This is a genomic window from Propionibacterium australiense, from assembly GCF_003666605.1.
Lineage (GTDB): Bacteria > Actinomycetota > Actinomycetes > Propionibacteriales > Propionibacteriaceae > Propionibacterium > Propionibacterium australiense.
Genome location: NZ_RCIV01000007.1, coordinates 57139 through 114809, shown reverse-complemented (window position 1 = coordinate 114809; position 57671 = coordinate 57139). Strand labels below are relative to the sequence as shown.

Here is a 57671-nt window from a genome sequence, read left to right as displayed (position 1 = left end):
TGCTCGGGCCGAGCCGGCCGGTGGCCGTGATGACGAGCCCGTCGGCGTTGCGGCGCATGGTGTGCTGGCCGCTGACGGTGGCGGTGGAGACGGCCTCGTCCCCGATGACGCGCACCCGCTGCCCGGTGGCGGTGATGGTGACCGACCTGATGCCGCCGCTACCGGTCAGTTCCGGGATGGGATCGAGTCCCTCGGCGCCGGTCAGGGCCGCTGGTTCGTCACTGCGCTGGTTCAACGCGGCGATCCGCCGTGATGCCTCGGCGGTGTCGATGACGCCATTGGCGAGTTCTGCCAGGATCGCGTCAAGCTTCGGGGAATCGCTCATGACGTCAATATATAGAGCTTCGCGCCGGTAGCCGACCGATCCGCCGCACATGTCGGCGCCGCTCAGGGCCGGCCGGGGGACGACTCGTCCGCAGGGGACGCGTCGTCGTCCCTCCCGGGCCCGGTGGACGGGACCTGGGGCGAGACCTCGGACCCATCGCCGAGGACGACGGTCACCCGCCCCTCCGGGGACTCGGCGTCCCGCTCGTCCCCGGACACGGCGTACTGCTCCTCGACGTCGAGCACCTCGTCGGCCGCGGTGATCTCCTCATCGGCGCCCTCTCTGGACCGCGAGGCGCGCAGCACACCCGTCACGAAGGCGACGATGGGGATGGCGAAGACGCCGCCGACGATACCGGCCACCGAGAGGCCCACGGCAATGCCCACCAGCACGGCGAGCGGGTGGATCGAGACGGCCCGGCCGAGCAGCAGCGGCTGCAGCAGGTGGGACTCGAGCTGCATGACGGCCACGAAGATGGCCAGCATGATGACGGCTTTCCAGAAGCCGAGGGTCACGAGGGTGACGGCGACGGCGACGACGCCGGAGGCGATGGCACCGATGATCGGCACGAAGGCGCAGACGAAGGTGAGAGCCGTGATGGCCAGCCACAGGTTCGAGCCGAGGATGGCGGCGCCGATGCCGGCACCGATGCCGTCCACGGCGGCCACTGCAATGGCGGCGCGCACGTAGCTGGACAGGGAGGCCCAGCCCGAGACGACGGCCGGCATCACGGTGAGCCGGCTCGTGCGCGGCATGAGCCCCGTGCCCGCGTCGACGAACCGCTGGCCGTCCTTGAGGAAGAAGAAGGTGGCGAACAGGGCCATCGCGGCGCCGGCGAAGAACTTGCCGATGCTCGAGCCGGCCGTGGCGGCGGCCGAGGCGATGGTCTCGCGTGAGTTCTGCACCCACTCGATGGTCTGCGAGATGAGTGAGTCGATCTGGTCCGCGTTGATGTGCAGGGGGCTGCTGTTCAGCCACGTCACGAAACCGCGCGCACCGGCGATGGTCTGGTCGACGAGCTGGGACCACTGGGTGGCGATCTGGGCGCCGACGAGACTGAGCAGGCCGAGGACGATGACCACGATGAGCAGCAGGCAGCTCAGTGAGGCGAGCCATTTCGGCCAGTGGTGACGCACCAGACGGGCATTGAGCGGGTGGAGGGCGGCGGTGAGGAGCAGGGCGACGGCCAGCGGGATGACGACCTCGGACAGTCGTGAGCCGAGCCACCACAGCAGGGCACCGAAGGCCACCACGACGAGGATCCGCCAGCTCCAGGCGGCGAAGACCCGCAGTGGCCGGGGCACGAAGCTCTCGACGCTGGCGCCGCGCAGGGCGGTGAGCTGCTCGGCGGTGAGCGTGATGGCGTCCGGGGCCTGGGCGTTCGGACGTTCCGGTTGCTCGTCGGAACGTTCAGAACCGGGCAGACGCGGGATGCGCCGACCGATGGGGAGGCCCGAGAATGCGCCCTTGCGGCGCCGCGGGCTGGTGTCGCTGGTCGAATCCGCCATGTCGGTCAGTGTGCCATGCGGTGGCGGCGGGAGCGGGGAGCTTGGACGCCGAGCCGGGGAACCACCGGACCCTGGCCTCTGCGGAGCGGACTTTTCCGACGCCCCGGTGGACTTGCAGCTAACCTGTGGAGGTGGACACCGCCCGAGCGTGCGCGAGGAGGCACCCCAGCATGACGGCTCAACCGATCAGCGAACTCATGGCACCGGACTGGGCGCAAGCGCTGGCCGGCCAGGAGGACCAGATCCACGCCATGGGTGACTTCCTGCGCGCCGAGATCGCGGCCGGCCGCGGCTATCTGCCCGCCGGCGACAAGGTGCTGCGCGCCTTCAGTCGCCCGCTCGCCGACGTCCGCGTGCTCATCGTCGGCCAGGATCCCTACCCGACGCCGGGGCACCCGATCGGTCTGAGTTTCGCCGTCGACCGCTCGGTGCGGCCGCTGCCGAAGAGTCTGATCAACATCTACCAGGAACTTCACTCCGACCTTGGAATCCCTGCGGCCCAGCACGGTGACCTGACCGGCTGGTTCGAGCAGGGCGTCCTGCTGCTCAACAGATGCCTGACCGTTCAGCCGGGCAAGTCCGCCGCGCACCGCGGCAAGGGCTGGGAGCAGGTCACCGGTGCGGCCATCGACGCCCTGGTCGCCCGTGGGGGTCCGCTTGTGGCGATCCTGTGGGGCCGGGACGCCCGCTCGCTGGCCCCGATGCTCACCGCGGGCGGTGTCCCGGTGATCGAATCGGCTCATCCGAGTCCCCTGTCGGCCCACTCGGGTTTCTTCGGCTCCCGTCCGTTCAGCCGGGCCAACCAGTTCCTGTCCGAGGCCGGCGCCGAACCGATCGACTGGGACCTGAACGGGCGCGGCTGAGGGCAGAACGCGGGCACGACGAGCGACCGCTGGCCCGCGTTAGTCTGGTGGAATGCTGCGTTTCGAGAAAACCGTCGAGGTCGACGCCGAGCGCGCACTGCCCGGGCGCGACGAACCCGTGCTGGGCATGCCGTTCTTCCACCGTGTCACTGCGGACCGGATCGATCGCGAGTTCCCCGGTTCGCAGACCGCCTACCTGGCGGCTGGTTGTTTCTGGGGCGTCGAGAAGCTCTTCTGGGGCCGGCCAGGGGTGCTGAGCACGGCCGTTGGCTACATGGGCGGTTTCACGCCGAACCCGACGTACGAGGAGGTCTGCACCGGCCTGACCGGGCACGCCGAGACGGTGCGTGTCGTCTTCGATCCCGCCGTGATCTCGTTCGCCCAGCTCGTCAGGATCTTCCTCGAGAACCACGATCCCACCCAGCTCAACAGACAGGGGGCCGACCGGGGCACCCAGTACCGTTCGGCGATCTTCTTCACCAGCGACGAGCAGGAGGCCACCGCGAGATCTCTCTGCGAGAGCTTCCAGGTCTCCCTGGCCGAGGCGGGCTATGGCCGGCTCGTCACCCAGATCGTTCCCGCCGGTGCCTGGTACTACGCCGAGGGCTACCACCAGCAGTATCTCGAGGCGAACCCGGACGGCTACTGCCCGGTCCATGCGACCGGTGTCAGCTGCGGCACCCCGTGAGCTTCCTGGTGGGCTCCGCGGCCGCGCTCGTGGCGCCCAGCTGCCGAGCAGCCGGCGAGCACCTGCCGTGGGTGTGCCCGATGCGCCACTTGCGATGCCTGACCGGGATCACTTCGGCAGTGTCGATGAGGGCGTCCAGCAGGCAGTTCAGTTCTCCTTCGCGGCAGCGGTCGGGGGCGAAACCGTGCTCGTCCATCCCGGAGAAGAGATCGATCGACAGCTGAGCGCTGATGACCCTGGCCTCGAAGGTGCTGAAGATCTGCCGCCAGTGCTCGATGGCGCGCACGGCACCGTCGGCGCCATAGCCGATGAGGGCGACCGGCTTGCCCACCCACTCGTCGGCGAGATGGTCGACGGCGTTCTTCATCGCCCCCGGGACGGAGCGGTTGTACTCCGGCGTCACGATGATGAAGCCATCGCAATTGTCGATGGCATTGCTCCACGCCTGAACGACCGGGTTGTCGTACCTCTTGCCCGTTGCGATCGGCAAACGGGCGTCGGCGAAGAGCGGGAGGTCGAAGAACCTCAGGTCGATGAGTTCGAAATCAGCACCCCCATGGACCCTCGCCTGGTCCAGCACCCACCGGGAGATGGACTCGCCAGCGCGGCCCTCACGGATGCTGCCGCGCACAACACCGATCTTCATGTGGTCCTCTTTCTTCTAGAGCTGTTCGTCGCCTTGGGCCGTCGGGGGTGTGGCGGCCTGAAGAAAGGTAATTTATTGAAAACTGAAGCACAATCTGAGATGGCAAATTCTGCTCTCAGCTGAAGCGGATGCGCGAGATTGCACCGTCCGTAGGATTTTGCCGGATATCTTCTCCCCCCACAGACTGATGGCCATGAAAACTCTTCCTCCACCTCGCAGCGCCGCTCTCCTGGTAGCGGGCGTCGCTGAACTCGCCGTGGGCGTGGCCCTCGCATTCCTCGGGCGGTGGCGAGGCGACCCTCTCCACGTGGTGCTCGCCGTCGTCCTGTTGGCCTGCGGGGCCGTGACGATCCTCGTCGCCCGGCCTGCCCGGGGCGGGCAGGGCGCCGTGGACCAGGGCCGGGCGACGGACACGGGGCTGGTCCACCTGGACCGCTCGGCGCTCAGAGGCGAGGACGAGGACGACCGGCGGCACGGCATCGACGCCGACCAGGTGCCCACGCTCGGGGCCCTGGTGGCCTGGATCGAGCAGAACCATTATCTGCCGCCCACCACCGAGGGCCACTGGGAGCTGCGGCACCGCGGGCGCCGGGCGGCACGCATCGACTGCCGACCGGAGGCTTTCACCGCCCGCCTGCTCCTGCCGGCCGAGCACCCGACGGCGCCCGGGAGTCACTGGTCCATCCGTTACGAGAAGCGCTGACGAGCCATCGACCCGGTCAAGAGCCGTGCGGCACACGGTCAGGATCAGGGGTTCGTGCGGGTCGGTCCGGCCGGATCACGCCTCGGCCCGATCATCGGGGTCCAGCAGGGCCCGGACGGACGCGGGGACCGGCCCCTCGGCCCAGGAAGCCGCAACCGGTTCCCCGAACCGCGTCTGGATCGGGATGACGCCGGCCCAGCCTGCGGCCTGGCCGTCCGGATCGCTCGGCATGCCGGTGCGCGTCTTGTAGACCCAGTTGTTCTCCTCGACGGCCAGTGTGGCGACCATCGTCGCGGCCAGCTCCTTGCGAGTGTACTGCGGCACCTCACTGGATCGGCCGGGCAGGTAGGAGTCGAGCAGGGCGTTGAGCGCCTCGATCTTCTCCGCGCCCTCCAGCCGCTGCAGGCTGCCGCGGACGGTCGCCGAACGATAGTTCGAGGACGTACCGTCCCCTCGGTCGCCGACGACGAGGGCGTCGACATGGACGACGGTGAGCACGACGGGCGCACCGGCAGCGGCGGCGCGCAGCAGTCCGGCACCCGTGGAGCCGTGAAGGACGATCCGGTCCGCCCAGCGGCCATAGCTGATCGGGATGGCCCAGGGCTCCCCCTCGTCGGTGACGGTCGCCAGGACGGCGAACTGCTCACCGTCGAGCAATTCGTACAGCTCCTCACGGTCGTGGCGCTCGCGCTCGCGGTAGCGATGAATCCTGTGCTCCATGGCCCTCTCCCCCGGGCTCGTCGGTTCTTGCTGCTCATCACACTAACGATCGGGCGCCCAGGACCCGTGAGCAGACCCGAAGCGGGCGCCCGCCCCTGTACAACCGTCGTCCGGGCAACCCCAACCCGGCGGCGGTCATCCACCGGCCCAGCACTGGACGGCGGTCCTCACGTGCCGCCTTGAGCGCCGGTACCGGTTCCGTCATTGGCCGAGCAGGCCGAGAATCTGGCGGCGCAGCTCGCGGAACCGGGGGTCGTCCTGGGCGCGGGGCCGGTCGAGCTCGACGGCCAGGTCGGCGATCACCCGGGCCGGCCGGGGTGAGAAGATGACGACCCGGTCGGACAGGAGCAGCGCCTCCTCGACGTCGTGGGTGACCATGATCCCGGTGAACCCCTGGGCCTGCCACAGGCCGACGATGTCGCGCTGCAGCGTCGAGCGGGTCAGTGCGTCGAGCTTGCCGAGGGGCTCGTCGAGCAGCAGGATGCGCGGGCGGTTCACCAGGGCGCGAGCCAATGCGGCGCGCTGGGCCATGCCGCCGGACAGCTCGGAAGGGTAGGCTGTGCGGAAGCCGCCGAGGCCGACCATCTCGATCATCTCGTCGACGCGCCCCCGCTCCTCCTCCCGCTCTGCGACACCACGGACCCGCGGGCCGAGCCCGATGTTCTGCTCGACGGTCAGCCAGGGCAGCAGGGTCGGGTCCTGGAAGACGACGCCGCGGGAGGGATCGGGGCCGTCGACCGGGTGACCGTCGGCGTAGATCTCGCCGCGGATCGGCGTGTCGAGACCAGCGATGAGCCGCAGCAGGGTCGATTTGCCGCAGCCCGAGGGGCCGACGAGTGAGACGAACCGGCCGGGCTCGATCGACACGGAAACGTCGTCGAGCACGGGCAGGGGCTTGCGGTGCGAGACGAAGACCTGCACCACGTGCAGCGTGTCGACGGCTCCGCCGCCGGTCGTGTCCGGGCCCGGTTGGGCCGAGTACTGCTCGGCGGTCGTGTTCACCATCGGGTCAGATCCTTCTGCCAGGACAGGACGCGGTTGCGCACTGCCAGTTCGGCGGTCAGCAGGGAGCCGCAGATGATCACCATGAGAGCGATCGCGGCGTACATGGCCGGGTAGGCGCTCCAGCCCTTCTTCCAGTTGATGTACCAGCCGAGTCCAGAGTTCACGCCCAGGGTCTCGGCGATCGTCAGGGTGACGAATGCGGTCGGCAGGGCCATGAAGACACCGGTGAAGATGTTCGGCAGGGCAGCCGGCAGGGACACCTTGAAGATGAGGAACCGGTTGGAGGCTCCGAGGGTCTGGCACACGTCGAAGTAGTCGCGGGAGACGCCCCGGATGCCGGCACTCGTCGTCACCGCCATCGGGAACCAGACGGTCAGGGCGACGAGGAAGACGGCGGCGCTGAACGAGTTGGGGAAGGCGATGAAGACGATCGGGATCCACGCCAGGGTTGGCACGGGGCCGATGTACTTGACGATCGGGTCGAGCCAGTAGCCGGCCCGCTTCGACCAGCCCATCCACAGCCCGGTGCCGAGGCCCGCGATGCCGCCGATCACGATGCCGACCGCCAGGAGCAGCAGCGAGTTGCCGACGGAGCGGGCCAGCAGGGTCCGGTCGGCCCAGCCCTCGACGATGATCTGTCCGGGGCTCGGCACGTACGGCGGGGACAGGACACCGGTCTTCGCGGTGAGGATCTCCCAGGCCAGGGTGACGACGGCCGTGGCGATCCACCACGGCGACCAGGCGCCGAGCCAGCGCGAGGCCGTTGTCCAGGTACGGGAGACGAGCCACAGGACCCCGAGCAGGGCCGCGAGGATCACGGACAGCCCGAGCGCCTGGGCCTCGCCCTTGACGAGGTAGGCATCGGTGACCGGCACGAGGGCGACGACGAGCGCGGTGAGGACCCACAGGGCGAAGGCGGTGCCGGTCTGCACGTGGTTGACGGAGTGCGGACGGTGACGGCGGACCAGTTCGGCGGCGATCTGCGGGTCGTTCGCGAGCGCCTGGTCACGGTCCTGCGCCGAGGGTTCGACGCTCCCGCCGCCGCTGGTGGCGGCGGGTTGTTCGGACAGGATCGTGCTCATGCTCACCAGTCCAGCCCGAGCGTGTCGAAGGCCTTGTCGGCGAGACGCTCCGTGTCCGCGTCGGCGTCGAGATAGCCGGTCTGCCTGAACTTCTCGATGCCCGGCATGAGCGCGTCCCGCAGCCTCGTGACCGAGGGCTCCCAGCCGTATTCGGCGAGCAGGGTCTCGACGAGCTCGACATCGCCCGCGATGTAGCCGTTGTCGACCTCCAGGTGCGCGACCTCGTTCTCGTTGCCCGGCACGTAGCGCGAGCCCTCGGCCCAGGCCTCGACGAGCGCGCGGGCGACGTCCGGGGTGTTCTTGACCAGATCGCCGTTGAGCGCGGTGCAGCAGCAGTAGTCCTGCGCGTTGGGGCCGGTCATGTTGCTGGCCAGCTCCCACCCGTAGCCCTGCTGGATCGGCCGGTAGGCGATGGGGTCGCTGGTGGCGATGGCGTCGACCTCACGGTTCTTCAGGGCGTCGGCGACCAGGGAGGACTCGTAGACCTTCCACTGCACCTCACCGGCCTCGGGCGCGGGATTGATGCCGGCATCGACCAGGTCGAGGGAGAAGAACATGGTAGCCGAGCTGGACAGGCTGGGAACACCGATGGTGCGCCCGCGCAGATCGGCGACCTGCTTGATGTCGGAGTCGTTGCGCACGAGCAGACGCAGGCAACCACTGTGCAGTCCGGCGACGAACTTGACGTTCTGGCCCTGCTCGACGGGTTTGAGCCAGCTGTAGAAGATGCCGCTGGACGCGTCGTAGGTGCCCGAACCGACGGCGGCCTTGATGTCCTCGTCGCCGACGGTCTTGTGCAGGGTCACGTCGAGGCCGCGGTCGGCGAAGAAGCCCTTCTCGAGGGCGACGATGGCCGGGGCGTCGCAGATGTCGCCGCCGTAGATGATGGTCAGTTCGCGGGCCCTCGCCGAGGCCGACGCGGCCGCTGCGGCGGCGGACCTGCCATGGCTGTTGCCGATGAGGCCGCCGGCGAGGCCACCGACGACGAGACCGCCGGCGGCACCTGCCGCGACGCCGCCGAGCAGGCCGCGACGGGACAGTTTCTTCTCGTCCTTGACCTGCTGGGTGGTTCCGGTCTCCTGGACGACTGCGCCCGATGGCAGGATCTTCCCGGTCTCTCCGGCGCCGGCGGCTGGGTTGTTCGTGTCAGACATCATTTCTTCTCTCGTCCTCGTCGTGATTGGTGTCGCCGGCTCACGCGGCAGCGCCGCACGCCGGACGGGCGCGGCTGAGGGCGCACCCGTCCCCGGCGGGGGATTAGTGGTGCCTGAGAGAAGGCGAAGAAGGGGCCTCGGCACGTGATCGGCACGCGGAAGCGGGCCCGGCCGGGCCATTGCGCCGTGGGGATCAGGGGATGCGGGAAGGGCTCACAGGCACAGGGCCGTCGGGGCGCAACAGTCGACCACGGGCGCCTGGACACGGCGGGCCGCGGGTCGGCAGATGTTGCGCTGCACCATGTGTGTGCTCCTCGGGGCTGGAAGGGACACCAGCCAGATCCTCGAACGCCGCTGGGAGCGGCGAGCGGCCCGTACGTGCCGCCACGACTCACGATAGGTCACGGACGAGAAGGGGGCAAGCAGCCGCCCGTCTTGCCGGCCCCACCGCGACCGGCCAGTGCAGCACGGGCGCGCCCAGGGCCAACTGTCTCCCCACGCGGGGCGGGCCGACGTCGATCGATCTCATGGCAAGGTCCTTCAGGGGCCGTCCCCGTGCGGGGGCGAGCCGGGCGACCCCTGTAGAATCCAGCTCGCATCGACGCCGCGTCTCCCGTGCGGGGGCGGGGCGAGCGGCACTGGGCGCCGGCACGGGGAGACGCTCACGAGACGGCGGCGACCGTCAGCCACCCGCCCTGGTCCGCTTGGCGTTCTCGCTCATGTAGTGCTGGTGGATGGCGCGCACCTGCGTGGCGAAGGCCTGCGTCTCGATGGTTCTGGGGGAGATCGGGGGCAGCGAGGCGAGCAGCCGGGACAGTGCGTCACGGGCCTGCGCTGCGGCCGGGTCGCCGCCGGGCAGCCGCCGCCAGCACGCGGCCATCACGTCGAAGCCGAAGTGGTTGACCTCCTCCTGCACGTTCTGCCAGCGCGCGAGCGCCTCGGGGTCGTCGGGGCGCTGGGACGAGAGGATCTGCGAGGCCCGGCCGAGCTCGAAGACCATGGTGCGGCGGTCCTCCCGGGAGGCACGGGTGACGAGCCTGCCGTCGGCCAGGTCGGCCAGCACCTGCTCGATGCGTCGCAGCGTGCGGCGGTACTGACTCCGCACGAGCAGCACGGGAGCGCTGCGTCCGACGAGCCAGATCATCAGTGTGGCAGCCGCGACACCGATGAGGGTCTCGACGAAACGATCCCGCATGAGCTCGGTGATGTCGGCCCGTGAGGCGACCGGTGTCATCATGAGGGAGAAGATCGTGATGCACACCACGGCCAGCGCGTAGTTGCGGGTGACGATGACCTCCAGCGCGTAGATCATGACGACGATGATGCCGACGCGCGCCCAGGGCGACGGCTGGAGGGCGACGATGCCGAAGTAGCAGAACACCCCGACGCCGGTGCCGATGACACGGTGGGCGGCGCGGATCGTCAGGTCGGCGCGAGTGGCGCCCATGTGCAGGACGATGAGGCTCGACAGGATCGCCCAGTAGGCGTGACCGACAGGTGAGGCGATCATCATGGTCGAGCCGAGAAGAACGGCCAGCGCGGCGCGGTAGGCGACCAGCCAGGGCCGGGAGCCGCGGTCCAGTGCGGTCGCCAGCAGGTACCTGGCCGAGGGGCGCCCCAGGGGGACACGGCGGAAGTTCTCGCCGATGTCAAGGCTCGAGGCGGGGAAGGACTCGGCGCGCAGCACGTCGACGAGGTTCAGGTGGATGCCCATGAGCCGTTCCTCGATGTCACGGCGGGCCGCCGTGCGACCCGTCAGGCGCCGCCGTCCGGTGCGCAGGACGTGCCAGGCGTTGTTCACTGCGAAGACGGCCCTCGAACGCATCCGGTTCGCGCGGCGGCCCGGGCAGTCCTCCGGGCGGTCGCGGTAGGCGCTGACGGCCTCGTCGGCCTCGTCCACGGCTTCGCGTTCGGGGGCCAGCAGGTCGGCGGCCAGGATGAGCACCGAGGCCAGTGAGGCGATGAGCCACGAGAACCCGGTGACCTGGAGCAGCGTGGTGAGGGCGTAACCGTCGGCGGTCAGGTAGGCGGAGAAGGCCGCCGCGAAGAGCGTGTTGATGGGGCCGGGTGGTCCGGCGAGCAGGGCGTGCCAGGTCCACACGATGACGAGGGTGAGGAGGCAGAACACCGGCGGCATGAGCCAGCGGTGGGGGCTGATGAGGGCGCCGACGCACTCCATCGCCAGGATCGCGGACCCGACGGCGAGCAGCGCCCTGATGCGGTTGCGCATCGGCGCCTCCCGGCCGGTGTGCGCGGTCTGGGCCCCGATGAGACCCATCGCGCCGAGCGCGGGCCCGAAGACGAGGCAGGAGGCGACGAGGCCGGCGGCGACGGCCGCGCACCAGCGGACTGAGCGGATGGCCCGGCCCGGCTCCGGGCTCAGGACGATGAGGCTGCGCCCGAGCCTGCCCGCCGATCGCCGTGTCACTCCCACCCGGACGAGTCTAGGAAACCCTCCCCCGCGAACACATCAATTGCCGGCCCTGGACCGCTCGCGGTCCTCTCCCCATCCGGGCAGAGGACCGAGCAGAAAGCAGGTGCGGTGCTGCCCTCCGGTCGAGCACCGGGGGCGGCACCGCACCTGCGACGACAGGATTCCTCGATCAGAAGCAGTCGCTCTCGATTCTCTCGAGTGCGACCTCCCAGCGGCCCTGCAGATAGGCCGGGTCGACACCTTCGGGGAGCTTGGTGTGGGTCACGGTCAGTTCGGTGTGGTCGTCATCGTTGGCCGCCACCCGCAGATCGACCAGTGAGGCAGGGGCGTCGTCGTCCTTGCGCCACCAGAACCGGACCTGCTCGAGGGGGTGGAAGCTTCTGATCACGCCCGAACGGCCGTCCGCGGCCTTCCACGCCTGGCCTTTCTCGCCGAGCATGGCGCCACGGCCCAGTAGTGCCTCGGAGCCCTTCTTCGTCATGAGCACCCCCCACACCTTCGTCAACGGCTGGGCGATGGTCCGCGTCACGACGACGCCTTCGGGCGAGGGCTCGGGTGCCTCATTCCTTGACTGTTCCGACATGGGAACCTCGATTCATCCGACGGGTTTCTTCATGTGGGCCGGGCCGGCGCTCGGATCGTCCGCAGCGCTGCGACTCGACGTACCCAAACCCTAGTCCGATGGGCACCCGGGTGGAAACAGCTGGGGGCCTGTTCGGCTCCTGGATCGGGGTCCCCTGCGGTTCCCCGGGTCATCCACGCCACGGTTCGCCACGCCGGCGCGCCGACACCGTGGGCTCGTCGGCGAGCCAGAACCGCAGCGGCGCATCGACCGCCCGCGTGATGCCGATGCGCGGCCCCACGAGGATCCCGCCGGGTCCGGGCCCGGGTTCGGTGAGCTCGAACAGATCACCGGGCCCGCCCAGCGGCTGACCGTTGTCGAGCAGGTCGAGGCCGAGCGCCCGACCAAGATTGCCGGGGCCCTTGGCCAGCAGCGTGTCAGGTCTGTCGGGCGCCAGCCCCCTGCGCTCCCGGGCGATGTCGGCGCCGGCGACGAGCTCACCGGCGCGCATGAGCACCGCCGAGGCCTGCCCTGCGGGTGAGCAGACGATGTTTCCGGCCCGGTGGATGCCGTAGCTGACGTAGACGTAGATGGTGCCGGGCGCACCGAACATGACGGCCGCTCTTCCCCGCTCACCGCGGTAGGCGTGCGAGGCGGGATCGTCGGCACCCAGATAGGCCTCGACCTCGGTCAGCCGCACCGCAACCGGGCCCCGCCGGATGACCGCCCCGAGCAGCCCGGGGGCGATCTCGTCGGCGCGTCTGCTCAGATCGATCACGGCTACCAGTGTGACACCGCCCGTCCCGGGGCGGCCACGGCGACCGCCCAGGGTTGTCCGGCTCCCCTCACCGCGCGCCAGCCCGCACCCGTTGGGTCACTGGACGTAGCGTGGCCTCATGCTCATCGGTTCTGCCCGCACCCGCGCGGCCCTGTGCGCCCTCCTCGCCGGGGCCCTCGTCCTCACCGGCTGCGCACGAAGAACGGGCACGGACGAGCCCAGTGGGTCCCCCACGCCCTCACGCAGCGCCGCCACGGCCAGCCCGGACACCAGCCCCACTCCCGCCTACGACCTGACTCGGCCGGGCAGGGCGAGGCAGATCATCGACTTCCTGCGCCGGGCGAGCGGCGAACGTCCGGTGCTGCGCATCGAGATCACCGTGGAATCGGCGAATCTCACCTATCTGAGCGAGGACGAGGAGGCGGAGACGATCGGTTACGCGAACGGCTCGATCTCGCACCTCGACGCGACGATCGAGTACATCGACCAGGCCCAGTTCGACCCGGACGACTTCGCCTTCGACGACGTGGCGGCCCTGTTCGAGACGGCGGCCAGGATCTCCGGCTCGGACCAGGAGCAGGATCTGCAGATCAACGAGTACGACCACGGCAACGTGCTCATGACCGTCACGACGACTCCCGAATCGAGCACGGTCTTCTTCCGCGATGACGGCTCGGTCATCAACAAGCTCAACCTGACCCGGGCGACCGACATCGCCGAGGCGCTCGCCGACACCGTCAAGGACTCGCCGCGTATCATCTCGGCGAGGATCGACCGGGACGCCCTGACCGTGCGGGTACGCATCGACGAGTCCACCGTCGAGGAACGCACGCGCCGCACGAGCCTGCCGACGATCGTCTCCACGCTAAAGAACAGCGACAAGAACCCCTCCTTCGACCCCGCTGCGATCAACCCCGAGGTGGTCGCCCGGCTCATCGCACAAACCGCCAACCAGGCGGATAACGCCTCGGCATCCGATGTGTCGGTGTGGATCGGTGTCGACGCCGGCGGCACCGAACCGCGTATGCGCTTCCAGGTCGGCAGCACCGAGATCGTCACCGACATGAACGGCATGGTCCAGAAGCAATGACGTGAGGGCCGTGACCGGCCCGGCCCGGGACGGGCTCATCGCGCCCGGGTATCGGGGCTGGGGTGGGGAACTGACCGGCTTGCTCGCGGCCTCCCGCCCTCTTCGCCGCTGACCGAACCGCTTCCCGGCGGAGCCCCGCCCCAGGCGACGGCCCGCTCCGCTGCTTCGGTCGTGGCGTGGAAGAATTGGATGGTGCGCATCGTGGGGGTTCACCGGCTGGTCGAGGGCCCCGTCGTCGATGTCACCGTCGGGCACGGCCAGGATCCGCGTCAGTTGCTGTGGCGCAAGGGCTGGACCGTCAGTGACTGGATGTCTGCCTCCGGCAGCGACGACGGCATCGTCCTGACGGCCCGGGTCGCCCAGCGCTACACCGGTAGCCGCATGCCCCGCCGGCAGCCGCACCGCGTCCACGCCGAGCCCGCGCGAGCCGACGTCGAACCGGTGCCGCACCAGCGGGTGGCGGCCTACGCGATCGTCCGTTCCTCGATGGGTGTCCTCGGCACGGTCTGCAGTCGGCGCACCGCCGTTCCCGGACGCTGGCAACTGCCCGGTGGCGGTGTCGAGCCGGGCGAGACCCCGAGCCAGGCAGTCGTCCGTGAGATCCTCGAGGAGACTGACCAGCACATCAGGATCCTGCGGGTGGTCGATCTCCAGTCCGACCATTGGATCGGGACCTCCCCCACCGGGGTGCTCGAGGACTTCCAGGCGCTGCGCATCATCTACACGGCGGTCTGCCTCGATCCGACGACACCACGGGTGCTCGATGTCGGCGGCACCACCGAGTCGGCGCGCTGGGTGCCGGCCCACCACTGGCGCTCCCTGCCGTGGACCTCGGGCGCGCGGTCGGCGCTCGACAGGCATCTGGACACGATCCCCGACAGCCGCTGGAGCGGCAGCCACCGTTGAGAGGAGACAACGGCAAGGGGCCTCGCACCCGTGAGCGGTGCGAGGCCCCTTGCCGAATCGTGTGGTTGTCCCCGGGTCAGTTCCCCCGGAAGAAGCTGAGGATGCGCAGGATGTTGGTGTAGAGCCACACCAGGGTGACCATGAGGCCGAAGGCCGCACGCCAGGACTCCTTCGCGGGAGCGCCCATGCGCACGCCGCGCTCGCACTCCTCAAGGTCGGTGAGCAGACAGAAGACGGCAAGGACGACGCCGACTCCGGCGAAGAGCCAGCTCAGCGGCCCGGCGTTGGCCCCGATGTTCGTCAGCCCGAGGCTGCCGCCGGCGATGACGACGATGAAGTTGATGAACGCCACGACGGCGTAGGCGATGACCGACAGGGTGACGATCCGGCGCAGCCGCCCGCTGACCCGCACGTTGAGGTAGCGGTAGGCGGCGAAGACGACGGCCGAGGCTGCGAGTGTGCCGAGCACGGCCTGCGAGACGATGCCGGGGTAGCGGTACTCGAAGACCCGGCTCCAGGCGCCGAGCATGAGTCCCTCGGCGAGGGTGTAGACCATGATGCCGGGGACCGAGACGACGTGGCGCGGCGTGATGATGATGGCGGTCACGAGCGCGACGAGTGACGAGACGATGGCCACCGGGTAGAGCATCGTGGCGGGCAGGAAGAACCACGAGACGGCAGCGGCGGCGAGCAGGACGACGAACAGCGTGCCGGTCTTGGCGAGCACGTCGTTGATCGTCATGACCCCGCCGGGGGCCTGCGCCTGCGGCACATAGCCGTAGGGCTGCTGACCCTGCAGCGGCTGGCCGTAACCGGGTTGCGCGTACTGCTGCTGGTAGCCGAGGTTCTGGTAGCTGGCCTGCTGATATCCAGGAGTGAAGGCGTCTCTCCTGCTGAGAACGGGATTCGTGCTTCGCACGGCGCTCCTATCGGTCGATGGGCCTTGTTCTGGCCTTTGATCCAGGCTACCGGAGCGCCTCGCGTAGCCGAAGGACCGTTCACCCGCAGCGCTCCCGGGAAGGGCCGTACGACGCCCGGATGAGCCCTACGGCTCCCCGGGCGTCCTCAAGGTGACGAAATGATCCGCGACCGCGCCGATCCCGCCCACCGCAGGCGCGGGTCTGGTGGGCGACCACGGCCCCCCAGCCCTGCCACCGCACCGGATCGTCCCCGTAACCGGTCCCGCCCCCAGGGCGGTGTGGCGTTGACGCCGGATCCGTCGGGTCTGCACATCACAGACCCGAGGACCGGTAGGCTGGGACCTCGCCAGCAGCGTCCGCGCCGGGAGGCCGTCATGACCGTGTCGATCAACCACGTCGCCGTCCACGTCACCGATCTGGAGCGCTCCCGAGCCTTCTACGAGAAGTACTTCGAGGCGGAGGCCGGCCGGCTCTATCACAATCCGAGGACCGGGCTGCGCACCTACTTCCTCACCTTCGACGGCGGCGCGCGGCTGGAGCTCATGACCCGCCCCGGCACCGGCCCGCAGTCGGCCCCCGACGCGCTGGGCTGGAACCACGTGGCCCTCTCGGTGGGCTCGGAGCAGGCGGTTGACGCGCTCACCGCCCGGCTCGCAGCCGACGGTTTCACCATCACCAGCGGCCCGCGGACGACCGGCGACGGCTACTACGAGAGCGTCGTTCTCGACCCCGACGGCAACCAGGTCGAGATCACGGTGTGAGCCCACGTGCCGATCCGGTGGTGCCCCCGGCGAGAGTCGAACTCGCACTCGGGCGGGTTTAAGCCGCCTGCCTCTGCCATTGGGCTACGGGGGCTGGGTCCAAGACTATCGGCCCTGCTCCCGATGAGCACCCGCTCACCTGTCACGGGATGAGGCTCAGCGCCGGGCCGGCTCCTGTCCGGAACCACCGGCGAACAGCCCGAGGGCCACGCCGTCGAGGACGTCGGCCTCCGAGGCGATGAGCTCGGCGGCCCCGACCCGCTGGACGACCTCGTCAACGATGAGGGCCCCGGCGCAGAGCACCTCGGCGCGCTGCGGCTGCACCGGGCCCCAGCAGGTGACCTCGGCGACCGTGCTGGTGAGCAGCCGGTTCGTGATCTCGTGCACGGTCCGGGCGCTCATGGCGGCCCCGTGCACCCGGGCCCGGTCGTAGCGGTGCAGCCTCAGCGCGAGAGCCGTCATCGAGGTCACCGTACCGGCGACGCCGATGAACGAGCCGACGTCGGCCAGGTGGAGACCGGCGCCGTCCAGCTCCTGACGGACGAACGCGCGGGCCTGGTCGATCTCTGCCTCAGTGGGCGGGTCACCGTGCAGGATGCGCTCCCGCAGGCGGCGCGACCCGATGTCGAGGCTGACGCCCTTCGTCACGGCCGTGGCACTGTCGGTGCAGCAGCCGGCGGTGCCGCGCACGAGCTCGGTGGAGCCGCCGCCGCTGTCCATGACCAGTACCGGGTTCTTCGGGCAGCGAATGCCGCTGACGGCGCCGGCGAAACTCAGCTCGGACTCCTCGACGCCGCTGATCACCTCGGGCTCGATGCCCATGCGTGCGCGCACGCCGTCGAAGAGCTCGTCGCGGTTGATGGCGTCCCGGGTGGCCGAGGTGGCGACGAAACGAGCCCGGGCGCAGTCCAGGTCGGCGATGATCTCGGCGTACTGCTCGCAGGCTCGCAGCGCCCGCTGCAGGGCGTCGGGCGCGAAGTGACCGGTGGCGTCGACGCCCTCCCCCAGCCCGACGAAGGTCAGGCGGCGGTCGAGTTCCCGGAGAGAGCCGTCGGCGTCGAGGGCCGCGACGAGCAGGCGCATCGTATTGGTTCCGCAGTCGATGGCGGCGACTCTCATGACGACGTGTCCTTCCGCCCGGCGCCGAGGGGCGCGTCGTGGTAGGGGCAGGGAGCGTCCCAGAACGGGCCCATGAGCTCCAGGGCCTCGTCCCCGATGGGGTTGACACCCGGCCCCGCGGCCAGCGCATGACCGACGAGCGCGTGCAGGCACTTGACTCGCCCGGGCATCCCGCCGGCGCTGACGCCCTCGATCTCGGGAACCTCGCCGTGCGCCGCCCGATCGGCGAGGTAGGCCTCGTGAGCCCGCCGGTAGGCGGCGGCCAGTACCGCGTCGCGTTCGAGACGGGCCGTCATCTCGGCCATGATGCCGCTGGACTCCAGCCGGGAGCACTCGGTGACGGCGCGAGGCTCGGTGAGGTAGTAGAAGGTGGGGAACGGTGACCCGTTGGGCAGCCGGGGCTCGGTCGCTATGACACCGGGGCACCCGCAGGGGCCGCGCCAGGCCACCCCGGTGATCCCACGGGGAGTCCGACCCAGCTGGCCGGCGATGATCCTCAGATCCTCATCGTTGAGAGGTTCGAGCTGACGCACGCCTCAATTCTTCCACGGCTCGTGCAATGCTCCGGCCCGCGCGCCCCGCGGGCACGGATCAGCCTCCCGCGGTGGGCGAGGCGCTGGCGCTGTCCTCGGTGACGACCCGCTCGTCGTCGACGGCCGGTGGTGAGCTGGTCGGGGCGTCTGCCTCACCGACGGAGTTCCAGAGGCGCTCCCACCACGCCTGGTCCTTGGTGGTGGAGGCGCCGGTGTGATCGATGCCCGAGCCACCGCCGTAGGGCTGGCCGTCCTCGTCGATCACCTGGTAGCCGACCTCGCCGACCTGCACCCAGCCGAGGCGGGCACGAGCCTGGGCTCGCACGTAGTCCGGATCCGACCAGCGCTCCTGCTCGGTGAGGAGCTCACTGATGTGCTCGTTGCTCGCGGTGATCTGCGCGCGGGCCTCGGCCATCTGTCTCTTCTGGTTCAGGTAGACGGTCAGGTTCGAGACGATCGAGAAGACGAGCATGGCCGCCACGAGCAGTACCGCGGCGAGACGTCTGGTCAGGTGGAACCCGCCACGGTCGGCCGGGAGCTCCTCGACGTCGGCGCCGCCGGAGGTGGCCTCCGGGCCGGCCTGCACCTGGACACGGCTCCTGTCACGCGAGCCGTGCCGGGAGGACGTACGCCGGGTGGTACGCCGCGACGGGCTGTCGCCGGAGGGCGGACGCGCGCCGGCGGGCCGACCGGATCGTGGGGAAGTCATGCCAGCAATTGTAGGCCCCGCTCGGCCCGTCCCCTGGTGCACGCGCCTGCCGGCCGGGGCATCGCGCCGGCCGCCCCGGCCAAGGACATGGCGGGGGCGGCGTCCTTGGACGCCGCCCCCTCAGGAATCGTTCAGATCAGTACGTCAGTACCGTTGAGGAATTCCGCCGCTCACCACTTGTCGGCGTCGAAGCGCGGGAAGGCGTCGGCGCCGGCGTACACGGCCGTCTCGTCGAGGTCCTCCTCGATGCGGATGAGCTGGTTGTACTTGGCGATGCGCTCACCGCGGGCCGGGGCGCCGGACTTGATCTGACCGCAGCCCAGGGCCACGGCCAGGTCGGCGATCGTCGTGTCCTCGGTCTCGCCGGAACGGTGGCTCATCATGGAGTGGAAGCCGTTGCGGTGGGCCAGGTTGACCGCGTCGATGGTCTCGGTGAGCGAACCGATCTGGTTGACCTTGACGAGCAGGGCGTTGGCCGACGTGGTGTCGATGCCCCACTTGAGGCGCTTGACGTTGGTGACGAACAGGTCGTCGCCGACGAGCTGCACCTTGTCGCCGATGCGTTCGGTGAGGGTGGCCCAGCCCTCCCAGTCCTCCTCGTTCAGCGGGTCCTCGATGGAGACCAGCGGGTACTTGTCGACGAGTTCCTCGTAGTACGCGATCATCTCGGCCGAGCTGCGCTCCTTGCCCTCGAAGGAGTACTTGCCGCCGTCGTAGAACTCGCTGGCGGCGCAGTCGAGGGCCAGGGCGACGTCCTTGCCGGGCTTGTAGCCGGCCTTCTTGATGGCCTCCTCGATCAGGTCGAGGGCAGCGGCGTTGGACTCCAGGTTGGGGGCGAAACCGCCCTCGTCACCCAGGCCGGTGTTGAGACCCTTGTCCTTGAGGACGGCCTTGAGGGCGTGGTAGACCTCGGCGCCGATGCGGAATGCCTCGGCGAAACTGTCTGCGCCGATCGGGGCGATCATGAATTCCTGGATGTCGACGTTGGAGTCGGCGTGGGCGCCGCCGTTGAGGATGTTCATCATCGGGACGGGCAGCAGATTGGCGGTGGGACCGCCGAGGTACTTGTACAGCGGCAGCTCGGCGGAGTCGGCCGAGGCCTTGGCGGCGGCCAGGGAGACGCCGAGGATGGCGTTGGCGCCGAGCTTGCCCTTGTTGTCGGTGCCGTCGAGCTCGATCATGGCGGCGTCCAGTTCGCGCTGGTTGCTGGCCTCCATGCCGAGGACCTCCTCGCCGATCGCGTCGACGACGTTGCTGACGGCCTTCTGGACGCCCTTGCCGCCGTAGCGGGCCTTGTCACCGTCGCGGAGCTCGACCGCCTCGAAGGCGCCGGTGGACGCACCCGACGGAACTGCCGCGCGGGCGGAGGAGCCGTCATCAAGGACGATCTCGACCTCGACGGTCGGGTTGCCGCGCGAATCGAGGATCTCGCGAGCCTCAAGGAATTCGATAACTGCCACGGGTGTTGACCTTTCAGTGTGTCGGTGAACCTGCGGAACTGCGGGCTGTCATTCTCGCGCGGCAATTCTATCGGTTCACCACTGGCCTTAGCCATGCCCGAAGGCGCGCGGGAGAGGACTCACAGCGCATTGACGAGTGTGCTGAGCTCGTCCATGATCCGGTCGTCCCAGGCCCGGCTCGTGGCGCCATCGGCGTCGGGTCGGGCCTCGGTGGGCTGGATCTCGATGACCCGGCCGTGTCTGACGGTGGCGCACAGGCCGCGGTGGATGTTCTTGGTGGGGTTGACGCCCTCGGCGCAGCTCCACTCCAGGCCCTGCACCGTCGTGGTGCGGATCGCGGTGTCGGTGGCTCCCTCGTCGACGAAGGCGTCGCGGGCGCTGGTGATGACGGTGTCGAAGTAGGGGTCGTCGACCGACTCGACGGGCCCGAGCGCACCGTTCTCGCCGGCGAAGTAGACGCGCAGGAAGATCTGGCGGCGCTCGTCGCCCGAGAGGTACTGGGCGAGCACCTCGTGTGTGGACGGGTCGCTCCTGCGCCGGTAGTGGGGCACCCCGCCGAGTTCGTCGGCGACGATGCGCAGGAAGTCGTTGGTGCGCCTGCCCTCGTACTCGTCGCTCACGTCGCTCGGTGACGTGCCGGTGGACGCCGTGGACGAGGCCGGGCTCGACGCCGAGCGGCTCGGCGTGGCACTGCGGCCGGGGCTGCCGGACGAGGCGGTCGGGGAGGACGTGGACGGGGCGGTCGAGGAGTTGTTGGTGCCGGCCGCACCGTCACCACTGGTGGGGGCCAGGCAGGCGCTGACGAGGAGCAGGGTGGACAGGCCAAGGCCGAGGACGAGGGCTGGGACGCGGACGCGGGCCATGGCAGCCTCCTTTCGTTTGCATTTGCTAATACAGCATCGTAATCAGCAAATTCACACGATGTCAAGGAGGTGCCCTGGCCCGCGGCCGGGGAGGCGGCCCTGGCCGCTCCCCTACTGGGGTTTCTCGGCGTTCTTTATGGTGTCCTCCCAGGCGCGGGTGGCGTCACGGACGGCCTGGTCGATGTCGACGCCGCTGGCCTGTGCTCTTTGCACCAGCAAAAGAACCTGCGTTCCGGCCTCCTCGGCGGTGATCGGTTCGTCGGCGAACGGCACCTGGTCCGGCCCCCCGTTGTCCAGGCGCTGGGCCGTCTTCGCCGCACGGGCCAGGGTCGGCAGGGACTCGGCGATGCCGTCCAGGCAGGAGTCCCGGCGCTTGGCGGCGCGCTTGCGCACCTCCCAGAGGGTGTCCAGGTCGTCCGGGGTGTCCTCGCCGGCGAAGACATGGGGATGGCGCCGCACCAGCTTGTCGGCGATGGCGGCGGCGACGTCGTCGATGGTGAAGAGCCCGTCCTCCTCGGCGAGCCTGGCATGGAAGACCACCTGCATGAGGACGTCGCCGAGTTCCTCGCACAGGTCCTCGTCGCTACCCGTCTCGATGGCGTCGACCAGCTCGGCGGACTCCTCGATGAGGTGCTTGACGAGGCTGCGGTGCGTCTGCGCGGCGTCCCACGGACAGTCGGCGCGCAGCCGGTCCATCACCCGCACGAGTCGCCCGAACTGGGCGCCCCTGGGTTCGGCGCTCTCAGCGCCCATCAGCCCTCGCTGCGCTCGGACAGCGAGCCGGTGCCCTCGATGGTGAGTTCGCTGGTGTCCCAGGTGCCGTACCGGGGGTTGATCTCGACCTCGACGTCCGAGGCCTGGGCCAGGGCGGTGTCCTCGCCCTCCATGGAGATGTAGGCGGCGAGCTTGACGATGCCCATGAAGGCGTCGGTGCAGTTCGCGGTGGTGGTGAACAGTTCGGAGTTCTTCAGGCCGGCCCGGGCCTCCTGGAGTTCGCTGTCGGAGACGGTGATGTTGGCGCGCTCGATGAGGGCGTCGGCCATGAGGCCCTGGGCGACCCAGGAGGCGATGTTGCGGCGCACCTCGCCCTCGGGGTACTGGTCGCTGAGGCCGGCCATGTCGAGGGCCTCCTGGCAGCCCTCGGTGAGGGCGTCGAGGTGGTTCTCGGAGACCGTCACGTCGTCAATGACCATTGCGGTACTGGCGCTGGGCGCGCAGCCAGTGACCAGGGCCAGGGCGATGGCGGGCAGGCCGAGTCGGGCGAGCAGGGGGATTCGGCGAGAGGTCATCTGAGTCTCCTTGACGTGCTGGAACCGTTCCGGACGTCACGGGCCGGACGGGATCGGGCTCGCCGCCGCTGAGCACGGGCGAGCAGGTGAGCACGATTCTAGTGTCCGGCGTCGTCAGGCGGCGCACCCAGACTCCTGATGGCCTGGCTCAGCGCCGTGCCGGCTGGCGGGTGCGGCCGGGTTCGGTGGCGCCGGCGGCGCGCGGCTGGTCGGGCGCGAAGATCGCGGTGACGAAGCCGGTTGCCCAGGCGATGAGTTCCTCGTCGTCGACCATGCGTCCGCCGATCGGCGCGGTCCTCGGGGCGGGGACGAGCAGCATGTTGGAGGCGTGCTTGACGACCGTGCCCGGGTAGAGCCGCTCCAGTCGCACCCGGCGGCTGTCGGGTAGTTCGAGTTCGCTGCCGTCGGGCGCGTGACGTCCCACGAGCGGGGCGAAGCGGATCTGGTTCCCCTGGGCCATGACCTCGGTGATCCCGACGCTGCGGCACAGCAGGCGGAAGGCGGCCACGGTGAGCAGCAGTTCCCCCTGCCGTGGCAGCGGGCCGTAGCGGTCGACGAGTTCGGCCCGCAGCCCGGCGATGTCCTCGTCCGATCGGACCTCCGCGATGCGCTTGTAGATGTCCAGCCGCAGGCGCTCGGAGTCGACGTAGTCGACGGGCAGGTGGGCGTCGACGGGCAGTTCGATGCGCATCGCCTGCTCGATCTCGACGGGCCCGCCGGCCTTGAACTCGGCGACGGCCTCGCCCACCAGGCGCAGGTAGAGGTCGAAGCCGACGTCGGCGATGTGCCCGGACTGCTCGTCGCCGAGCAGATTGCCGGCGCCGCGGATCTCCAGGTCCTTCATGGCGATGGCCATGCCGGCGCCCAGGTCGGCGTTGCTCGCCAGGGCCGCCAGCCGGTCGTGGGCGGTGGTCGTCAGCGTCTTCTCGGGCGGGTAGAGGAAGTAGGCGTAACCGCGTTCGCGGCCCCGGCCGACCCGTCCGCGCAGCTGGTGCAGCTGCGACAGGCCCAGGTGGTCGGCGCGGTCGACGATGAGGGTGTTGGCGGTGGAGATGTCCAGGCCGGCCTCGACGATCGTCGTGCACACGAGCACGTCGGCGCGGCGCTGCCAGAAGTCGACCATGACCTGTTCGAGCTGCTTCTCGCTCATCTGGCCGTGGGCGGTGGTGACGCGGGCCTCGGGCACCAGGTCGCGGAGGCGGGCGGCGATGCGGTCGATGTCCTGCACCCGGTTGTGGACGAAGAAGACCTGGCCCTCGCGGGCGAGTTCGCGGCGGATGGCGGCGACCACCTGTCCCTCGTCGTAGGGGCCGGCGAAGGTGAGCACCGGGTGGCGTTCCTCGGGCGGGGTGGCGATGGTGCTCATCTCGCGGATGCCGGTGACGGCCATCTCGAGGGTGCGCGGGATCGGGGTGGCGCTCATCGACAGCACGTCGACGTTGACCCGCAGCTTCTTGAGCGCCTCCTTGTGCTCGACCCCGAAGCGCTGCTCCTCGTCGATGATGACCAGGCCGAGGTCCTTGAACGTGATCGCGTCGGACAGCAGGCGGTGGGTCCCGATGACGACGTCGACGCGTCCGGAGGCGAGGCCCTCGATGGTCCTGGCGATCTGCTGGTCGGTCTGGAAGCGGCTCAGCTGCTCGACGACGACGGGGAAGCCGGCGTAGCGGTCCGTGAAGGTCTGGGCGTGCTGCTGGACGAGCAGGGTGGTGGGCACGAGGACGGCCACCTGCTTGCCGTCCTGCACCGCCTTGAAGGCGGCGCGCACGGCGATCTCGGTCTTGCCGTAGCCGACGTCGCCGCTGACCAGGCGGTCCATCGGGACGATCTGCTCCATGTCGTGCTTGACGTCGTTGATGCAGGCCAGCTGGTCGGGCGTCTCGGTGTAGGCGAAGGCGTCCTCCATCTCCCGCTGCCAGGGCGTGTCGGGGCCGAAGGCGTGGCCGCGGGTGGCCTGGCGGGCGGCGTACAGCTTGATGAGGCCGGCCGCGATCTGTTTCACGGCCCGCCTGGCGCGGCTCTTGCGCTGCTTCCAGTCGGCGCCGCCCATCTTGTCGAGGCTGGGGGCCTCGCCGCCGACGTAGCGGGTGACCTGGTCGAGCTGGTCCATCGGCAGGTAGAGGCGGTCGCCGGGCTGGCCGCGTTTGGAGGGTGCGTACTCGATGACCATGTACTCGCGGGTGGCGCCGCCGACGGTGCGCTGGGTCATCTCGACGAAGCGCCCCACCCCGTGCTGCTCGTGGACGAGCGGGTCACCGGGCTTCAGGTCGAGCGGCTGCACCTGGTTCTTGCGGCGCGCCGGCATGCGGCGCGAGCCGCGCTCGGCCTGCGGCTGGCTCGACAGGTCACCGCTGGCGATGAGCGTCAGCTCGATGGCCGGGGCGCGCAGGCCGTGGCGCAGCGGTGAGGTGATGATCGTCACCTCACCGCGCCGCGGCTCCTCGGTCAGCTCGGTGGCGACGTGGGAGCCGATGTCGTTGTCGGTGAGCAGCTCGCCCATGCGCCGGGCCAGCCCCCTGCCCTCGACGGACAGCACGACGCGCCAGCCCTTGGCCAGGTCGGCGCGGATCGCGTCCATGACGGCCTGGGTGTCCCCACGCCAGGTGGGGACGGTCTCGACGGCGAGACGAACTGCGGCGGGTCGTTCCGGGACCGGTCCGGCGCCGTCGGCGGTGTCGGGGGTCGCCGCGAAGGCCGACAGGGACCACCAGGCCTGGCCGCGGTCGAGGACACCGTCGCGCACCCGGTCGAGTTCGCGGTAGGCGGAGGCCCCCAGGTCGATGGGGGCGCGTCCGCCGGACGCCGCGGCCGCCCAGGAGGCGTGCAGGAACTCCTGGCTGGTGCGGACCAGCTCGGCGGCGCGGGTGCGCACGAGCTCTGGGTCGGCGACGAGGACGATCGTGTCGGCCGGCATCGCGTCGGTGAGCAGTTCGAGCTCGGGCACGAGTGCCGGGATGAGGGCCTCCATGCCCTCGCAGGTCTGGCCCTCGGCGATCCTGGTGAGCATCTCGGACAGCTCTGGGTGGTCGTCGGCCAGGGCCGCGGCGCGGGAACGCACCTGCGGCGTGATGAGCAGCTCGCGGCACGGCGCGGCGCAGAACACGTCGAGGGTCTCGTCGGTGGAGCGCTGGTCGGCGACGGTGAAGGGACGCATCTCGTCGATGGTGTCGCCGAAGAAGTCGACGCGGACCGGGTGGTCGTAGGTGGGAGCGAAGATGTCGACGATACCGCCGCGCACCGCGAACTCGCCGCGGCGTTCGACCAGGTCGACCCTGCTGTAGGCGGCAGCCGCCAGGTCGGCCTCGAGGGCGCCCAGCTCGTAGTCCTGACCGACCCTCAGGTGGACGGGGGCGAGCTCGGACAGCCCCTTGACCTGGGGCTGGAGGAGGGCGCGGACGGGCGCGACGACGACGGCGGGGGCCGGCGCCTCGTCCCTGCCGGCCAGGCGGCGCAGCACCGTCAGGCGGCGGCCGACGGTCTCCGAACGCGGGCTGAGGCGTTCGTGCGGCAGGGTCTCCCAGGCCGGGTAGTAGGCGACGCGGTCCTCGCCGAGCAGGCCGGCCAGCTGCTCGAGCAGCTGCTCGGCCTCACGGAACGTCGAGGTGACGAGCAGCACGGGCCGCCCGGTTCGCCCGGCCAGGCCGGCGGCGAGCAGCGGCCGCACCGAGGCGGGGCCGGTGACGTCGAGGACCCCCGCGCCCGCGTCGGCCTGCCTCAGGACGTCGGCCATGCCGGGTTCGGAGAGGACAGCGTCGAGCAGGCCGGAGAGGATCACCCGACAATTCTAGGCGGGCCGGCCGGCCCGGACGCCCTGTCGGCGGCTCGCCTCTCCAGGGCAGCCGGGGCGTGCGTCCCGTCATCTCGCACCGCCGGTGGCCAGGGACGATCGTGCCCCACGGGTACCCGGGAACGCAGGGCGGACCGGGAGGCTCACCGCCGGCCACGGGCCGTCACGCGCCGCTTGACCTCGTAGGCGACGAGCAGCACCGCCAGCCAGGCGGGGCCGACGAACAGGGCGACTTGGTAACTGGGGTTGAAACCGAGCAGCACGACGATGAGGGCGAGGAAGGCCAGTGCGATCCAGCTCGTCACCGGGTGGCCGGGCATGGGGAAGGCGGTCCGCTCGCCCGAGCGGTCGAGGCTGGCGCGGAACTTGACGTGGGTGAGGAGGATGAGCACCCAGGTGACCACGACGGCGATCGTCGCGACGGCCATGATGTAGACGAACACGCCGCCGGGGAACAGGTAGTTGAGCAGCACCGTCACCCCCGTGCACAGGGACGAGACGAGCACCCCGGCGTACGGGGAGCCGAGCCGGTTGGTGCGGGCCAGGAACTCCGGGGCGTTGCCCTGCAGGGCCAGCGAGTACATCATGCGCCCGTTCGAGTACAGGAACGAGTTGAACGCCGAGACGGCGGCGGTGAGCACGACGACGTTGAGGACGTGCGCGGCGCCGGAGATCCCCAGGCCGGAGAAGATCGTCACGAGCGGGCTGCCGGTACTGCCCAGCTGGTCCCAGGGGAACAGGGCCACCATGACGGTGATGGTGCCGACGTAGAAGATGAGGATGCGGTAGACGACCCCGTTGACGGCCCTGGGGATCGTGCGGCCCGGATCGTCGGCCTCACCGGCGGTGATGCCGATGAGTTCGACACCGCCGAAACTGAACATGACGACGACCAGCCCCAGCAGGACCCCGGTCATGCCGTTCGGCACGAAACCGCCGTGGCTCCACAGGTTCGACACGCCGATCGGCTCGCCACCGATGCTGGTGCCGATGAGCAGCAGGCCGCCGACGATCATGGCGATGATGGTCACCACCTTGATGAGGGCCAGCCAGAACTCGATCTCGCCGTAGGCCTTCACGGTGACGAGGTTGACCGCCGTGATGACCACCAGGAAGACCGCCGAGCTCACCCAGGTCGGCACCTGCGGGGCCCAGAACTGGACGTACTCCCCCACCACCGACAGCTCGGCCATCGACACGACGAGGTAGTTGAACCAGTAGTTCCAGCCGGCCACGAACCCGGCCCGTTCGCTCCAGTACTCGTAGGCGTAGTCGCTGAACGAGCCGGGGCGGGGATGGTGGACGCTCATCTCGCCGAGCGCCCGCATGATGAGGAAGATGATGGCCCCGCCGACGACGTAGCAGACGATGATGGCCGGGCCGGCCTGCCCGATCGACTCGCCGGAACCGTAGAACAGGCCCGTGCCGATCGCCCCGCCCAGGGCGATCAGCTGGATGTGCCGGTTCTTCAGGCCGCGGCGCAGCCCGCCGTCGGCGGTGCCGGTCCGCTGCCCGCTCAACGGGGTACCCTCGTCTTGATCTGGTGGGCGACGAGCAGGACGACCAGCCAGACCGGCCCGACGACCAGCGCGATCTGGTAGCTGGGGCTCAGCGCCATGAGCACGACGAGCATCGCCATGAAGGCCAGCACCAGCCAGTTGGTCAAGGGGGAACCGGGCATCGCGAAACCGGTCGGGGGCTCGCCGGTGGCCTTCATGCGGGCGTGGAACTTCATGTTCGTGATGACGATCATCGTCCAGTTGATGACGGCGGCGATCGTCGCCACCGACATGACGTAGAGGAAGACCGTGTCGGGGAACAGATAGGTGAGCAGCACCGCGATGGCGGTGACCCCCGAGGACACGAGTACCCCCACGTAGGGCGCGCCGAAGCGGTTCGTGCGGGCCAGCACGGCCGGCGCGTTGTGCTGGCGGGCCAGCGAGTAGAGCATCCGCCCGTTCGAGTACAGGCCCGAGTTGTAGGCCGAGACCGCGGCGGTGAGCACGACGAAGTTGAGGATGTGCGCGGCGCCGGAGATCCCCAGGCCGGAGAAGATCGTCACGAGAGGGCTGGCGGAGGTGCCCAGCTGGTCCCAGGGGAACAGCGCGACGATGACGGCGATGGTGCCGACGTAGAAGATGAGGATGCGGTAGACGACCTGGTTGATGGCCCGCGGGATGGTCCTGCGCGGGTCGTGGGCCTCCCCGGCGGTGATGCCGATGAGTTCGACACCGCCGAAACTGAACATGACGATGACCAGTCCCATGAGCATGCCGGTGACGCCGTGCGGGAAGAAACCGCCGTGCGTCCACATGTTCGAGATCCCGACCGGGTGTCCCCCGTTGCCGATCCCCGTGCCGATGATGAGGACGCCGCCGACGATCATGGCGAGGATCGCCACGACCTTGATGAGGGCCAGCCAGAACTCGATCTCTCCGTAGGCACGCACCGTCACGAGGTTGACGGCGGTGATGACCACGAGGAACACGGCGGCACTCGCCCAGGCGGGCAGCCCCTCGAACCAGAACTGCATGTACGTGCCGACGACGGTCAGTTCGGCCATCTGCACGCCGATGTAGTTGAACCAGTAGTTCCAGCCCGACACGAACCCTGCCCGCTCGCTCCAGTTCTCGTAGGCGTAGTGGCTGAAGGCCCCCGATGTGGGTGTGTGGACGCTCATCTCGCCGAGGGCGCGCATCACCAGGAAGATGACGGCCCCGCCGACGAGGTAGCAGATCATGATGGCCGGGCCGGCCTGCCCGATCGACTCGGCCGAACCGTAGAACAGGCCCGTGCCGATCGCCCCGCCCAGGGCGATCAGCTGGATGTGCCGGTTCTTCAGCTCACGGCGCAGCCCCTCGTCACGGGGCGGCTCGTGAGCAGTCACACTTCCGGTCCCGCTCGTCGGTGTCATCGGTGTCCTCAGTTGTTGAAGCGGTTCTGCGCTGCGGCCAGGCCGGTGGTGACGACTGCCTCGACGGCATCGGCGGCCTCGGCGACGGTCACCGCAAGGTCCTCGCGCTCGTTCTTCGGGAAGCGGCCGAGCACGTAGTCGGCGCCTGCCTGGTGCCCCGGCGGGCGCCCGATGCCGACACGGACCCGGACGAAGTCACCGGTGCCCAGGTGGGCACGGACCGACTTCAGGCCGTTGTGCCCGTTGTCGCCGCCGCCCGCCTTGAGCCGCATCCGGCCCGGATCGAGGTCGAGCTCGTCGTGGACGACGATGACGTGGTCGGTGTCGACGCGGTGATAGGCGGCCAGGGCGCCGACGGCACGGCCGGACTCGTTCATGAAGGTGCGTGGTTTGACGATGAGCACCGGCTGCCCGCCCGGGGCACCGGTGCCGGCCGGGCCGATGCGGGTCGCCAGGACGTCGGCGTGCATGCCGCGCGGCGCACTGAACCTCCCGCCCGCACGCCGGGCCAGCTCGTCGGCGACCATGAAACCGATGTTGTGCCTCGTCCAGGCGTACCGCAGGCCGGGATTGCCCAGGCCAGCCACGAGCCAGGTCATGACGACTCCTTGATCTGTCCGGTGCACGGCCCGGGCGGCGGCCGGGGCGCGGGAGCGTGTGATGGGGCGGGCCGCGCTCGGCGGCCCGCCCCATCGTGGGTCAACGGGTCAGGCTCACTCGGCCTCGGATTCGGCGGCGGCCTCGGCCTCGTCCTCGGCGGCGGCCTCGGGCTCCTCCTCGGCGGCCGGGGCGGAGACCGACAGGATGAGGGTGTCGGCCGGGTCCTCGAGTTCGGCTCCGACGGGCAGGGCGACCTCGTCGGCGGTGACCTGGGCGCCGACCTCGAGGCCCTCGACGGAGACCTCGACGCGGGCCGGGATGTTGGTGGCCTCGGCCTGCAGGGCCAGGTGCGTGCGTTCCTCGTTGACGATGCCGCCGGAGGCCGGGGTGCCGACGAACTCGATCGGGACCTCGACGGTGACCTTCTCGCCGCGCTTGACGAGCAGCAGGTCGACGTGCTTGAGGAAGCCCTTGATGGGGTCGCGCTGGACCTGCTTGGGCAGGGCGAGCCGGTCCTCGGCGCCTTCGAGGCGCACGGTGAGCAGGGCGTTCTCCAGGCGAAGGGCCAGCAGGGTCTCGTGCCCCGGCAGGGTCAGGTGGACCGGTTCGGTGCCGTGGCCGTACAGGACCGCGGGCACCTTGTCGGCGCGGCGGATCCGGCGGGCCGCGCCCTTGCCGAACTCGGTGCGTTCTTCGGCGTTGAGGATGATCTCAGCCATCTCGTTCTCCGTTCGTCGTGGCGCGGGGGCGCCTGGTGTGCGTCGCGTGACCGCGGCGGCGGACCGTTGCCCGGCACGCGAGGCCTGGGCAGGCGAGAACGAGAGGAGGCATCGTGCGCGACCGCGCACGGGCAGAACCGGCGCCAGTCGATCACGGCCCTCCGGGCCCTCGCCAAGCGACGCCGGCCAGTATAGCCACGTGAGGCATGCAGGCCGAGACGGGTTCACCCGGCTGGACCGGGGCCGTCCCCGGAGTCCTGCTGGGCCGCACGAACCTCGCTGCTCTGGCGTTCGGCGACGAGGACGTGGCTCGAGGGGTGGAAGACCTCGTCGAAGGGCAGGACCACCGCTGCTGCGCCCCTGCGGGCACTCCTGGTGCGGTAGTAGATCCAGCCCCGCGCCTCCATGGCGAGCAGCAGCCGGTCGATCACGAGAGCGGCGGCCGCCACGACCGGCACCCACACCCACGCCGGCATCGCCCTCAGAGCTCCCCGTCCTGGTCGGCGAACAGGCTCGCCACCGAGCCGTCGGTGAAGACCTCGGTGATGGCGCGGGCCAGCAGCGGGGCGATGGACAGCTGGGTCATCCGGGGGATGTGGATGTCCTCGGCCAGCGGCAGCGTGTTCGTGACGACGATCTCCTCGAAGGGTGTCGCGTTGAGGCGCTCCTGGGCCGGGCCCGACAGGATCGGGTGGGTGGCGGCGGCGATCACCTTGGCGGCGCCGTGCTCGACGAGGGCCTGTGCGGCCTGGCAGATGGTGCCGGCGGTGTCGATCATGTCGTCCACGAGCAGGCAGGTGCGGCCCTCGACCTCGCCGACGACCTCGTGCACCTTCACCTGGTTCGCCCGGGTGGGGTCGTGGCGCTTGTGGATGATGGCCAGCGGGACGTGCAGACGGTCGCTCCACTGGTCTGCCAGGCGCACGCGTCCGGCGTCGGGGCTGACGACGATCATCTCCTCGCCGTAGTACTTCTTCTGGATGTAGTCGGCCAGCACCGGCAGGCCGGTGAGGTGGTCGAGCGGACCGTTGAAGAAGCCCTGGATCTGGGAGGCGTGCAGGTCGACCGCCATGATGCGGTCCGCGCCGGCGGCCGAGAACAGGTCGGCCATGAGGCGGGCCGAGATGGGTTCACGGCCCAGGTGCTTCTTGTCCTGGCGGGCGTAGGGGAAGCAGGGGGTGACGACGGTGATGCGCCGGGCCGAGGCGCGGCGCAGGGCGTCGACCATGATGAGCTGCTCCATGATCGCCTCGTTGACCGGTGCCGGGTGGGACTGGATGACGAAGGCGTCGCAGCCGCGCACCGACTCGTTGAACCGCACGTAGATCTCCGAGTTGGCGTAGCTGATGAGGCGCTGGGGGGTCAGCTCGACCTCCATGAGGTCGGCGACCCGCTGGGCGAGTTCCGGATAGGCCCTGCCCGAGAAGAGCATCAGGTGTTTCTCGTCGTTGCGCTTGGCCCCGGTCATCTCGGTGGTTCCCCTTGCTCTCGACTCGTGCTGGTGCGGTGCCCGCACGGGCACTGGGCTGTGGTGGGCTCAGTGGCCGTTTTCGCTGTTCTGGGCGGCGTCGGCCTCAAGTACATCACGGCTGGCCTGGACGGCCGGGTGGACCCCGCCGTCGTGGGCGCTCGCCGACCGCTCCGCCTTGCTGCCCGGCCGGGTCCTGGCGACCCAGTCGTTCGAGACGTGCAGGTGCGAGCGGGCCACGCCGAGGGCGCCGGCCGGGACGTCCTGGGTGATCGCCGAACCGGCGGCGATGAAGGCTCCGTCGGCGATGTCGACCGGGGCGACGAGCACCGAGTTCGAGCCGATGAACACGTCGTCGCCGAGGTGGGTCGTCGACTTGTGGGAGCCGTCGTAGTTGGCGAAGATCGTGCCCGCCCCGACGTTGACGCCCTCTCCGATGATCGCGTCGCCGCAGTAGCTCAGGTGCGGCACCTTGGAGCCGGCGCCGATCTGGGCGTTCTTCGTCTCGACGAAGGTGCCGATCTTGCCGCCGGCGCCCAGCTCGGTGCCCGGGCGCAGCCGCGCCCAGGGCCCGACGTCCGCCTTCGGTCCGATCACGGCCAGTTCGCCGTGGGTGCGGATGACGTGGGCGTCCTCGCCGACCTCGACGTCACGCAGGGTCGTGTCGGGGCCGATGACGGCGCCCGTGGCGATGCTCGTGGCACCCAGCAGCTGGGTGCCGGGCAGCAGGGTGACGTCCGGTTCGAGGGTGACGTCGTCCTCGATCCAGGTGGTGGCCGGGTCTGCGATGGTGACGCCCTCGCGCATCCAGTGCTCGCAGATGCGGCGGTTCATCTCGGCGTTCATGCGGGCCAGCTGGACACGGTCGTTGACGCCCTCGGTCTGCCAGGTGTCGTCGATCCGGTAGGCGCCGACGCGGCCGGTACGACTGGCGAAACCGATGACGTCGGTGAGGTAGAGCTCGCTCTGGGCGTTGTCGGTGTCCAGCCCGGCCAGCCCCTCGCGCAGGACGGCGGCGTCGAAGACGTAGATGCCGGAGTTGATCTCGCGGACCGCCGCCTCCTCGGGCGAGGCGTCGCGCTGCTCGACGATGCGTTCGACCGTGTCGCCGGCGCGGATGACACGGCCGTAGCCGGTCGGGTCGTCGACGACGGCGGTGAGGACGGTGGCGGCGTTGGCGCCGGTGGCGTGGGCGGCGACCAGCTTGGCCAGCGTGGCGCCCGAGAGCATCGGCACGTCGCCGTAGGTGACGACGACGGCGCCATCCAGGTCGGCGGGCAGGACCGACAGACCGGCGCGGACTGCGTCACCGGTGCCGTTCTGCTGCTCCTGGACGGCGACGGACACCTCGGGGGCGACCTCGGCCAGATGCGCCTGCACCTGCTCGCGTTCGTGCCCGACGACGACGACGAGCCGGTCGGGTTCGAGCGATCCCGCGGCCTGGACGGCGTAGCTCAGCATGGAACGGCCGGCCACCTGGTGCAGCAGCTTGGAGGTGCGCGATTTCATGCGGGTACCGCCGCCTGCCGCCAGCACGATGACGGCAGAGACGCCACCGGCGATCGTCTGGTTGGTGCGCGGGTCAGTGGCCATGATTCCTCCCGGGAGCCCTTCGGTCCTCGATTCCTCACGAGCGGCCGAACGGCCGCACGAACTGCCACGACCGGGGCCGCAGCGGCTGCCAGGCGTCCCCGACCGTCGCGAGCCCGAGGGCAGGACGCCATCGCGCTCCCTGGGCAGGAGTCGAACCTGCGTCGCTAATCCTGATTCAAAGTCAGGCGGGCCCTACCGGCAGACCAACCAGGGAACGATCGCCCGTCGGCGACCGCTGACAAGTCTAGAGCCAGCCGGCCGAGGGAACGAACATGACACCGGCGCGGTCCCGGCACCCCCGCATCATCTAGGCTGAGGTTCCGTGAGCACGGACATCTCTTCCACCAGTTCCTCCTCCTCGCTTCCTCCCTTCGGCCCGGGGCAGCACCTGCTGAGCGTCGACCAGCTGGACCGCGCATCCCTCGGCGAACTCCTCGACCTCGCCGAGGCGCTGCGCCCGGTCGGGCAGGGCAGGCAGGTGTGCCGTGTTCTCGAGGGCGCGAACCTGGGCAGCCTCTTCTTCGAGCCCAGCACCCGGACGCGCCTGTCCTTCGAGTCCGCCTTCCACCGTCTCGGCGGCTCGGTCGTCTCCACCACGGGTTTCACCTTCAGCTCGATGGCCAAGGGCGAGTCCATCCACGACACGGCCCGCGTCGTCTCGGGTTACTCGGATGCCCTCGTCGTGCGCCACCCCGACACCGGCTCGGTGTCCGAGTTCGCGCAGGCCTCCGTCGTACCGGTCATCAACGCCGGCGACGGCTCGGGTGAGCATCCCAGCCAGTCGCTGCTCGACGTCTTCACCATGCGCGCCGAACTGGCCGCCCGCGGCAAGTCGATCGACGGCGTGACCATTGCCGTGCTCGGCGACCTGCGCTACGGCCGCACCGTGCACTCCCTGCTCGCGATCCTGGGGCTCTTCGATCTGGTGAGCTTCCGGGTCTTCGGCCCGCCGGCGCTGGCCCTGCCCGCCGAGTTCTTCGACCTGGTCCACGCCGGCGGCAACTCGATCGTCGAGTGCGACAGCGTCCAGGAGGCCATCGCCCCGGCCGACGTCATCTACTGCACCCGCGTTCAGAAGGAACGCCTGTCCGAGGAGGACGAGCAGCAGGTGCACCTGGAGGGCGACCTGCTCAACCGCGCCATCCTCGACGAGGCGGCCCGGCCCGATTCGATCATCATGCACCCGCTGCCCCGCGACTCGCGCCACAACTCCTTCGACCTGTCCCCCGACGTCGACGGCTGGCCCGGCCTGGCGATCTTCCACCAGACCGACAACGGCCTGCTCGTCCGCATGGCGATCTTCTCGATCGCCCTCGGCGTCGCCGACCGCGTACTCGACGACCTGCGCCCCGTTCCCTGGCTGTCCACGAGGTGACCAGCGCCCGCGGACCGCACGGCCGAAACTGACGGTGAAACTGATCCACTCGCGTCCAGGACCATCAGGCAGGAACAGCCATGCCTGCCCGGGGGTGAATCCCGCCCGGACAGACATGGCAGGGCGTCGTCACCAGGGGTTCAGCCTCGATAGGTGGTTTCACCGGTCACACCACGGGTGACTCCTGTTCACCCCGTCTGGCCTGTTTCGCCTCGACGCGCGCGATGGCAGTTTCCGGCGAGGTTGCGGCCAGACCGGTGGAGACCAGGCCCAGGCAGGAGAAGAGCACGGCCGGCCCCAGCCAGCCCAGTCTGCTGTACAGCAGGGTCGCGATGAACGGGAGCAGTCCGGCGACGATGGAGGCGAAGTTGTAGCCCAGCGAGATCCCCGAGGACCGGACATTTCGGGGGAACAGCTCCGAGAACCAACTGGATTCAACGGCGAAGATCGGATCATGACTGAAGAGCAGCCCCATACCCACCGCGACGATGACCATGATGACCGCTCCCGTGTTGACCATCATGAACATCGGGACACCGAAGGCGATCGTGAAAATCGCCCCGAAGAGGAACAATGGTTTGCGCCCAACCCTGTCCGACAGTGCACCGTAGACAAGATGCGAGGCCAGTCCCAACGCGGATCCGACCAAGGTGCCGATGAGCACATTGTTCTTGTCGGTGATCGAGGCTAGCGTAACGTAGGACAGCATGAATGACGTCGTTATGTATGGCCGTCATGAAACGAAATCGTATTTTTGATGGATTCGGGGTCTTGTTTCGGATATGATTGAGACATGCAGATCGAGGTCGCCCCGGAAGAAACCGCTGTCCTGATCAGATGGAAGAAACGCACAGACACTTACGTACTTGTGCGGATGAAAGCCGAAGCCATCTTGTATGCCTCTCGTGGTGTCGATGTGGGGATTATCGCTGAAATGGTTGAGCGCAGCGAGAAAACCGTTCGAGAATGGCTGGCCGAGTGGCAGGCCAGCAGGATGTGTTCGGTGCTGACCGGGCACGCGGGGAACCAGAACGCCGCGAAACTCACCCGCACCCAGAAGGAAGACCTCAAGACAGTCCTGGCCCTGCCGCCGTCTCGGTCCGGGATCGACGCCGAGTTCTGGGACGTGCCGGCCCTACGAGACGTAGTGAAGATTCTGTTCGACGTGGAGTACGAGTCAGAATCTTCGTATCAGCTGCTCCTGCGGTTCTGCGGGCTCAGTTTCAAACTGCCCGACCCGTTCGACAAGCACCGCGACGAACAGGCCATCACCCGGCGCATGACCGAGGTGAAGACCCAAGTCAACGACCTGTTGGGCGCTGGCTGTGAGGTGTACGCCATCGATGAGGTCCGCCTGGAGCACGAGGCCGAGACCCGCCGCATGTGGCTGCCCAAAGGACAACGCACCAAACTGTACGTGGACCGGCAGAAAGTATCCCAGTCGTTCTTCGGCGCCCTCTCGCTTACTGACAAGAAAGTGCGGCTGTATCCGATCGAGGGGAACCAGAACACCGAACAGATCATCCTGGCTCTGGAACGGCTACAGCGTGAAACCAAGGCCGACCGTATCGCTGTCGTACTGGACAATGCGCGGTTCCACCACGCCAAGGCCCTGACCAGTCTCTACCAGCCGGGCCAGTTGCTGGAGCGCATCACACCTGTTTTCTTGCCGCCGTACGCGCCCGATCACAACCCGGTCGAGCACGTCTGGGGCACCGCCAAAACCAATATCGCGAACATCCAGCACCAGACCCCCGAACAAACCTTCGGGGCATTCGCCTCGTACATCACCGGACGCACCTTCGACTACGACTTCGAACACCTCCCCAAACCCCAACCAGAAACCGATCTTGTTTCATGACGGCCATAGTAACCACCGGTTTCCGCAAGTCGCATGAAGGTGACACGCAGAACCAGCCGCCAGTCCCTCTTGAGGACTTCCACAGTGGGCTGCTTCACGATCTCGTCATTCTTCTGCATAGCCACGAAGGCCGGAGACTCACTCACACCGAGTCGAATCGCCATGCCAATGACGACCATGCTGATCGAGGCCAGGAATGGGACGCGCCAGACCCAGTCACCACTGAACAGCTGGTCGGACAACAGAAAGGCCCCGTTGGCCAGGAGAAGACCGGTCGGGATGCCGACTTGGGGAACGGCTCCGTAGAATCCTCGATGGCGGTCATCGGCGTGTTCGACGGACATGAGCACGGCACCACCCCATTCCGCGCCGAAGCCGATGCCCTGGATCATCCTCAAGACGATGAGCAGGATCGGAGCCATAATGCCGATGGCCTGATAGGTGGGGAGAGCCCCGATGAGGGTCGTGGCGATTCCCATGACAAGCAGCGACCAGATGAGTACCTTCTTGCGGCCGATGCGATCACCATAGTGCCCAGAGAGCCAACCCCCAACAGGCCTCATCAAAAACCCCACGGCGAGCGTGGCGAACGAGTTGAGGACACCGATCACGGGATTCGACGCATGGAAGAACTCCTCGCCGAAATAGCTTGCCGCCGCAGTACCATAGATGAAGAAATCATAGGATTCAACGGCGCTGCCGATCATTGAGGCAATAGAAACCCGCAGCGCAGCCGAATGACTCGAACCGGCGTGATTCCCGGTCATCCCTCAGCCTCCTGCCCATGAACCTGACCATCTTTGATGCGGTAGGTTTGGATCACCTGGGAGTCGTCACAATCAACCCATCCGGCCTCCCTCGCAGCGAGATACCGGGACTGAGCGGCTCTGACCATTGGCGCGTCGAAGCCGATCCGGTCAGCGATGTCGCATACCAAGGTGGAATCCTTGACGAAGATGCCGATCGTGCTCGTCACGGTGACATCGAGACCCTTGAGCATGCGGGGGCCCCGATCGGAGAGCATCCATGACCCAGCAGCCCCCGTCTCGATCGCCGGCAGCACCTTGCCGAGATCCAGACCAAGACGCTCAGCAAGGGCCAGTCCTTCGGCTGCGGCAGCGATGTGGACCGAACACAGCAACTGGTTGACAGCCTTGAAACTCTGTCCAGTGCCGACCTCCTCGCCGCATTCGATGACGCGTCCGAGGGAAGCGAGGAGCTCCCTTTGTGAGGCGATGACATCTTGTGAACCAGAAGCGAAGAGGTTCAACTCACCTGTCTCAGCCCTGGCGACCCCACCCGTGACCGGGATGTCAAGCATGTTGATGTCGCTCCTGGCGCACTCGGCCGCGACATCGCACACCGGGCCAGGGCCAACCGTGCTCATCACGATCAGGGTCGAGCCGGCCCCCATCCGGTCGATCAGGCCTCCTTGACCGATGGCGACCGTACGCAATTGGTCAGGCGTCGCCACCATGACAATGACACTGTCGGCGGTCGCCACCGAATCCGGCTCAGCCTCCGCCGTCATACCCAAGGCCCGAGCCTGCTCTCGCCGCGCTTTCGACAGATCGACGACAGTGATGGGGAAACCGGCACGCTGGATCCGCTGGGCCATGGGCATTCCAATAGCACCGACCCCAACGAAAGTCACTTTCCTGAGGCTGGCAATCATGAACGTTCACTCTCCTTTTCCATGGAGGACAGCCTTGACTTCGCCTCGATTCGAGGAGCGTCGTCCTTGCATCGCCCCTTCATGCACACCACGGCACGAAACCATCACTGACAGGTGCAACCGGTACTCAGCTCTCGGCACCACAAGCGATGCCACGGATCCCGTCCTCACAGCTCTGTGAAGAAAACAGCTAATGTTGCCTGTTGACAATCAACTGTCAACAAAAACTGTAGGTGGTGGGTCCCCGCTTGTCAACACTGTCCCTCCGGGTCCGGCAGGGCCTTCCAGCACGCGCCTCTGGCACGACTCACGTCCCTGATCCCAACCCATGGCGCCAATGACGGGCAGGACACGATCCACGCAGATACCCGTAAACTCACCCCATGAGCCAGCCCGGGAACCGCAAGCGCACGAGGATGAGCAGCAGCGAGCGCCACGAGCAGCTGCTGCAGGTGGCGCGCGCCCTCTTCGCCGAACGCGGTTTCGACGGCACCAGCGTCGAGGAGATCGCCTCGCACGCAGGGGTCTCCAAACCGGTCGTCTACGAGCACTTCGGTTCGAAGGAGAGCCTCTACGCGGTCGTCACGGACCGGGAGCTGCGCACCCTGGACGACGCGATCATGACCGCCATCGCCAAACCGTCGACCAGCTACCGCGAGGTCATCGAACGCGGCACCATCGCCCTGCTCAGCTACATCGACGAACGCCCCGAGGGCTTCCGCATCATCTCCCGCGACTCCCCCGTCGGCTCCACGAGCGGCTCGTTCGCCCTCATCCTCGACCACATCGCCGACAAGGTCGAGGACCTGCTCCGTCCGCCGCTCATGCGCCGCGGCTACGACCCGGCGCTGGCCGGGGTCTACGCCCACGGCCTCGTCGGCATGGTCGGCTCGGCCGGCCTGGCCTGGGTCGACCGCCGCGAGCCCGACAAGGACCGGGTCGCCGCCGAGCTGGTGAACCTGGCGTGGAACGGGCTGACGAGCATGGAGCACGCCCCCAAGCTCATCAGCCGCCCCGACGAGGCGGACTGAACGCCTTTCCCCCCGGTCCCGGGACAGGCCGAGGGGCCCGCGCGCTACCGTGAGGCCATGACACCCCAACGCCCGCTCCCCATCACCCACAGCCCGGCCAGGATCCTGCTACACACCGTCCTCGTGGTGCTGCTGTCCGGGGCGCTCTGGTTCGCCCCCAGACCAGCGGTGGCCTGCGCCTGCGGGGCGATCGTCCCCGACCCCGACTCGGACTCGACGATCGACGGGGAGACGAGCGTACTGAGCTGGGACGGCTCGCACGAGACCATCACCATGGTCATGTCGATGACGTCCAGCGCCCAGGACGTCGCCTGGATCATGCCGGCGCCGGCCGGCACGACCGTCGAGCTGGGCTCGATGGACACCATCGACGCACTGCGGGAGGACTCACAGCCCCGCATCGAGCACAAGAAGGACTGGACGCCCCGCTTCCCGTGGCTCACCGGCCCCGGCGCGAGCGGGGCATCGGAGGGCGCGGCCTCCACGGTGGAGGTCGAGTCCACGAGCACCGTCGGCCCGTTCGAGGTGGTGACGCTGGCCAGCAATGACGCGGACGCGCTCACCGACTGGCTCGTCGAGAACGGCTACCCGGACCGCTCCGATCTCGTCGAACCGTTCCAGGACTACCTGGACGAGGGCTGGCGCGTGCTCGCCGTCAGGCTGACCCCCGAGTCGGCCGGCGAGCGCCTTCACGACGGGTTGCCGCCGATGACCCTCGGCTTCGACACCGACACCCCGGTCTACCCGATCCGGCTCAGCTCCATGGCCGCCTCGCGCCAGTTGGTCCGCCTCTACGTCGTGTCGGCCCACCAGCTCGACATCGCCCAGCAGGCCGCCCCCAGCCAGCCCCTCGACCTGCTCTTCTCTGGCACCGTCGCCGCCTCGGACGCCGGGCTGGCCACCGGGTTCGACGGCTCGGACCAGGTCTGGCTGACGACCTACGGCGGCGACCTGGCGCCGAGCGCGATCAGCAACGACTTCACCTTCACGCAGGCGTCCGCCGACGAACCCTTCCAGCGGGTCACCACGCGCTGGGACACCACCCCCGGCGAGTGGCTGGGGCTGCTCATCACCGCGGCCGTGCCACTCGTGGCGGTGGCCGTCCTCGTCACCGTCGTCGTACGGCGGGTCAGGGGCCGGGCGCGCGCCGGCGGGTGAGGCCTCCCGCCAGTCAGCCGCCCCCGGGTTCCTTCTCCCGGGCGGTCAGGAGCAACCGCAGCTGCCGGACGAGCCCGTCACGGTCGAGAGCGATCCCGTCGAGCATGCGTGACTCCGCGGCGACGAGGCTCTCGATGGCGGCGTCGACGCGTTCCAGCCCGAGCGGGGTGAGTTCGACGGTCCTGCTGCGCAGGTCGTTCGGGTCCGTGTGGCGGGTGATCATGCCGCGCCCGGCGAGATGGTCGAGGCGGTTCGTCATGGTGCCGCTCGTGACGTGGTTGTCGCGGATGAGCTTGCCGACGCTGGCGCGGTACGGGGCACCCAGCTTGCGCAGCGCGGACAGCACGTCGAACTCCCAGACCGCCAGGCCGTGCTCGGCGTAGGCGCGGGCGCGCTCCCTGACGAGGATCGCCGCCAGGCGGGAGATGCGCGACCAGACCTCGAGGCTGGAGACGTCCAGTTCGGGCCGCTCGCGCCGCCAGTCCGCGACGAGCGCGTCGACCTCGTCGCCCTGGCTGTCGCCCACCACGTCATGACTCACGGTCATCATTCTTCCAAGCATCGCCGGGGACCACCGGGCGTCTCATCCCGGGGATTCCCCCGGGCACGTCGTCATGTCGTGGCCTGGCAGGAGACCAGAGCGCCGGGCGCCGCGCCGGTGGCGGTACGCACGACGCTCACCTCGGGCGCGGAACCGAGGGCGTCGGCCACCTGCTGGGCTGCCGGCCGGTCGGCGCACAGGAACACGCAGGTGGGGCCCGAACCCGAGACGAGTCCGGCCAGCGCCCCGGCGTCCCGCCCGGCGGCCAGGGTGCCGGCCAGCCCGGGATACAGGTCCAGGGCCGCGGGCTGCAGGTCGTTGACCAGCCAGGCCGCCACCGTCTCGGCGTCGCCCCTGGCCAGAGCGTCGATGAGTTCGGTGGGGCGAGTGTGATCGGCGCCCATCGGAACGCTCGTCCCGGCGGCGACGCGTTCGTCGAAACGGCCGTAGACGGTGGGGGTGGACAGCCCGTGCCGGGCGGCGGCGAGCACCCAGTGCAGTGGACTCCCGCATTCGAGCGGTTCGAGCCGTTCGCCGCGGCCGGTGCCGAGCGCGGTGCCGCCGAGCAGCGAGAACGGCATGTCCGAGCCGAGGCCTGCGGCCAGGTCGAAGAGTTCCTCGTCGCCGACGTCCAGTCCCCACAGGCGCGCCGCCCCGACGAGGGCCGCGGCGCCGTCGGCGGAGCCGCCCGCCATGCCGCCCGCCACCGGGATGTCCTTGTCGATCTCGATGTGGGCGCCCAGGCCCGGGGCGCCGAGCCGGTCGCGGACTGCTGCCGCGGCACGCACGGCGAGATTCGTCGCGTCGTCCGCGACGTGGCGGGCGTGTTCGCCGCGGGTGGTGACGCTGATGCGTCCCGGCTGGTCGGTGAGGTGCAGCACGTCACCGAGGGAGACGGCGTGGAAGACGGTCGAGAGCCGGTGGAAGCCGTCGCCGCCCCTGGCGGCGACACGCAGCGTCAGGTTGATTTTGGCCGGCGCACCGACCCGCACCTGCCGGACCGCCGGGACCGGCCCGGGATGGCCGGAGCGGGGCAGGACCGCGGACCGTCCATGGGATTCGTCGTTCACGGCTGAACCTCCTGTCTGGCGCGGGAACTCCCCCGCCCATCATGCACGCCACGGGACGATTCGGGTCCGAGCAGCCCGGCGGCGGCCAGCTCGGCGGCGACGGCGGCGAAGGCGGCGACGTCGAGCCGCTCGCCGCGCACGGTCGGGTCGATGCCGGCGGCCTCGATGGCCGCAGCGGCGGCGGCCGGGCTCCCGGCGAGCCGGGCCAGGGCCGCGCGCAGCATCTTGCGGCGCTGCGCGAAGGCGGCGTCCACCACGGCGAACACCTGCGCCCGGGTGGCGCTGGTGGCCGGCGGCTCGCCCCGGGTGAACTCGACGAGCCCGGAGTCGACCTTCGGGACGGGCCAGAAGACGCTGGGCGGCACGGTACCGACGCGGCGGGCGGTGCCGTACCAGGCGAGTTTGACGCTCGGCGCACCGTAGACCCTCGAGCCGGGGGCCGCGACGAGGCGGTCAGCCACCTCGAGCTGGACCATGACCAGGCCGGCCTGCCAGGACGGGGACAGCTCGAGCATGTGCAGCAGCACCGGGACGGCGACGTTGTAGGGCAGGTTCGCGACGAGCCGGGTGGGCGCGGGGCCCGGGACCGTCGTGAGGTCGAGGGCGTCCGATGTGACGACCAGCAGCCGGCCGGCCGCGTCCGGCTGGTGCTCGGCGACGGTCGCCGGCAGCTGCCCGGCGAGTCTCGGGTCGATCTCGACGGCGGTCACTCTGGCGCCGGTCTCGAGCAGGCCGAGGGTGAGCGAGCCCAGGCCGGGCCCGATCTCAAGGACGGTGTCACGGCCCGTCACGGCGCTGAGGGCGACGATGCGGCGCACCGTGTTGGCGTCCACGACGAAGTTCTGGCCGAGGGTCTTGGTGGGGCGCAGGCCGATCCGCTCGGCGTAGCCGCGGATCGTGCGGGGGTCCAGGAGCGCACCCATCAGGTGTCCCGCTCCTCGCCGGCGCTCCACGGGCCGTAGGCGGCCAGCGTGTTGGCGGTGATCTGCGCGCAGAACCCGGCCAGCGCCGAGTCGTCGTCGACATCGATGCCCTTCTCGGCGGCGATGAACCGCAGTGTCGTGGGCACCATGTAGGGGGCGTTCGGGCGGCCGCGCAGCGGCACGGGCGTCAGATAGGGGGCGTCGGTCTCGACGAGGATGCGATCGGTCGGCGTGACGGCCAGGGCCTCGCGCAGGGCGCCGTTGGGTTTGAAGGTGACGGCCCCACCGAAGCTGAGCCACACGTCCCGGCCCGTGGCCTGCCGGTCCAGGCAGGCGCGGGCGACGTCGGCGTCGCCGCTGAAGCAGTGCATGATGGTGCGCTCCGGCCAGCCCTGCTCGTCGAGCACGCTCAGGACGTCGGCGTGGGCGTCGCGGTCGTGGATCACCAGGGCGCGGCCCGTCTCGTGCGCGATCCGGATGTGGCGGGCGAAGGCCCACCGCTGGTCGGCCCGGCCGTCCTCGTCGCGGGTGCGGAAGTAGTCCAGGCCGGTCTCGCCGACGGCGCGGACCCGGTCGTGGGCGACGGCCAGCTCACCGATCTGGTCGATCTGGGCCGCGAGTTCGTCCCGGCCCCGCTCGGCGGCGAGCCGGGCCGCGTCGTTGGGGTGGATGGCGACGGCAGCGACGATCTGCTCGTTGTCGGCGGCGAACCGGACCGCCCAGCGCGAGTCGGCCAGGTCGCAGCCCACGTGGACGAGCCGGTCGACGCCGACGGCCGCCGCGGCGGCGAGGTTCAGGTCGGCGGGCAGCCCCGAGCGCGCGGTCGTGCTGTCGACGTGGGTGTGGTTGTCGATGCAGCGCCCGGGCAGCGGCGCCGGCATCGGCGGCAGCTCCAGGCGCGCCAGCTCGGCGGCGATCTCGTCAGGGGTCACGGTGCCATTGTCGCGCATCGGGCCGCTCGCGTGTGCGCCACGGCGTCACTGTTCGTCACGGGCGGCGAGGGCCGCCTGGTAGAGGTCCTTCCTGCGGACGCCGGTCTCCGCGGCGACCCGGGTGACCGCCTGGCTGAGGCGCTCCCCCGCGGCGATGCGCTCGTCGACCTGGGCGAGGGCCTCGGCCAGTCCGCCGCCGGGATCGGCCGGGCGGCCGGCGATGACGAGCGTCGTCTCGCCGCGGGCGTGCTCGGCGGCCCAGTCGCGCAGCCGCCCCAGGGGGCCCCTGATGACGTCCTCCCACGGCTTGGTGAGTTCGCGGCACAGCACGCCGGGGCGGTCGGCGCCGAAGGCCGCCACCGCGTCGTCGAGGAAACCGACGAGCCGGTGCGGCGCCTCGAAGAAGACCATCGTGCGTTCCTCCCCGGCGAGGGCCGCCAGCCTGCGCCGCCGGGGCCCGCCGGCCCGCGGCAGGAAGCCCTCGAAGCAGAACCGGTCGCAGGGCAGCCCGGAGACAGCCAGCGCGGTCGTCACGGCGGAGGGGCCGGGCACGCTCGTCACCCGCAGCCCGGCCTCGATGGCCGCCCGCACGAGCCGGAACCCGGGGTCGGAGATCGACGGCATGCCGGCGTCGGTGGCGACGACGACGACCGCGCCGTCGCTCAGCTCGCCGATCAGGCGCGGAGTCCGTTCGGCCTCGTTGCCCTCGAAGTAGCTGACGATGCGGGCGCCGGTCTCGACGCCGGCGCGGGCCAGCAGGGTGCGCAGCAGGCGGGTGTCCTCGGCGGCGATGACGTCGGCCTCGGCGAACGCCCTGCGCAGCTGCGGGGAGACCTGGGTGGAGTCGCCGATGGGCGTCCCGGCCAGGACGAGCGTGCCGGGCCCGACGAGGCGTCCGGTTCCGGGCTCGGCCGTCTTCTCGTTCACCTGTACGACGATAGCCCTCCCCCGCCCATCCTGCCGGGGACCCACCCGAGCGCCCCGCGGCCGGGAACGGCTCAGGTCGTGGGGAGCCCGGACAGGGTCATCGACAGGCCGGTGCCGACGCTGACGGCGTGCGTGCCCGCGGCCAGTTCCCCGCGGCGGGCCCGGTCCTCGCGGATGATGAGATAGCTGTGCCCGTCACTGGCCTGGAAGCTGAGCAGGTTGCGGTTGCGGTTCCATGCCGTGACCTGGGCGAACTGCACGGGGGCGCCGGTGTCGTCGGTGATGGTGAAGCGGCCGTTCTCGGCCTCGATCTGCATCCGGCAGTCGAAATTGGGTCTGATCCGCGCGCTGGCGAGCTGGCCCTCGTCCCAGGTGACGTCGACCCGGTGGCCGCCGACCGTGCGCAGCCCGCGGGCCGAGCCCTTCGGCCAGCGGTCGGGCAGGGCGGCGAGCAGCCGGATGGCGCCAGCGTCATAGCCGACGAGCATCTCGGCCACGGCTCCGGGCAGCGCCAGGGAGGCCGGCAGCTGGACGACGTCACCCGGCGCCTGGGAGGCGTGCCCCAGCGCCAGCAGGGACGACGAGCTGAGCGGACCGGTCAGGCGCTCCAGGGCGCGCCCGGCCAGTGCCCCGTCACCGAGGTGGGCGGCCATGGCGAGGATCCAGGCCTGGCCGGCGGCGGTACGGCCCGCGCCGTGCTCGATCGCCGCCTTGAGCGTGGCGCGCGCCGCGGCGAGCAGCTCCGGGTTGGTGTGGTTGATGCGCCTGCCCGGGAAGAGGCCGTACAGGTGCGCCAGTGCGCCGGAACCGAAGTCGCCCGCGGACGGGCGACCGCCCCACTCGGCGATGGCACCGCCGGTGACGGGGATGGGGGCCAGGTGGGCGAGGGCGCTGCGCACCTGCTCGACGAGCGCGACGTCCAGGCCATGCGGCTGGTCGCCGGCAAGGGCGAGATAGTGCTCGAAGAGCTCGACGATGATCTCGCGGTCGATCGTCGAACCCGCCGCGACGACGCGGGCACCGGCCCGCTGCCGTCCGCCGGGGATCGCCGAGGGGCTGGCGACGAGGTCGCCGTCGGGTCCCGAGACGAGCAGGTCGAGGGCGAAGCGGGCCGCGACCCGGTGCACGTGCAGGGCGTCGGTGGTGTCGCCGGTGAACAGGGCGTGCTCGTGCAGGCTGGACGCCAGGCTCGGCAGGACGCCCAGCCAGTAGGCCCGCTCCGTGTCCGAGAGGCGGGCGCTCGAGGCGCGCCACAGGTCGATGCTCTCGAAGGCGACGGCCCCGGAGAAACCGAAGTCCTGCCAGGCGTGGTCACGGCCGGTCTGGGACAGTTCGGTGGCCATGCGGCGCAGCGGGGCCGTGCACTCGGGCAGGCCGAGCCGCTCGGCGGCCCAGTAGCTCATCTGCAGGCTCATGTCGGCGCGGTAGGCCTCGCCGGCCGGGCGGGCGTAGGTGTTCCACAGGCCCTGGGCGTGCACGGGCTGCGAACCGGACCGCGAGGAGCTGATGAGCAGGTACTTGCCCAGGTGGAAGGCCAGTTCGTCCTCGGCGCCCCGCCAGGACTCCGACAGGTCCAGGTCGCTGCGGTCGAACAGGGCACGGTGGTCGGCGACGTGCTCGGCGTGCAGTTCGTCGGTGCTGCGATCCAGCGCGCTGCGCACCCGGTAGCGGGCGATGTGCTCGACCGCCGAGGTGTCGCCGGAAGGCTGCCGGTTCCAGGCGATGAAGCCGCTCTCGGCCGCGACGACCAGGCGCGGACCCACCGCGGTCGGCTGGACGGCGGACGCGACGGCGAAGGCCATCCCGGCCGGGACGCCGCCCCCGGCCCCAGGGGCCTCGGTGCCGTAGCGGACCGGCTCGCCGGCGCGGGCGTCGACGGGTACGCGGGCGGAGAAGACGAACCACAGCACCTCCCCCTCGCGCCAGCTGCGGACACTGCCGTGGTGGGGGCTGCGCAGGTTCGGCACGTTGAGGGCACCCGTGAGACCGTTCCATTCGGCGACGAGCACGTCGGCCGGAGCGCTGACGAAGGTGCGCAGCTCGTTCCCGCGCACGGTGGTGGTCATGGTGGCGGTCTGCGTGTCGAGTTCGCGGCTGTAACCACGGGTGCGCAGGCCGGGCGCGTACTCCCAGCGGAGCACGCCGATGGGCTGGCTGGTCTGGACGGCGGGCGTGATGCTCATCCGGTTGGCGAGTTCCTCGGCCCGGACGAGCTCTCCTGCGGCGATCGCCGCGCGGAGAGCGGGCAGGAGCATCGCCGTACCGGGATGCGCGTCACCGTCCGCCTCCGGTCCGGGACCACCTGACCAGAGCGTGTCGAGCGACAGATCGAAGGTCTCGGCGCCGATGCCACCGTGCGCGACGGCACCGAGGCGCCCGTTGCCGAGCAGGAAGGCGTCGCGGGGGGTCCTGGCCGGCCCGTCGAGAATGATCCGGTGTCGCAGCATGTGGGAGTCCTCCTGGTGGAACATGCTGGCATCACGATACCCAGCACCAACACGGCGAGCCACCTCCGGGACCCGGCAGCAGACCCGTGACGACGGGGCCTGCGCCCCTGTGATCTCGGGGCGCCGCCGCGCAATGATCCGGTGCCCCGAGCCGCGGCGTTTAGCATGGAGCGTGTGAGTTCACTCCCGAACCCGGCCATGACGGGCACTCCCCTTCGCAGCGGTGGCCTGCGGTCGGTGCTGCCGTCCACCATCGAACGCCTTGACGAGGCCGCCGTCCTCAAGCTCGACGAGGCCCGCAGCTGGCTGGTAACCGCCGTCCTGGTCCTCCTCGGCTTCGCCATCCGCGTCGTCGACATCGGACGCCCGGCCTACATCGAGTTCGACGAGACCTACTACGCCAAGGACGCCTGGACGCTGCTGCACCTGGGCTACGAGGGCACCTGGAGTTCGGACGCGAACGAGCAGATCGCCGCGGGCAACGTGGACGGCTGGACGAGCACCGCCTCGTTCATCGTGCACCCCCAGCTCGGCAAGTGGCTCATCGCGAGCGGCGAGAAGCTCTTCGGCATGACGCCCCTCGGGTGGCGGTTCGCCGCGCTCATCTTCGGCTGCCTGCTCATCGGCGCCGTCGTCCGCATGGCCCGCCGGCTGGGCCGCTCCACGCTGGTGGGCGCCATGGCCGGCCTGTTCATCACCGTCGACGGCCTGAGTTTCGTGATGAGCCGGATCGCGCTGCTCGACATCTTCGAGGCATTCTTCACCGTCGCCGCGGTCGGCTGCTGGCTGGCCGACCGCGACTGGTTCCGGCACAAGCTGGCCGATCATCTGCGCGCCGGCAATCTGCTCAACCTCGGTGGCAGCTACGGCCCGCTGCTGCTGTGGCGGCCCTGGCGGCTGGCGAGCGGCCTGCTGTTCGGCGCGGCCTGCGGCTGCAAGTGGAACGCCGTGTACGTCCTCGCCGTCTTCGGCGTCCTCAGCCTGATCCACGACTACCGGGCCCGCCTGATGGCCGGCGCGGGCCGGCAGACGATCCGCAGTCTCTGGCGTGACGGCATCGGCGCCTTCTGCTATCTGGTCATCGGGGCCCTCGTCGTCTACGTGGCCACGTGGACGAGCTGGCTGCTCTCCGACGGCGGCTACGACCGCCAGTGGGGCGCCCAGCACCCGGACGATCTCCTCACGCGGCTCCTCGGCCCGGGTCTGGGCAGCCTGGTGCACTACCACTACGACATCTACGCCTTCCACACCGGCGACTGGATCGCCGAGCAGACCCACACCTACGACGCGAAACCGGCCGGCTGGCCGATCATGGCGCGGGTCATCGGCATCGACGCGGTCAACGGCATCCAGCCGGGTGAGGACGGCTGCACCGCGGTGGACGACACCTGCCTGCGCGTCATCTCCGGCGCCGGCACCCCCTTCCTGTGGTGGTTCGCGTGCCTGGCCGTCATCGCCGGCCTGTTCTTCTGGATCGGCGGGCGCCAGTGGAACTACTGCGTGCCGATCGTCGCCGCCGCGGCCACCTGGCTCATGTGGTTCCCCAGTTCGGACCGCCCCACCTTCTTCTTCTACGCGATCATGCTCATCCCGTTCACCGCCACCGTGCTGGCCCTGATGCTCGGACGCATCCTCGGACCGGCGGACGCCCCGCCCCCCAGACGCCGCCGCGGCGCGTTCATCGTCACCGCGGTGACGGTGATCATCGTGGCGAACTTCATCTTCATCTACCCGATCCTCACCGACGCCCTCCTGACCAGGCGCCAGTGGCTCATGCGCATGTGGTTCAGCACCTGGATCTGACACCGGCACCTGCTGGACCGCCGTGACCCGCCAGCGGCGGGCTCACGAAGGCATCCCGCCACTGAGGGTTCGTGACCGGTCCGGTCACGGGTCGCCTACACTGTTGCGGGCCGCGCCCGGCCAGTGCCCGTCCGATGGAGGCAACCGGGGCGGCATCGTTGCGTACAGGCCAGTCGCGTACTGGGGAGAGGGCGAGCAGTGATCTGGAAGCTGCACAACAACGGCGAACTGGGGCCCGGTGAGGTCGTGGCCCCGGACGAGCGGCTCGGCTGGGGCAAGACGATCGGTCTTGGCGCCCAGCACGTGGTGGCCATGTTCGGCGCCACCTTCGTGTTCCCGCTGCTGATGGGCCTGAACCCGCAGCTCGCCGTCATGATGAGCGGCGTCTCGACCCTCGTCTTCATCGCCGTCACCAGGCACGAGGTGCCCAGCTACCTGGGTTCCTCGGCGGCCTTCCCCGGTGTCGCCACGGCGATCTACGCCGCGGGCGGCAACCCCAGCGACGTCTCGGGCGCCCTGTTCTGCGTCGGCCTCACACTGTTCATGTGCGGCCTCATCATCCACTTCGCCGGCTCCCGGGTCATCGGGCGCGTCCTGCCACCGGTCGTCACCGGCGCCGTCGTCATGCTCATCGGCTTCAACCTGGCCCCGACCGTCGCCCAGTCCTACTGGCCGAAGGACCAGTGGACGGCCCTGGTCACGATGATCGTCGTCGTGGTGCTCTCGGTGGCGCCGCGGGGCTTCCTGTCGCGGGTGGCGATCTTCGTCGCCATGCTCATCGGCTATGTGCTGAGCTGGCTCGAGGACCTGGTCCTCGGCCCCATCGCCCAGCCCGACGGCAGCACCGCGCCGCGCGTGGACTGGTCGGGCGTCGCCTCGGCCGACTGGATCGGCCTGCCGCCGGTCACCGACCTGGCCGACTGGAGCTATGTCATCGGCCCGGACGGAGCCGGCAGCTATGCCTCCACGAACGTCGTGGGCTTCCACCTGCCCACCTTCCACCTGGCCTTCATCCTGCTCGCCCTGCCCGTCGTCATCGCCCTCATCGCCGAGAACACCGGCCACGTGAAGGCCGTGGCCGAGATGACCGGCAAGAACCTCGACCACCAGATGGGCAGGGCCATCGCGACCGACGGCGCCACCTCGATGCTCGCCACGCTGGCCGGGGCCGGCCCGACGACCACCTACGCGGAGAACATCGGCGTCATGGCCTCCACGCGCGTCTACTCGACGGCCGCGTACGTGGTGGCCGCGGTCGTCGCGATCCTGTTCGGTTTCAGCCCGAAGTTCGGCGCCATCATCTCGGCCACGCCCTCGGGCGTCCTGGGCGGTATCTGCGTCGTGCTGTACGGCATGATCGGGCTGCTCGGCGCGAAGATCTGGAAGGAGAACCGGGTCGACTTCGGCAACCCGCTCAACCTCGTCCCGGTGGCCGCCGGGCTCATCATCGGCATCGGCGACGTCTCGCTGAGCTTCGGTGACGACTTCACCCTCGGTGGTATCGCGCTCGGCACGATCGTCACCGTCGGCGTCTACCACCTGGCCCGCTGGCTGGCCCCGAGGGAACTCGTCAAGGCGGCCGGCACCGGTGTGATCGTCGACGCCCCGGGCGCCTACCGTTCGCGCCCCCCGATCCCACCGGCGGCGAGGACGCCCAACCGGGCCGGGCCGGAACAATCCTGACCGGACAACGGTGAGGACCCGACAGGCCGGCAAAAGTTTGCAACTGCCCTCGCTCACCTCTGGCAATTTGTTGCCAGAGGTGTTTGCATTCCCTGGCCGAACCCGGAGAGAGTTAGGGCACTGGAGCCTGCTCCCGGCGTGACCCGCCGGCCAGGCGGGAACGCACCGTATGCGTCCCTGGAGCCAGAACCACCACATCGTTCGGGGCGGTAGGCGCCTGGCATTGATGCCACGGGCCAACCACCCCAACAACAGAAGGGCACTCATATGAGCAGTGTTGTCCAGACCAGACCCTCGACGGTCAGGCCATTCGGCTGGCGGGACAAGATCGGGTACGCATTCGGTGACTTCGGCAACGACCTCACCTTCGTGCTGTCGGCCATGTTCCTGCTGAAGTTCTACACCGACGTCATGGGCGTCTCGGCGGCCCTGGTCGGCACCATGATGATGCTCTGCCGCATCGTCGACGCGTTCACCGACGTGACGATGGGCCAGATCATCGACCGCAGCAGGCCGACCGCCAAGGGCAAGTTCGCCCCCTGGCTGCGCCGCATGTGCGGCCCGGTGGCCGTCGCCTCGGTGCTCTGCTTCGCCGTGTGGTTCCAGGACATGCCGATGGGCTTCAAGATCTTCTGGATGTTCTTCAGCTATCTGCTGTGGGGCTCGGTCTGCTACACCGGCATCAACATCCCCTACGGCTCGATGGCCTCGGCGATCTCGGACAAGCCGGACGACCGCACCGCCCTGTCCACCTGGCGCGGCATCGGCGCCACCATCGGTCAGGTCGTCATCGGCGTCGTGCTGCCCCTGTTCGTCTACTACCGGGATGCTGAGGGCAACACGACCCTGGACGGCACCAAGATGATGTGGGCATCGGTGCTCTGCTCCGTGCTGGCCGTGGGCTGCTATCTCATCTGCTACCAGATGAGCACCGAGCGGGTGAAGCTGGAGCAGACGACCCAGAAGTTCTCCCTCTCCTACCTGCTGAAGTACCTGTTCACCAACCGCGCACTCGTCGGTATCGTCATCTGCGCGCTGCTGCTCCTCGTCGGCCAGCTCTCGCTGGGCAACATGGGCAACTACATCTACCCGAACTATTTCAACAGCGCCTCGATGCTCTCGTACATCACCTTCATCGGCGCGGCGATCACGCTGGTCCTGTCGATCTTCATGCCGGCCCTGGCCCGCAAGTTCGGCAAGAAGGAGATCTCCATGGTGACCATCGCCGTCTCCGCCGCGGCGCTGTTCACCGCCTTCTTCGTCCACACCCACGACGTCCGCGTCTGGATCGTCTTCTACGTCTTCGCCTGGCTCGGCGTGGCCGCCTTCTCGCTCATCTGCTGGGCCATGATCATCGACGTCATCGACGACACCGAGGTGCGTTTCGGCGACCGTCAGGACGGCACCGTGTACGCCACCTACTCGTGGGCCCGCAAACTCGGCCAGGCCGGCTCGGCAGGGCTGACCGGCATCCTGCTGTCGATCGTCGGCTACACGAAGGAGACCGGTTTCGACCCCGAGGTCACCGACGGCATCTACAACATCACCTGCCTGGTGCCCGGCGGCGCCTTCGTCGTGCTCTTCTTCGCCCTGTGGTTCCTGTACCCGCTGAACAAGAAGCGCGTCGACGCCAACGCGGCACAGCTGGCCGCCCAGCGCGAGGCCAAGGCCTGATGAACCCCTCTCGACGCCCCGCGGTGGAGCCGGTACGGCGGACCACCGCGGGGCGTTCGCCCATTCTCACCACAATCGAACGGAGACGAGAAGAATGCTCTACCCGACAATGACGGAGTCCCGAGTGGTCGTCGACCTCGGCGGCGTCTGGGACTTCAAGCTCGACGACGGCACCGGATTCGACGAGCAGTGGTACGCCGCGCCCCTGACCGAGGCCACGACCATGCCGGTTCCGGCCTCCTACAACGACCTGAAGGAGGGCATCGACTTCCGTGACCACTACGGCTGGGTCTTCTACCAGCGCACGATCTCGGTGCCGGCCGCCCTGCGCGAACAGCGCGTCGTGCTGCGGGCCGACGCCGTCACCCACCATGCGAGGATCTACCTGAACGGCGAGCTCGTCGCCGAGCACCGCGGCGGCTTCCTGCCGTTCGAGGTCGAGCTGGACGGGCACCTGGGCGAGGGCGAGAACCTGCTGACGATCGCCGTGGACAACGTCATCGACTACACGACACTGCCGGTGGGCGGCACCAACGACATGCTCGGCGGCCTGATGGGCGGCATCGCCGACACCCCGGATCAGGCCAAGAAGCAGAACCATCCCAACTTCGACTTCTTCAACTACTGCGGCATCACCCGCACCGTCCGGCTCTGCACCACGCCGCGGGCCTACATCGCCGACATCGCCCTGACCAGTGACGTCGAGGGCATCGACGCCGCGGCGGGCACCGCCGCGAAGGCCACCGTGAACTACCAGGTGAGCACGGTCGGGGACGGGGAGTGCACCGTCGAGCTGCTCGACGCCGACGGCACACTGGTCGACGAGGCCACCGGCACGAGCGGCCGGCTCACCGTCACCGACCCGACGCTGTGGCGGCCGGGCGCCGGCCACCTGTACCAGGTGCGCGTGCGGTTCGGCGAGGACGTCTACACCGAGCCCTTCGGCATCCGCACGGTCCGTGTCGACGGCACGAGGTTCCTCATCAACGAACGCCCCTTCTACTTCAAGGGCTACGGCAAGCACGAGGACACCTTCCCGGCCGGCCGCGGCATCAACCTGCCGATGAACACCCGCGACATCGCGATCATGGGCTGGCAGGGCGCCAACAGCTTCCGCACGAGTCACTACCCGTACTCGGAGGAGATGATGCGCCAGTGCGATGCCGAGGGCATCGTCGTCATCGACGAGACGACGGCCGTCGGCATCAACCTGAAGTTCGGGGGCGGGGCCAACTTCGGTGGCGAACGCATCGAGACCTTCGACCCCGAGCGCGGCATCCAAACGGCTCAGGCCCACCGCGAGGTCATCCGCGACCTCATCGCCCGCGACAAGAACCACGCCTGCGTCGTGCTCTGGAGCATCGCCAACGAGCCCGACTCCGGCGCCGAGGGCGCGTACGAGTACTTCAAGCCGCTGTTCGACCTGGCCCGCGAGCTCGACCCGGCCAAGCGCCCGTGCACGCTCGTCTCGGTGCAGATGAACGACGCCCCGCACACCGACTGCTCGGCGCGGCTGAGCGACGTCATCTGCCTCAACCGCTACTACGGCTGGTACTTCGGCGGCCCCGACCTGGAGGTTTCCGAGCAGGCCTTCCGCGCCGAGCTGGCCGGCTGGGCCGAGCTCGGCAAACCGGTCGTGATGACCGAGTTCGGCGCGGACACGGTGGCTGGCCTGCACGACACCACCCCGGTCATGTACACCGAGGAGTACCAGGTGGACTACTACGCGATGAACTGCCGGGTGCTCGACGAGTTCGACTTCGTCGTCGGCGAGCAGCTGTGGAACTTCGCGGACTTCGCCACGAGCCAGTCGATGCTGCGCGTCCAGGGCAACAAGAAGGGTGTCTTCACCCGCGACCGCAAGCCGAAGCTGGCGGCCCACTGGTTCCGGCAGCGCTGGCACGAGATCCCCGACTTCGACTACAAGAAGTGATCCTGCCCGGCCAGTGAGCACTCCCCCGGCGCCCACGCGGCACCGGGGGAGCTCGCGTTCGGGGCCGTGACCGCGCTCTCCCGCCGCCTGCCGATGATCGGGCTCATGCCGGCGGCACCACAGTTTCCCTACCGTCCCAGACCGCCAGGGCCCGGGCGACACTACCCTGATGGAATCCATCCTGCTGAAGGAGCAGCCATGACCACCGTCCACCCTGATGACTACGCCGACCGCGCCAGTGAACTCGTCGCGGCCATGACCCTCGACGAGAAGGCCTCGCTCACCTCGGGCGCCGACTTCTGGAACCTCAAGACGGTCGAGCGCCTGGGGCTGGGGGCCGTCATGGTCACCGACGGCCCACACGGACTGCGGAAGGCGACGAACGACGCCGAGATCGGCATCGGCCAGGCCGTGCCGGCGACGTGCTTCCCCACCGCGGCCGCGCTCGGCTCGACGTGGGACGACGAGCTGCTCGAACAGGTGGGCGCGGCGCTCGGCGAGGAGGCGCGTGCCGCCGGCGTGGCGGTCGTCCTCGGCCCGGGCGTCAACATGAAGCGCTCGCCGCTGTGCGGCCGCAACTTCGAGTACTTCTCCGAGGACCCCCTGGTCGCCGGGCGTGCCGGGGCCGCGATGGTCCGCGGCGTGCAGTCCCAGGGGGTGGGCACGAGCGTGAAGCACTTCGCCGCGAACAGCCAGGAGACCGACCGGATGCGCATCGACGCCCGCATCGGCGAACGGGCGCTGCGCGAGATCTACCTGCCGGCCTTCGAACGGATCGTCACGCAGACCCGCCCCTGGACCGTCATGTGCGCGTACAACAAGGTGAACGGCACCTACGCCTCCCAGCACCCGTGGCTGCTCACGACGGTGCTGCGCGAGGACTGGGGTTTCGGCGGGCTCGTCGTCTCCGACTGGGGCGCGGTCGACCAGCGGGTACCGGGCCTGGCCGCCGGCCTCGACCTCGAGATGCCGGCCTCGGGCGGGGTCACCGACGAGCAGATCGCCCGGGCAGTGCGCACCGGCGAACTCGACGAGGCGGTGCTCGACCGGGCCGTGCAGCGCATCGTCGCGCTCATCCTCGCCGCCCAGGCCGTCGAACCCGGCACCGGCTTCGACACGGACGCCCACCACGAACTCGCACGGAAGGCTGCGGCAGCCGGCGCGGTGCTGCTGCGCAACGAGCCGGTGGACGGCTCCCCGGTCCTGCCGCTCGACGCCCGGGACATCACCGGCCAGGCCCCGCTCGTCGTGATCGGCGAGTTCGCCCGCACGCCCCGCTACCAGGGCGCCGGGTCGAGCCAGATCAACCCCACGCGGCTGGACTCGGCGCTCGACGCGCTGCGCGAGCAGCTGGGCGGGGCCGTCCGGTTCGAGCCGGGCTACCGGCTGGCCGAGGCCACCGGCATGCCGGGCCAGGAACTCACTGACGACGAACTGGCCGACCGGGCCGTCGAGGCGGCCCGCGGGGCCACGGTCGTCCTGTTCGCCGGCCTCCCCGCAGCGGTCGAGTCGGAGGGTTACGACCGGGACGACATCGAGCTGCCGAACGCCCAGACCACGCTCATCGAACGCGTGAGCGCCGTCGCCGCACGGACCACCGTCGTCCTGTCGAACGGTTCGGTGGTCTCGGTGGCGTCGTGGCGCGAGAAGGTCGATGCCCTGCTGGAGTGCTGGCTGGGCGGTCAGGGTGGTGGCTCGGCCACCGCCGACGTCCTGCTCGGCCGGTCCTGCCCGGGCGGGCACCTCGCCGAGTCGATCCCCCTGGCACTGTCCGACGTCCCGGCCCAGCTCAACTTCCCCGGCTCCCATTCGCGCGTCGACCACGGCGAGGGCGTCTTCGTCGGCTACCGCGGCCTGGACACGATGGGCCGGGAGGTCGCCTATCCGTTCGGTTTCGGTCTCACGTACACGACGTTCGAGCTCACCGGCGTGCAGGCCACCCCGGTCGTGACGGTCGCCGACGGCACCGGCCTGGACGAGACCGTCGCCGTCGTGCGCGGCACGCTGACCAACACGGGACAGCGCACGGGCGCCCAGGTCGTCCAGCTCTACCTGGGCAGGCACGAGGCCTCGCGGGTCGCCAGGGCGCCCCGCGAGCTGCGCGGCTACGAGAAGATCACCCTGGCCCCGGGACAGTCCGCGCCGTTCGAGTTCGCCCTGAGCCGCCGTGACCTCTCCTACTGGGACGAGGGCACCGGCTGCTGGCAGGTCGAGCCCGGCGCCTACCGCGCCTGGGTCGGTTTCTCCAGCCGGGACGCCGCTGCGGTGCTGCCCCTGCAGGTGACGGCACCAGAGCCCGCGAGCCCCCTCGGCAAGGACTCCACCTACGCCGAGTGGATGGCGCACCCGGTCGGCGGGCCGCTGCTGCGCACGGACGCCCGGGCCTTCGTCGACGACATGGCCTCGTCCGGCGCCTACGAGCTGTTCGCCGCGATGCCGCTGGAGCGGCTCGTGCGGCTCCCCGGCTCACTCCTGGCCCCGGAGGACTACCTGACGCTGCTCGACAGGGCGCAGGCCGGTCAGGACTGAGTACCAGGGCCGGCCGGGGCGATCCGTCCTGCCGTGTGTGCCGTTGATCGCCCCGCCGGGGTCCGCACCGCGGGCCCCGGCGCCCACGGCGCGTCGAGGGCCCGGCGCCATGAACGCCAAGGCCCTCGCCCAGCGGGTCATTCGGCGCGCAGGGCCGCCAGGGGGCTCAGTCGCATCGCCCGCTGAGCCGGTATGAGCCCAGCCACTGTTCCGATGAGCGTCGAGAAGACGATGGCACCGACCCCCATCCACGGCGTGATCACCGAGATCTTCGACCCGGTCGAGGCACCGAGGGTCGCGTTGAGCACCGCCGACGACAGCAGGCTCAGTAGCAGCCCGGCGACACCGCCGAGGAAACCGATCATCGCGGCCTCCGCCAGGAAGGCCCGCCTGATGTCGCGGATCGCCGCGCCGAGCACTTTCATGATGCCGATCTGGCGGGTGCGCTCGTAGACCGACATCATCATCGTGTTCGCGATGCCGATGGCCGCCACGAACAGGGAGATGAAGCCGATACCGCCGAACACGCCCTGCACGAGGACCGACTGCTTCTGCAGTTCGCGCATGAGCTCCACATTGCTCTGCACCGAATAGCCGGCAGAGCGTAGCTCCTGCGAGAGCGCCTCGGCCTGTTCGACGCTTCCCGTGTCCAGATCGATGTGCGAGTAGACGAAGGGGCCCTTGGGGCCGCCCTTGGCGTTGGCCGGCTGGCCGGGCAGGGCCTTGCCGGGGTTCGCCCGGCGCAGCGCGCCGACGAGCTCGCCGAAATCGCAGTAGATGGCCCTGTCCTCGTCCGAGAAACCGCTCGCGCTCCTCTTCACCATCCCGGTGACCGGTACGACGATTCTTCTGGACTTGTTCTGTGCGGATTCCTGCTGCCCGGAGGCCGGCGCGGAAGCCTCTGCCTGGT

Annotated in this window: 51 protein-coding genes and 2 tRNA genes (2 of these 53 only partly in view); 15 read left to right on the top strand and 38 right to left on the bottom strand. The window is 69.6% G+C overall.

From position 1 onward, the window contains the following. Positions 1–325 carry the 5' end (the start) of a hypothetical protein gene (locus D9T14_RS07330; protein ID WP_119162521.1) on the bottom strand. It extends 632 nt beyond the left edge of the window, so the window shows 325 of its 957 coding nt (coding positions 1–325); the start codon lies at positions 323–325; the stop codon falls past the left edge of the window. A 62-nt stretch (positions 326–387) separates the two neighbouring features. Further along, positions 388–1833: an AI-2E family transporter gene (locus tag D9T14_RS07325; protein WP_182482078.1), complete on the bottom strand. Its 1446-nt coding sequence runs from the start codon at positions 1831–1833 to the stop codon at positions 388–390. Between the two features lie 170 nt (positions 1834–2003). Here D9T14_RS07325 and D9T14_RS07320 point away from each other — a divergent pair, with 170 nt between their 5' ends. Continuing rightward, entirely contained in the window at positions 2004–2696 is a 693-nt protein-coding gene (locus D9T14_RS07320; RefSeq protein ID WP_119162520.1) for a uracil-DNA glycosylase, read from the top strand. 52 nt (positions 2697–2748) lie between these two features. Continuing rightward, positions 2749–3384 (top strand): peptide-methionine (S)-S-oxide reductase MsrA, encoded by a 636-nt coding sequence (gene msrA / locus D9T14_RS07315; protein ID WP_119162519.1) that lies wholly within the window; start codon positions 2749–2751, stop codon positions 3382–3384. Here msrA and D9T14_RS07310 read toward each other — a convergent pair. Continuing rightward, complete coding sequence (locus D9T14_RS07310) at positions 3365–4030, bottom strand: NADPH-dependent FMN reductase (RefSeq protein ID WP_119162518.1); 666 nt, start codon at positions 4028–4030, stop codon at positions 3365–3367. The two genes, msrA and D9T14_RS07310, sit on opposite strands and share 20 nt — an antisense overlap. Positions 4031–4223: 193 nt before the next feature. On the opposite strand from D9T14_RS07310, the gene D9T14_RS07305 reads away from it, so the two are divergent. After that, positions 4224–4733, top strand: a complete 510-nt coding sequence (locus tag D9T14_RS07305; protein WP_126464179.1) for a hypothetical protein — start codon at positions 4224–4226, stop codon at positions 4731–4733. 75 nt (positions 4734–4808) lie between these two features. Here the strand turns inward: D9T14_RS07305 and D9T14_RS07300 are convergent, their stop codons facing one another. From D9T14_RS07300 to D9T14_RS07270, 7 genes are all read right to left on the bottom strand, one after another. Continuing rightward, the gene (locus tag D9T14_RS07300) at positions 4809–5453 is read right to left on the bottom strand and encodes a pyridoxamine 5'-phosphate oxidase family protein (RefSeq protein ID WP_119162516.1); all 645 of its coding nucleotides are present in this window, start codon (positions 5451–5453) and stop codon (positions 4809–4811) included. 201 nt (positions 5454–5654) lie between these two features. Further along, positions 5655–6458, bottom strand: a complete 804-nt coding sequence (locus D9T14_RS07295) for an ABC transporter ATP-binding protein (protein WP_119162515.1) — start codon at positions 6456–6458, stop codon at positions 5655–5657. Then, positions 6452–7540, bottom strand: coding sequence for an ABC transporter permease (locus tag D9T14_RS07290; protein ID WP_119162514.1), 1089 nt, complete (start codon positions 7538–7540; stop codon positions 6452–6454). Before D9T14_RS07290 ends, D9T14_RS07295 begins: the two co-directional genes overlap by 7 nt. A 2-nt stretch (positions 7541–7542) precedes the next feature. Beyond that, positions 7543–8694 (bottom strand): ABC transporter substrate-binding protein, encoded by a 1152-nt coding sequence (locus D9T14_RS07285; protein ID WP_170175657.1) that lies wholly within the window; start codon positions 8692–8694, stop codon positions 7543–7545. A gap of 682 nt (positions 8695–9376) precedes the next feature. Then, positions 9377–11128: an FUSC family protein gene (locus tag D9T14_RS07280; protein ID WP_126464178.1), complete on the bottom strand. Its 1752-nt coding sequence runs from the start codon at positions 11126–11128 to the stop codon at positions 9377–9379. 169 nt (positions 11129–11297) lie between these two features. Continuing rightward, complete coding sequence (locus D9T14_RS07275; protein WP_220451990.1) at positions 11298–11657, bottom strand: SRPBCC domain-containing protein; 360 nt, start codon at positions 11655–11657, stop codon at positions 11298–11300. Positions 11658–11880: 223 nt separating this feature from the next. Further along, positions 11881–12468, bottom strand: a complete 588-nt coding sequence (locus D9T14_RS07270; protein WP_119162510.1) for a DNA-3-methyladenine glycosylase — start codon at positions 12466–12468, stop codon at positions 11881–11883. A 118-nt stretch (positions 12469–12586) separates the two neighbouring features. Between D9T14_RS07270 and D9T14_RS07265 the strand changes: the two genes are divergently transcribed. After that, positions 12587–13558 (top strand): hypothetical protein, encoded by a 972-nt coding sequence (locus D9T14_RS07265; protein ID WP_119162509.1) that lies wholly within the window; start codon positions 12587–12589, stop codon positions 13556–13558. A gap of 189 nt (positions 13559–13747) precedes the next feature. Continuing rightward, a complete protein-coding gene (locus D9T14_RS07260) occupies positions 13748–14464 on the top strand; it encodes an NUDIX hydrolase (RefSeq protein WP_119162508.1) in 717 nt (238 codons plus the stop codon). A gap of 76 nt (positions 14465–14540) precedes the next feature. Here D9T14_RS07260 and D9T14_RS07255 read toward each other — a convergent pair whose 3' ends face one another. Beyond that, entirely contained in the window at positions 14541–15383 is an 843-nt protein-coding gene (locus D9T14_RS07255; protein WP_170175656.1) for a Bax inhibitor-1/YccA family protein, read from the bottom strand. Between the two features lie 375 nt (positions 15384–15758). Here D9T14_RS07255 and D9T14_RS07250 point away from each other — a divergent pair, with 375 nt between their 5' ends. Next, a complete protein-coding gene (locus tag D9T14_RS07250; RefSeq protein WP_220451989.1) occupies positions 15759–16145 on the top strand; it encodes a VOC family protein in 387 nt (128 codons plus the stop codon). Positions 16146–16163: 18 nt separating this feature from the next. On the opposite strand, the gene D9T14_RS07245 is transcribed toward D9T14_RS07250, so the two are convergent. The 17 genes from D9T14_RS07245 to D9T14_RS07165 all read right to left on the bottom strand — a co-directional run bounded on the left by D9T14_RS07245 (position 16164) and on the right by D9T14_RS07165 (position 33413). Then, positions 16164–16239 (bottom strand) — tRNA-Leu (locus D9T14_RS07245). A 62-nt stretch (positions 16240–16301) separates the two neighbouring features. Then, complete coding sequence (locus D9T14_RS07240) at positions 16302–17264, bottom strand: Ppx/GppA phosphatase family protein (protein ID WP_119162505.1); 963 nt, start codon at positions 17262–17264, stop codon at positions 16302–16304. Continuing rightward, on the bottom strand, positions 17261–17797 hold the full coding sequence (locus D9T14_RS07235) for a DUF501 domain-containing protein (RefSeq protein WP_119162504.1): 537 nt from the start codon (positions 17795–17797) through the stop codon (positions 17261–17263). The genes D9T14_RS07240 and D9T14_RS07235 overlap by 4 nt, the downstream gene beginning before the upstream one ends. Before the next feature lie 58 nt (positions 17798–17855). Next, positions 17856–18506 (bottom strand): FtsB family cell division protein, encoded by a 651-nt coding sequence (locus D9T14_RS07230; protein WP_119162503.1) that lies wholly within the window; start codon positions 18504–18506, stop codon positions 17856–17858. 170 nt (positions 18507–18676) lie between these two features. Continuing rightward, positions 18677–19966, bottom strand: a complete 1290-nt coding sequence (eno, locus tag D9T14_RS07225; RefSeq protein ID WP_119162502.1) for a phosphopyruvate hydratase — start codon at positions 19964–19966, stop codon at positions 18677–18679. Between the two features lie 119 nt (positions 19967–20085). After that, positions 20086–20829 carry a hypothetical protein gene (locus D9T14_RS07220; RefSeq protein WP_119162501.1) on the bottom strand — a complete coding sequence of 248 codons (744 nt, stop codon included), beginning with the start codon at positions 20827–20829 and terminating at the stop codon, positions 20086–20088. Positions 20830–20940: 111 nt separating this feature from the next. Beyond that, positions 20941–21582 carry a nucleoside triphosphate pyrophosphohydrolase gene (locus D9T14_RS07215; protein WP_119162500.1) on the bottom strand — a complete coding sequence of 214 codons (642 nt, stop codon included), beginning with the start codon at positions 21580–21582 and terminating at the stop codon, positions 20941–20943. Then, the gene (locus D9T14_RS07210) at positions 21582–22118 is read right to left on the bottom strand and encodes a hypothetical protein (RefSeq protein ID WP_119162499.1); all 537 of its coding nucleotides are present in this window, start codon (positions 22116–22118) and stop codon (positions 21582–21584) included. Before D9T14_RS07210 ends, D9T14_RS07215 begins: the two co-directional genes overlap by 1 nt. 148 nt (positions 22119–22266) lie before the next feature. Then, a complete protein-coding gene (mfd, locus tag D9T14_RS07205; RefSeq protein ID WP_119162539.1) occupies positions 22267–25848 on the bottom strand; it encodes a transcription-repair coupling factor in 3582 nt (1193 codons plus the stop codon). A 200-nt stretch (positions 25849–26048) separates the two neighbouring features. Next, positions 26049–27425, bottom strand: a complete 1377-nt coding sequence (locus D9T14_RS07200; RefSeq protein ID WP_232012463.1) for an amino acid permease — start codon at positions 27423–27425, stop codon at positions 26049–26051. Then, positions 27422–28792, bottom strand: a complete 1371-nt coding sequence (locus tag D9T14_RS07195; RefSeq protein ID WP_232012461.1) for an amino acid permease — start codon at positions 28790–28792, stop codon at positions 27422–27424. Before D9T14_RS07195 ends, D9T14_RS07200 begins: the two co-directional genes overlap by 4 nt. A gap of 35 nt (positions 28793–28827) precedes the next feature. Continuing rightward, on the bottom strand, positions 28828–29418 hold the full coding sequence (gene pth, locus D9T14_RS07190; protein WP_119162497.1) for an aminoacyl-tRNA hydrolase: 591 nt from the start codon (positions 29416–29418) through the stop codon (positions 28828–28830). Between the two features lie 114 nt (positions 29419–29532). Then, on the bottom strand, positions 29533–30138 hold the full coding sequence (locus D9T14_RS07185; protein WP_119162496.1) for a 50S ribosomal protein L25/general stress protein Ctc: 606 nt from the start codon (positions 30136–30138) through the stop codon (positions 29533–29535). A gap of 224 nt (positions 30139–30362) precedes the next feature. Continuing rightward, positions 30363–30614 carry a hypothetical protein gene (locus D9T14_RS07180; protein ID WP_119162495.1) on the bottom strand — a complete coding sequence of 84 codons (252 nt, stop codon included), beginning with the start codon at positions 30612–30614 and terminating at the stop codon, positions 30363–30365. A 5-nt stretch (positions 30615–30619) separates the two neighbouring features. Then, a complete protein-coding gene (locus tag D9T14_RS07175; RefSeq protein ID WP_119162494.1) occupies positions 30620–31606 on the bottom strand; it encodes a ribose-phosphate diphosphokinase in 987 nt (328 codons plus the stop codon). Positions 31607–31675: 69 nt separating this feature from the next. Next, complete coding sequence (gene glmU, locus D9T14_RS07170) at positions 31676–33199, bottom strand: bifunctional UDP-N-acetylglucosamine diphosphorylase/glucosamine-1-phosphate N-acetyltransferase GlmU (RefSeq protein ID WP_170175655.1); 1524 nt, start codon at positions 33197–33199, stop codon at positions 31676–31678. A 135-nt stretch (positions 33200–33334) separates the two neighbouring features. Continuing rightward, positions 33335–33413: transfer RNA gene (locus D9T14_RS07165), tRNA-Gln, on the bottom strand. 108 nt (positions 33414–33521) lie between these two features. Between D9T14_RS07165 and pyrB the strand changes: the two genes are divergently transcribed. After that, entirely contained in the window at positions 33522–34574 is a 1053-nt protein-coding gene (gene pyrB / locus D9T14_RS07160; protein WP_119162493.1) for an aspartate carbamoyltransferase, read from the top strand. Between the two features lie 166 nt (positions 34575–34740). Here the strand turns inward: pyrB and D9T14_RS07155 are convergent, their stop codons facing one another. Beyond that, positions 34741–35283 (bottom strand): MFS transporter, encoded by a 543-nt coding sequence (locus tag D9T14_RS07155; protein WP_119162492.1) that lies wholly within the window; start codon positions 35281–35283, stop codon positions 34741–34743. Positions 35284–35367: 84 nt separating this feature from the next. Here D9T14_RS07155 and D9T14_RS07150 point away from each other — a divergent pair, with 84 nt between their 5' ends. Then, positions 35368–36435: an IS630 family transposase gene (locus D9T14_RS07150; RefSeq protein ID WP_121592103.1), complete on the top strand. Its 1068-nt coding sequence runs from the start codon at positions 35368–35370 to the stop codon at positions 36433–36435. Here D9T14_RS07150 and D9T14_RS07145 read toward each other — a convergent pair. Further along, complete coding sequence (locus D9T14_RS07145; protein WP_119162141.1) at positions 36381–37202, bottom strand: MFS transporter; 822 nt, start codon at positions 37200–37202, stop codon at positions 36381–36383. The two genes, D9T14_RS07150 and D9T14_RS07145, sit on opposite strands and share 55 nt — an antisense overlap. Beyond that, positions 37199–38110, bottom strand: a complete 912-nt coding sequence (locus tag D9T14_RS07140; RefSeq protein WP_119162142.1) for an NAD(P)-dependent oxidoreductase — start codon at positions 38108–38110, stop codon at positions 37199–37201. The genes D9T14_RS07145 and D9T14_RS07140 overlap by 4 nt, the downstream gene beginning before the upstream one ends. A 383-nt stretch (positions 38111–38493) precedes the next feature. Between D9T14_RS07140 and D9T14_RS07135 the strand changes: the two genes are divergently transcribed. Continuing rightward, a complete protein-coding gene (locus D9T14_RS07135; protein WP_119162143.1) occupies positions 38494–39141 on the top strand; it encodes a TetR/AcrR family transcriptional regulator in 648 nt (215 codons plus the stop codon). Between the two features lie 57 nt (positions 39142–39198). Further along, on the top strand, positions 39199–40299 hold the full coding sequence (locus D9T14_RS07130; RefSeq protein WP_119162144.1) for a DUF2330 domain-containing protein: 1101 nt from the start codon (positions 39199–39201) through the stop codon (positions 40297–40299). 13 nt (positions 40300–40312) lie between these two features. On the opposite strand, the gene D9T14_RS07125 is transcribed toward D9T14_RS07130, so the two are convergent. The 6 genes from D9T14_RS07125 to D9T14_RS07100 all read right to left on the bottom strand — a co-directional run bounded on the left by D9T14_RS07125 (position 40313) and on the right by D9T14_RS07100 (position 47139). Beyond that, entirely contained in the window at positions 40313–40840 is a 528-nt protein-coding gene (locus tag D9T14_RS07125; protein WP_232012336.1) for a MarR family winged helix-turn-helix transcriptional regulator, read from the bottom strand. A 71-nt stretch (positions 40841–40911) separates the two neighbouring features. Next, a complete protein-coding gene (locus D9T14_RS07120; RefSeq protein ID WP_374955794.1) occupies positions 40912–41877 on the bottom strand; it encodes a 4-(cytidine 5'-diphospho)-2-C-methyl-D-erythritol kinase in 966 nt (321 codons plus the stop codon). A gap of 29 nt (positions 41878–41906) precedes the next feature. Continuing rightward, complete coding sequence (gene rsmA / locus D9T14_RS07115) at positions 41907–42833, bottom strand: 16S rRNA (adenine(1518)-N(6)/adenine(1519)-N(6))-dimethyltransferase RsmA (RefSeq protein WP_119162145.1); 927 nt, start codon at positions 42831–42833, stop codon at positions 41907–41909. Continuing rightward, a complete protein-coding gene (locus D9T14_RS07110) occupies positions 42833–43714 on the bottom strand; it encodes a TatD family hydrolase (RefSeq protein WP_310648483.1) in 882 nt (293 codons plus the stop codon). Before D9T14_RS07110 ends, rsmA begins: the two co-directional genes overlap by 1 nt. A 96-nt stretch (positions 43715–43810) precedes the next feature. Next, complete coding sequence (gene rsmI, locus D9T14_RS07105; protein WP_119162147.1) at positions 43811–44692, bottom strand: 16S rRNA (cytidine(1402)-2'-O)-methyltransferase; 882 nt, start codon at positions 44690–44692, stop codon at positions 43811–43813. A gap of 71 nt (positions 44693–44763) precedes the next feature. Then, on the bottom strand, positions 44764–47139 hold the full coding sequence (locus tag D9T14_RS07100; RefSeq protein WP_170175752.1) for a glycosyl hydrolase family 95 catalytic domain-containing protein: 2376 nt from the start codon (positions 47137–47139) through the stop codon (positions 44764–44766). Between the two features lie 198 nt (positions 47140–47337). Here D9T14_RS07100 and D9T14_RS07095 point away from each other — a divergent pair, with 198 nt between their 5' ends. The 5 genes from D9T14_RS07095 (at position 47338) to D9T14_RS07075 (ending at position 56761) form a co-directional block, all read left to right on the top strand. Further along, positions 47338–48942, top strand: a complete 1605-nt coding sequence (locus D9T14_RS07095) for a dolichyl-phosphate-mannose--protein mannosyltransferase (protein ID WP_119162199.1) — start codon at positions 47338–47340, stop codon at positions 48940–48942. Positions 48943–49140: 198 nt separating this feature from the next. Further along, a complete protein-coding gene (locus D9T14_RS07090) occupies positions 49141–50625 on the top strand; it encodes a uracil-xanthine permease family protein (protein WP_119162149.1) in 1485 nt (494 codons plus the stop codon). A 267-nt stretch (positions 50626–50892) separates the two neighbouring features. Continuing rightward, entirely contained in the window at positions 50893–52299 is a 1407-nt protein-coding gene (locus tag D9T14_RS07085; protein ID WP_119162150.1) for an MFS transporter, read from the top strand. 94 nt (positions 52300–52393) lie between these two features. Beyond that, positions 52394–54232: a beta-glucuronidase gene (gene uidA / locus D9T14_RS07080; protein ID WP_119162151.1), complete on the top strand. Its 1839-nt coding sequence runs from the start codon at positions 52394–52396 to the stop codon at positions 54230–54232. 198 nt (positions 54233–54430) lie between these two features. Then, positions 54431–56761, top strand: a complete 2331-nt coding sequence (locus tag D9T14_RS07075; RefSeq protein ID WP_119162152.1) for a glycoside hydrolase family 3 N-terminal domain-containing protein — start codon at positions 54431–54433, stop codon at positions 56759–56761. Positions 56762–56898: 137 nt separating this feature from the next. Here D9T14_RS07075 and D9T14_RS14365 read toward each other — a convergent pair whose 3' ends face one another. Next, positions 56899–57671: the 3' portion of an ABC transporter permease gene (locus tag D9T14_RS14365; RefSeq protein WP_119162153.1), read on the bottom strand. 568 nt of this gene lie beyond the right edge of the window; only the last 773 of its 1341 coding nucleotides appear in the window; the start codon falls outside the window, past its right edge; the stop codon is at positions 56899–56901.

Excerpts from the sequence above, each read along its gene's own strand:
- D9T14_RS07075 (WP_119162152.1), top strand. The coding sequence starts at position 54,431 with ATGACCACCGTCCACCCTGATGACTACGCCGACCGCGCCAGTGAACTC.
- D9T14_RS07290 (WP_119162514.1), bottom strand. The coding sequence starts at position 7,540 with ATGAGCACGATCCTGTCCGAACAACCCGCCGCCACCAGCGGCGGCGGG.
- D9T14_RS07175 (WP_119162494.1), bottom strand. The coding sequence starts at position 31,606 with ATGACCGGGGCCAAGCGCAACGACGAGAAACACCTGATGCTCTTCTCG.
- D9T14_RS07250 (WP_220451989.1), top strand. The coding sequence starts at position 15,759 with ATGACCGTGTCGATCAACCACGTCGCCGTCCACGTCACCGATCTGGAG.
- D9T14_RS07100 (WP_170175752.1), bottom strand. The coding sequence starts at position 47,139 with ATGCTGCGACACCGGATCATTCTCGACGGGCCGGCCAGGACCCCCCGC.
- D9T14_RS07210 (WP_119162499.1), bottom strand. The coding sequence starts at position 22,118 with ATGACCTCTCGCCGAATCCCCCTGCTCGCCCGACTCGGCCTGCCCGCC.
- pth (WP_119162497.1), bottom strand. The coding sequence starts at position 29,418 with ATGACCTGGCTCGTGGCTGGCCTGGGCAATCCCGGCCTGCGGTACGCC.
- D9T14_RS07285 (WP_170175657.1), bottom strand. The coding sequence starts at position 8,694 with ATGTCTGACACGAACAACCCAGCCGCCGGCGCCGGAGAGACCGGGAAG.
- D9T14_RS07085 (WP_119162150.1), top strand. The coding sequence starts at position 50,893 with ATGAGCAGTGTTGTCCAGACCAGACCCTCGACGGTCAGGCCATTCGGC.
- D9T14_RS07215 (WP_119162500.1), bottom strand. The coding sequence starts at position 21,582 with ATGGGCGCTGAGAGCGCCGAACCCAGGGGCGCCCAGTTCGGGCGACTC.
- D9T14_RS07310 (WP_119162518.1), bottom strand. The coding sequence starts at position 4,030 with ATGAAGATCGGTGTTGTGCGCGGCAGCATCCGTGAGGGCCGCGCTGGC.
- D9T14_RS07110 (WP_310648483.1), bottom strand. The coding sequence starts at position 43,714 with ATGCCGGCGCCGCTGCCCGGGCGCTGCATCGACAACCACACCCACGTC.
- D9T14_RS07320 (WP_119162520.1), top strand. The coding sequence starts at position 2,004 with ATGACGGCTCAACCGATCAGCGAACTCATGGCACCGGACTGGGCGCAA.
- D9T14_RS07300 (WP_119162516.1), bottom strand. The coding sequence starts at position 5,453 with ATGGAGCACAGGATTCATCGCTACCGCGAGCGCGAGCGCCACGACCGT.
- D9T14_RS07230 (WP_119162503.1), bottom strand. The coding sequence starts at position 18,506 with ATGACTTCCCCACGATCCGGTCGGCCCGCCGGCGCGCGTCCGCCCTCC.
- D9T14_RS07240 (WP_119162505.1), bottom strand. The coding sequence starts at position 17,264 with ATGAGAGTCGCCGCCATCGACTGCGGAACCAATACGATGCGCCTGCTC.
- D9T14_RS07135 (WP_119162143.1), top strand. The coding sequence starts at position 38,494 with ATGAGCCAGCCCGGGAACCGCAAGCGCACGAGGATGAGCAGCAGCGAG.
- D9T14_RS07325 (WP_182482078.1), bottom strand. The coding sequence starts at position 1,833 with ATGGCGGATTCGACCAGCGACACCAGCCCGCGGCGCCGCAAGGGCGCA.
- D9T14_RS07260 (WP_119162508.1), top strand. The coding sequence starts at position 13,748 with ATGGTGCGCATCGTGGGGGTTCACCGGCTGGTCGAGGGCCCCGTCGTC.
- D9T14_RS07150 (WP_121592103.1), top strand. The coding sequence starts at position 35,368 with ATGCAGATCGAGGTCGCCCCGGAAGAAACCGCTGTCCTGATCAGATGG.
- D9T14_RS07185 (WP_119162496.1), bottom strand. The coding sequence starts at position 30,138 with ATGGCTGAGATCATCCTCAACGCCGAAGAACGCACCGAGTTCGGCAAG.
- D9T14_RS07130 (WP_119162144.1), top strand. The coding sequence starts at position 39,199 with ATGACACCCCAACGCCCGCTCCCCATCACCCACAGCCCGGCCAGGATC.
- rsmA (WP_119162145.1), bottom strand. The coding sequence starts at position 42,833 with ATGGGTGCGCTCCTGGACCCCCGCACGATCCGCGGCTACGCCGAGCGG.
- D9T14_RS07305 (WP_126464179.1), top strand. The coding sequence starts at position 4,224 with ATGAAAACTCTTCCTCCACCTCGCAGCGCCGCTCTCCTGGTAGCGGGC.
- D9T14_RS07265 (WP_119162509.1), top strand. The coding sequence starts at position 12,587 with ATGCTCATCGGTTCTGCCCGCACCCGCGCGGCCCTGTGCGCCCTCCTC.
- D9T14_RS07180 (WP_119162495.1), bottom strand. The coding sequence starts at position 30,614 with ATGCCGGCGTGGGTGTGGGTGCCGGTCGTGGCGGCCGCCGCTCTCGTG.
- D9T14_RS07155 (WP_119162492.1), bottom strand. The coding sequence starts at position 35,283 with ATGCTGTCCTACGTTACGCTAGCCTCGATCACCGACAAGAACAATGTG.
- glmU (WP_170175655.1), bottom strand. The coding sequence starts at position 33,199 with ATGGCCACTGACCCGCGCACCAACCAGACGATCGCCGGTGGCGTCTCT.
- msrA (WP_119162519.1), top strand. The coding sequence starts at position 2,749 with ATGCTGCGTTTCGAGAAAACCGTCGAGGTCGACGCCGAGCGCGCACTG.
- D9T14_RS07220 (WP_119162501.1), bottom strand. The coding sequence starts at position 20,829 with ATGGCCCGCGTCCGCGTCCCAGCCCTCGTCCTCGGCCTTGGCCTGTCC.
- D9T14_RS07145 (WP_119162141.1), bottom strand. The coding sequence starts at position 37,202 with ATGACCGGGAATCACGCCGGTTCGAGTCATTCGGCTGCGCTGCGGGTT.
- D9T14_RS07295 (WP_119162515.1), bottom strand. The coding sequence starts at position 6,458 with ATGGTGAACACGACCGCCGAGCAGTACTCGGCCCAACCGGGCCCGGAC.
- uidA (WP_119162151.1), top strand. The coding sequence starts at position 52,394 with ATGCTCTACCCGACAATGACGGAGTCCCGAGTGGTCGTCGACCTCGGC.
- D9T14_RS07140 (WP_119162142.1), bottom strand. The coding sequence starts at position 38,110 with ATGATTGCCAGCCTCAGGAAAGTGACTTTCGTTGGGGTCGGTGCTATT.
- D9T14_RS07095 (WP_119162199.1), top strand. The coding sequence starts at position 47,338 with ATGACGGGCACTCCCCTTCGCAGCGGTGGCCTGCGGTCGGTGCTGCCG.
- mfd (WP_119162539.1), bottom strand. The coding sequence starts at position 25,848 with ATGGCCGACGTCCTGAGGCAGGCCGACGCGGGCGCGGGGGTCCTCGAC.